Origin of the sequence: Bacillus sp. NPDC057893 (assembly GCF_042796455.1) — a bacterium.
Lineage (GTDB): Bacteria > Bacillota > Bacilli > Bacillales > Bacillaceae_G > Bacillus_A.
Genome location: NZ_JBHVNG010000001.1, coordinates 1,067,671 through 1,125,341 on the forward strand (window position 1 = coordinate 1,067,671; position 57,671 = coordinate 1,125,341).

The following is a 57,671-nucleotide window of genomic DNA, read 5'->3' on the forward strand; positions in this document are numbered from 1 at the left end:
CAATCAGCAGATAGTCATACGACAATTTGGGTTCTTGTAAAAGAAGCCGATTTAGTGGAGGCTGTGAATGCATTACATAGTGCATTTGAGCTTTCAAAAGAAAAGCAACTGGAACAATAAGGAGTGAGATCATGATAGATTTTGGGACAATTGCAACCGCGATGGTAACACCGTTTGATAAAAACGGTAATATCGATTTTGCAAAGACAACGAAATTGGTAAATTATTTAATTGATAACGGTACAACAGCAATCGTGGTAGGAGGAACGACTGGAGAATCTCCTACATTAACATCAGAAGAAAAAGTAGCGTTATATCGCCATGTCGTATCTGTTGTCGATAAAAGGGTGCCCGTAATCGCTGGAACAGGTAGCAATAATACGCATGCTTCTGTTGATTTAACAAAAAAGGCAACTGAAGTTGGTGTTGATGCAGTTATGCTAGTGGCACCGTATTATAACAAACCGAGTCAAGAAGGGATGTACCAGCACTTTAAAACAATCGCTGAAAGCACTCCGCTTCCGGTAATGCTATATAATGTTCCAGGGCGATCTATTGTACAAATCTCCGTTGATACAGTTGTTCGTTTATCAGAAATAGAAAACATTGTTGCGATTAAAGATGCAGGCGGCGATGTGTTAACAATGACAGAAATCATTGAAAAAACAGCGGACGACTTTGCAGTATACAGCGGTGATGATGGTTTAACATTACCAGCTATGGCAATTGGAGCAAAAGGTATTGTTTCTGTAGCATCTCATGTTATTGGAAATGAAATGCAAGAAATGATTGCTGCATTCCAAGCTGGAGAGTTCAAAAAAGCGCAGAAATTACATCAATTACTAGTAAAAGTAACGGATGCACTATTTATGGCGCCAAGCCCAACACCAGTAAAAACAGCATTACAAATGGTGGGATTAGATGTAGGTTCTGTACGTTTGCCACTTCTTCCATTAACGGAAGAAGAAAGAATAACGTTACAATCCGTAATGCAATCTATTCCTCGTTAATAAAAATGACCTAGTGTGAAACTAGGTCATTTTTATTTTGATTAACTATATGTAAGTGGTGAAAATTAGCTATAGTTAATAGGCTGTAATAAGAAGGGGATGGCAGAGTGTAGGATTAGTTAGAAACGGATTACAGAGATAAGATTTTTTTAGTGAATATCGTTTCATGTTTATGTAAAGAACGCACATGAATATTTTTCCATTAAACTCTTATTACGTAGGAAAAATAGTGAGTATGATATGAAAATCCCCCCCGAAAATTACGGCCTCACTTTAGCGTCTTCTCTTGTCTTTCGTATAATTTAACTTGTGTTCTATTTCTTGTATCAGGTATAATATGGCTAAGTAGCTTAGTACGGGTATGCTTAGCAAAATTGGTAAAAATTACGATTCAATGAAATTTTCATATCATATCGAATAAGATATTTGATTTATATAATGAAAGAGAGGTGAAACCTGGTTTAAAAAATTAACAAGGACATGATATCGCATAACGGTAAGGACATTCGTCTTGGACGGTGAATATATGGTGGTTGTAGAGTTTCCCCTGGTGTCTCTGCAATTTTAGTGAAATCAGTGTTTGCAAGATTTTTAAACCAGGCAACAACATGAAGAGAAAAGAGAATGAGTCTGTTAAAGTATTTGCTCTTGGCGGAGTAGGTGAAATCGGAAAAAACATGTACTGTGTTGAAATTGATTCTGAAATCTTTATTGTAGATGCAGGATTGATGTTCCCGGGAGATGAAATGTTTGGGATTGATATTGTTATTCCTGACATTACATATTTAGTAGAAAATCAAGAGCGAGTAAAAGGACTATTTATTACCCATGGTCATGAAGATCATATTGGTGGAATTGTTTATGTGCTTCGTAAATTATCTATTCCAGTATATGCGACGAAATTAACGGTAGGACTTATACAAGAAAAGCTTGGCGAAGCAGGAATGTTAGGTCGTGTAGACTTAAAAACAATTGACTCGAATTCAACAGTAGAGTTTAATTCAACAACTGTGTCATTCTTCGGAACGACACATAGTATTCCGGATTCTGTGGGTGTTTGTTTCCATACATCAAAAGGTGCTGTAGTATATACAGGAGACTTTAAATTTGATCAAACTCCAATCGGAAATAGTGGAGCAGATCTTGGGAAAATGGCGCAAATTGGAAATGAAGGCGTACTTTGCTTGTTATCTGATAGTACAAACGCTGAACGTCCTGGTTATACAGGTTCGGAAAAAGAAGTTGGTATAGAGATTTCTAAAGTGTTCTATAGTTCAGAAGGACGTATTATCGTTGCTTCATTTGCCTCCAATGTACATCGTATTCAACAAGTGTTTGATGCAGCTGCTGAAACTGGAAGGAAGGTAGCGGTAGTAGGACGTAGCATGGTGAAAGTGGTAGATATTGCAAGACGTCTTGGTTATTTAGATGTTCCAGAAGGTATGGTTATTTCATTACAAGAAATAGACAATTTCCCGGAAAAAAAGGTAGCTATTTTAACGACGGGTAGTCAAGGGGAACCGATGGCAGCCCTTTCTAGAATGGCGAAGCAAGCTCACAAACAAATTTCAATTCGTAAAGGTGATACTGTTATTATTGCAGCTTCTCCAATTCCAGGAAATGAAATATCTGTATCAAAAATTATTGACTTGTTATTTAGAGCTGGTGCTGAGGTTATTTATTACGGTGAAAGAAAAGTTCACGTTTCAGGTCACGGTAGCCAAGAAGAATTAAAGCTGATGATAAATTTAATGAAGCCGAAGTATTTTGTACCCGTACATGGTGAGTTCCGTATGCAAAAAGCACATGCATATTTAGCGGAAGATGTAGGTATTACGAGAGAGAATATCTTTATCGTAGAAAAAGGTGATGTAATTGCTTTTGGTGACGATGAAGCAAAATTAGCTGGTAAAGTGCAAGCTGGCAATGTTTTAATTGATGGATTAGGTGTAGGTGACGTCGGTAACATCGTTCTTCGAGATAGAAAGATGTTATCTCAAGATGGAATTTTAGTTGTTGTTGTAACACTAGGTAAGGATGAAAAGAAAATAATCTCTGGTCCAGAAATTATTTCACGCGGCTTTGTATATGTTCGTGAATCAGAAGCATTAATCGAACGATCCACAGATATTGTACGTATGATTGTTGAACAATCAATTAAAGAGTATACGATTGAATGGTCTATGCTGAAACAAAATATTCGTGAATTATTAGGGCAGTTCTTGTACGAAGAAACGAAGAGAAAGCCAATGATTTTACCGATTATTATGGAAGTATAAAGAAGGTCACCTTTACAGGTGATCTTTTTCTTTTTTAACCCTATCGAATGAAATTTATAACTTAAGAAATAATAGTTATATACGAGTGAAAGGGGATGCGATATGACAGAACGTGATCGTTATACAAATGAAGAAAAAGAAGCTGAGCCGAAAGAAGTTCCAAAAGAGGCTTCTATAGTGGAGAAAATTCAGCAACTTGGACAGACGAATGTACCACAAATGAATGAATCGCGTATTCATTGCTTAACAATTGTTGGGCAGGTGGAAGGTCATATTCAGTTGCCACCACAAAATAAAACAACAAAATATGAACACATCATTCCGCAAATTGTCGCGATTGAACAAAATCCAAAAATTGAAGGTTTACTGTTAATATTAAATACAGTTGGAGGTGACGTTGAAGCTGGGTTAGCGATTTCTGAAATGGTGGCTTCGCTTTCAAAACCAACCGTATCTCTTGTTTTAGGAGGAGGGCATTCAATCGGTGTACCGATTGCGGTCTCGACTAATTATTCATTTATTGCCGAAACAGCGACGATGACAATTCATCCGATTCGTTTAACAGGTCTTGTTATAGGTGTGCCGCAAACATTTGAGTATTTGGATAAAATGCAAGAAAGAGTCATTCGATTTGTGACAAAGCATTCGAAAGTAACGGAAGATCGTTTTAAAGAGCTTATGTTCGCAAAAGGGAATTTGACGCGAGATATTGGGACGAATGTAATAGGTGGAGATGCAGTGAAGTATGGTCTTATAGATGGTGTCGGTGGTATTGGTAGCGCACTTCGAAAATTAAACGAATTGATTGATGAACGCATGGACAATAGTGCAGAAGGGACAATGCTACAATGATTTTATATACAATTATGCCAGAGCAACTTGTGTATCCGGCCGATTATTCACAATGCGAAAGCCAAAAAGTTGTGAATATAAATGGCGTGGAATTAGTGGTTTCTGAGGAGGATAATCAATGTTACTCTATTGTACGTGTATTAAGTACGAATCCGTCTCACTACCTAGATTTTGAGCCTGGACAGAAAATTACCTTTTAGCAAAAAGAAGGATTTTGTTTAGGAGCTATGGTATAATATACAAAACAAGACGGTTGAGCAGCCATGAGTAGGCTGCTTTCTTCTGTTTATTTAACATTTTACAAGAAGTGTAAAAATAGAAGATATAAAGACCTGAAAAATAGAGAGAAAGACATATAAGTAGAACTTTTTTATAAGGAAGTTGTACTTAATTTTTAGAACACGAGGTGAAGAAATGGCAAAACAAAAGCAAAGAGGGACGAAGGCAAAGGCAAGACGTACGATAAAGCCAACTTTGTATTATGAAATCGTCGGGTTAACTCTTTTTGCACTTTCGATTATTACGATTTTACAGCTAGGTGTTGTAGGGAAATCGTTTGTGTTATTTTTTCGCTTCTTCTTTGGTGAGTGGTACATAATTGGTGTGTTAGGTGTAATAGCTTTATCTGTTGCGTTTGTAATAAAGCGTGGATGGCCAAACCTTTTAAATAAACGGCTAATAGGTGTTTATTTAATTGTACTAGCAATATTAATGTTTAGTCATATTACATTATTTAACCTTCTTACGAAAGATGGAGCTGTGCAAAATACTTCTGTAATTGTTAGTACAAAAGATTACTTCTTCCTTGAAATGAAAAAGGGCCCGGATAGTGTTCATTTAGGTGGTGGTATGTTCGGTGCACTGATGTTCGCAACGTGCTATTTCTTATTTGACGAAGTAGGGGCATATATCATTGGAATTATTTTAGTTATTCTTGGAATACTTTGTATAACAAATAAACATATTGGAGAAGTACTTGCTCCGGTAGGGAGAATTCTTAGAAGTCAATTTCAAGTAATGCAAGGGGATTATAAAGATTGGAAATCTCAAAGGGTCGCCGAGCAAACTGAAAAGAAAAAAACAACAAGAAGCAAGAGGCGTGAACGTGTTGCTGAACAAGAAGAAGCTATTGAGCCAGTAGAAGAAATAGAAATTGGTCCACCAATTATTTCAAATTTTACTGAGAATTATCCAGTACGTGAAGAGACGGAAAAGCAGATAGAAGAAAATGATTTAATCACTCCTCCGTTTATTGAAGAGGCAGTTCCGCCTGTGCCAGAAGAACAACCTCAAAAGAAACGAGGAGAAAAAATTGTTGAATCGCTAGAAGGTGAAACGAAAGCACCTCCTATGCAATTTTCTAATGTGGAAAATAAAGATTATAAGCTTCCTTCGCTTGATATATTAAAGTTTCCCCAAAATAAGCAAGTTACAAATGAAAATGCGGAAATTTATGAAAATGCTCGTAAATTGGAACGTACATTCCAAAGTTTTGGTGTGAAAGCGAAAGTAACAAAAGTACATAGAGGTCCTGCAGTTACGAAGTATGAAGTGTATCCTGATATGGGAGTAAAGGTAAGTAAAATTGTTAGTTTAAGTGATGATTTGGCGCTTGCTTTAGCAGCGAAAGACATTCGTATTGAAGCACCTATTCCCGGGAAATCAGCTGTAGGGATTGAGGTTCCGAATTCAGAAGTTTCTATGGTAACGCTGAGAGAAGTTCTTGATTCAAAGGCGAATAATCACCCAGAAGAGAAGTTATTAATCGGTCTTGGACGTGATGTTACAGGAGAGGCTGTATTGGCACGTTTAAATAAAATGCCCCATTTATTAGTGGCTGGTGCGACTGGTAGTGGGAAGAGTGTATGTATTAATGGAATTATTGTAAGTATTTTAATGCGTGCGAAACCGCATGAAGTAAAATTAATGATGATTGATCCGAAAATGGTAGAGTTAAATGTATATAACGGTGTTCCGCACTTATTGACACCAGTTGTAACTGATCCGAAAAAAGCGTCACAGGCTTTGAAGAAAGTTGTGAGTGAAATGGAGCGTCGTTATGAATTATTCGCGCATAGCGGTACGCGTAACATTGAAGGGTATAACGATTATATTAAAGAACATAATAGCCAATCGGAAGCGAAACAACCTGAATTACCATATATTGTAGTAATTGTGGACGAGTTAGCTGATTTAATGATGGTTGCTTCTTCGGATGTAGAAGATGCGATTATGCGTTTAGCACAAATGGCACGTGCTGCTGGTATTCATTTAATTATTGCGACTCAGCGTCCGTCAGTTGATGTTATTACGGGTGTTATTAAAGCGAATATTCCATCTCGTATTGCATTTGCTGTATCTTCCCAAATAGACTCTCGAACGATTCTTGACGGTGGTGGTGCAGAGAAGTTGCTAGGTCGTGGAGATATGTTGTTCATACCAATTGGTGCATCGAAACCTGTTCGTGTACAAGGGGCGTTTTTATCAGATGATGAAGTTGAGAGAGTCGTAGAATCTGTTATTGCGCAGCAAAAAGCACAATATCAAGAGGATATGATTCCACAAGATGTTCCTGAAACAAAGCAGGAAGTAGAAGATGAACTATACGATGAAGCCGTTCAGCTTGTAGTAGAAATGCAAACAGCATCTGTTTCTATGTTACAACGTAGATTTAGAGTAGGATATACGCGAGCAGCTCGTTTAATTGATGCCATGGAAATGAATGGTGTAGTAGGTCCTTATGAAGGTAGTAAACCAAGGGGAGTACTCATTAAAGATGTGCAAGAAAAAAGTTCTTAAAAAAAGCCTAATTGTTTTTACAATTAGGCTTTTTTATATGCTGTTTTTGTTATATACTATAGTCAACATAAAAGAAAGCACTTACATAACGAAGAGCTCTTTAGAATACGAATGCTTATCGTTTTGGTTTTCGAAACGTTCGATATTCAATGTAGAAAAATGTTGAATTCTGTTGACACATATGAGAGCAAGTGGTAAGATTACTTCGAAAAGAATCACTGCCTCATATAATCTTGGAGATAAGGTCCATAAGTTTCTACCTGGCAACCATGAATTGCTAGACTATGGGGGAAAAGTGTGTAACAAAGGATGTAAGGGATCTTTGTGCCGAACTTTTTCTCGATATGAGGAATGTTTATGGTGCAAAGTTTTTTTTATGGAATAAAGAGTGAAAATTTCACCTTGAAAAATTATTAATATTTGTTCGATAATTACACTTATTTTTAGTATTTAGTAATTATGCTGTGTTGTAAGTTGAAAAAAGAGAAAAGAAGTCTTACATCAGAGGTCGAATAATTGAAATGCGGGGGAGTCTTATGTCAGTAAAATCCGATAGTCGTCACCTATATTTGCGGGTGATTGATCACATCAAAGGAAAAATTAAAGATGGGGCTTACAAAGAAAAGCAAAAGTTACCTTCAGAGTTTGATCTAGCGAAAGAACTTGGTGTAAGTAGGGCAACTTTAAGGGAAGCACTACGCATTTTAGAAGAAGAAAATGTTGTTATTCGTAGACATGGTGTAGGGACATTTGTAAATGCGAAACCGTTATTTTCTTCTGGAATAGAGCAGCTTTCTAGTATTACAGATATGATTTCTAGTGTGGGGAAAACACCGGAAACAATCTTTTTATCATCATCTACAACAACTTTAACAGAAGAAGAAAAAGAGAAATTCAATTGTGAAGATGGCTTTAGTGCAGTAATGATCGAGCGTGTTCGTACAGCGGATGGGGAACCAGTTGTATATTGCATTGATAAACTGGCAAAAGAGATATTACCAGATTTATCGGGATACAATGAGGAATCGCTGCTTACAGTAATACATAATAATACGCACAAGCGAATCACATACGCAGTTGCTCACATTGAGCCAATAGGTTATCATCCGAAAATTTCACCGATTTTAGAATGTGAACCTGAGACAGCATTGCTAGTTTTAAAACAAATGCACTATGACCAAAATGATGAGCCAATCTTATATTCTATTAATTACTTTAGAGCTGACAAGTTTAGCTTCCACGTATTAAGAAAACGTATGTAGGTAAGTTCCTTTTTAGGGAGGTGACAGCAAGAAGTAGGGACAGCAGCGTATGAATCAATAGACAAATCATTTCAGGAGGGGTTTCTAGTATGAAGAAAAAAACAGGTCTTTTATTATCGTTAACGTTAGCAGTAAGTGCGGTGTTAGGTGCATGTGGTAACTCGGATAAAGAGAGTAGCGACAAAAAAGAGTTCAAAGTTGGTATGGTTACTGATGTTGGGGGCGTTGATGACAAATCATTTAACCAATCAGCTTGGGAAGGTTTAACGAAATTTGGTAAAGACAACAATTTAAAGAAAAATGAAGGATACCGTTATCTTCAATCAAGTAAAGATGCAGACTATATCCCGAATTTAACGAAATTTGCGAAAGATAACTATAACACAACATTTGGTATTGGATACTTAATGGAAAAATCAATCGAAAAGGTCGCTGAACAGTATCCGAAAGAACAATTTGCGATTGTAGATACAGTTGTAAAGAAGCCGAATGTAACAAGTATTACATTTAAAGACCATGAAGGTTCATTCCTAGTTGGGGCTGTAGCAGCAATGACAACAAAATCAAATAAAGTTGGTTTCGTTGGTGGTGTGAAGAGTCCATTAATTACAAAATTCGAATCAGGTTTTAAAGCTGGTGCAAAAGCAGTAAATCCAAATATCGAAATTGTATCACAATATGCTGATGCGTTTGATAAGCCAGAAAAAGGATCTGTATTAGCTTCAGCAATGTACGGTCAAGGTGTTGACGTAATTTATCACGCTTCAGGTGCAACTGGTAACGGTGTATTCACAGAAGCGAAAAACCGCAAGAAAAAAGGTGAAAACGTTTGGGTAATCGGTGTTGACCGTGATCAAAACCAAGAAGGTATGCCTGAAAACGTAACTTTAACTTCAATGGTAAAACGTGTTGATATTGCAGTTGCAAAAGTGGCACAAGAAGCGAAAGATGGTAAGTTAAAAGGCGGTAAAGTAGAAGAGTTTGGCTTAAAGGATGAAGGTGTCGGCATTGCGAAAACAACTGACAATGTGAAAAAAGTAAACCCAGAAATTTTAACAAAAGTAGAAGAGTTTGAGAAGAAAATCACTGCTGGTGAAATTAAAGTACCTGCGACTGATGATGAATATAAAGCATACGAAGCTGCTCTAAAGAAATAATGATAGAGCAATAGCAAAGGTTAGTTCTTAGAACTAACCTTTGTATATATAAAAATACTTTTAATAGAGTGTAATTGGGGAGTGTTCCCTGCTAGAAGGAGGAACAAAATGGAATACGTAATTGAGATGAACAATATTACAAAAGTATTCCCAGGCATTGTGGCGAATGATGATATTACGCTGCAAGTAAAACAGGGAGAAATACATGCTTTACTTGGAGAAAATGGTGCAGGGAAATCAACGCTAATGAATGTACTGTTCGGTTTGTATCAACCAGAACAGGGAGAGATTAAAATTAAAGGGAAACCTGTAAAAATTACAAATCCGAATATAGCAAATGACCTTGGAATTGGGATGGTCCATCAGCATTTTATGCTTGTTCATAATTTTACAGTTACAGAGAATATTATTCTAGGAAATGAGCCAAAGAGAAAAGGGAAAATCGCTGTTGAAGAGGCTGCAAAAGAAATTAAACAATTATCTGAACAGTACGGTTTAGCTGTTGATCCATATGCAAAGATTGAAGATATTTCGGTTGGGATGCAGCAAAGGGTTGAAATATTAAAGACACTTTATCGTGGTGCGGAGATTTTAATATTTGATGAACCGACTGCAGTGTTAACCCCTCAAGAAATTCATGAGTTGATTCAAATTATGAAAAAGCTTGTGCAAGAAGGGAAATCTATCGTTCTTATTACACATAAGTTGAAAGAAATTATGGAAGTTTGCGATCGTTGTACAATTATTCGTAAAGGTAAAGGGATTGGTACAGTTGACGTTGCGAAAATGGATGAACATAAACTTGCAGAATTAATGGTCGGACGTCAAGTGAATTTTAAAACAGAAAAAATAGAGGCCAAACCGAAAGAAGAGGTTCTGTCTGTTGCGAATCTTGTCGTTCATGATGCACGCCAATTACCTGCTGTAAAAGGCCTTGACTTAACTGTTCGTGCAGGAGAAATTGTTGGGATTGCAGGGATTGATGGAAATGGACAAAGTGAATTAATAGAGGCGATTACTGGTTTACGAAAAGTTGAGTCAGGTTCTATTGCAATTAAAGGAAAAGAAATAACGAATTGGCCTGTTCGAAGAATTACAGAGGAAGGAATTGGTCATATTCCAGAAGACCGTCATAAACACGGGCTAGTTCTCGATTTTTCTGTTAAAGACAATATAGTTTTGCAAACGTACTATAAAAACCCATTTTCTAAGAAGGGGATTTTAAATTTTAGCAAAATCACAGAGAAAGCAAAGGCGCTTATTGAACAGTTTGATGTACGTACACCTAGTGAACAAACATTAGCGCGTGCTCTATCAGGTGGAAATCAGCAGAAAGCTATCATTGCACGTGAAGTAGATCGTAATCCAGATTTATTAATTGCAGCACAGCCAACACGTGGTTTAGATGTAGGTGCGATTGAATTTATTCATAAAAAATTAATCGAGCAGAGAGATAATGGGAAAGCGGTATTACTTCTATCGCTAGAACTGGATGAAATTTTAAATGTAAGTGATCGAGTTGCTGTTATATATGAAGGGAAAATTGTAGCAATTGTCGATGCGAAAGAAACAAATGAACAACAGCTTGGTTTGTTGATGGCTGGCGGAACGGAGAAAGAGAAGGTGAATACAAATGGCTAAAAAATTTTTAACGGAGCGAACAATTAACATTTTAGTTCCTGTATTATCCGTTATTTTTGGTTTACTTGTTGGTGCCATTGTAATGTTAGTTAGTGGATATGATCCAATTGTTGGGTATGCAGCGCTTTGGGAAGGAATGGTTGGAAATCCGCAGGCTATCGGTGAGACGCTACGTACGATGATTCCACTTGTGTTAGCTGGTCTGTCTGTTGCATTTGCGTTTCGTACAGGTCTTTTTAACATTGGGGTAGAAGGACAATTATTAGTTGGATGGCTTGCCGCTGTCTGGTTTGGATATGCAGTGTCGTTACCAGCAATTTTGCATATTCCGTTATCTATTTTAGTAGCCGCGATTGCCGGTGGTTTATGGGGGTTTATACCTGGATATTTAAAAGGAAAGCTTAAAGTAAATGAAGTAATTGTCACAATTATGATGAACTACATTGCACTTTATGTTACGTATGATCTTATTAAACGTTTTATACATGAAGGTAATGAGAAATCTTATGATGTACAAGCGAGTGCTTCATTAGCTTCTGATTGGCTATCTTCATTGACAGATGGATCTCGTTTGCACTGGGGAATTGTTGTAGCTATTTTAATTGCTATTGTAATGTGGTTCTTATTAGATAGAACTACGTTAGGATATGAGTTGAAATCGGTTGGTTTTAACCAAAATGCATCGCAATATGCAGGGATGAAAGTCTCTCGTAATGTTGTATTATCAATGACAATTGCTGGCGCTTTTGCTGGAATTGGTGGGGCAATGGAAGGTCTAGGAACATTCCAAAGTATGACGGCAATGACATCGTTTACTGGTATTGGATTCGATGGGATTGCGGTAGCTCTTCTTGGAGGAAATAATCCGTTTGGTATATTATTATCGGCTTTACTGTTCGGTGGTTTGAAAAGTGCAGCCCCGCAAATGAATTTTGAAGCAGATGTACCTTCTGAGTTAATTAATGTTATTATTGCATGTATTATTTTCTTTGTTGCTTGCAGTTATGTTTTACGCTGGGCACTTACACGCATGAGCAAGGAGGGGAAATAAATGAGCTTTATAGATATTTTAGCCATTCTTGTGACTGGTACGTTATATACGGCAGCGCCACTTATTTTTACGGCGTTAGGTGGAGTGTTCAGTGAACGTTCTGGGGTTGTAAATATAGCATTAGAAGGTTTAATGTTATTTGGTGCATTTACTGGTATCGTTACAACGTTATTAATGGGTGATACGTGGGGAGCAATGACTCCTTGGATTGCACTATTATTTGCAGCTATTGGTAGCGGATTATTTGCACTTCTTCACGCAGTAGCATCCATTACATTCCGCGCGGATCAAGTAGTAAGCGGGGTAGCGATTAACTTTTTGGCTCTCGGTTTAACAGTATTTGCGATTAAGAAAATCTTTGGTAAAGGACAGACTGATTTTATTCAATACCGAATTGAAAAAATCGATGTTCCAGGACTTTCGGATATTCCGGTAATCGGGAAAATCTTTTTCTCAAATGTACCGTTAACATCGTATATTGCTATTATTTTAGCTTTTGTTGTCTGGTACATTATTTATAAAACACCATTCGGTCTTCGTCTTCGTGCTGTTGGTGAACATCCAATGGCAGCAGATACGATGGGGATTAATGTATATAAAATGCGTTATATTGCAGTTTGTATATCTGGAATGTTTGCAGGAGTGGGTGGTGCGGTCTTCGCAATGTCGATTTCTGGTAACTTCTCAGGTGCTACAATTACTGGACAAGGTTTCTTAGCACTAGCAGCTATGATCTTTGGTAAATGGAATCCACTTGGTGCTCTTGGAGCAGCACTGTTCTTCGGGTTTGCTCAATCACTTGGGATAACAGGTGGTACAATTCCTGTATTAAAAGAAATTCCAAGTGTATTCTTAACGATATTACCGTATGTATTTACAATATTAGCACTTGTTGGTTTTGTAGGCCGATCTGAAGCTCCGAAAGCATTAGGAACGCCTTATGAAAAAGGAAAACGATGAGTATTTAGAAAGTATAAGAAAAGCTCGCACATTAGTGCGGGCTTTTTTACATAGAATATATTTAATACGGAATTTTACTATGTTCCTTACATATTAAAGTTTTTAGAAAGACTCAAATGTAAGCATAATAAGGAAGAAAAGTTGATTTTTTATTTCTAAAAACTGTATATTGAAGAGGAATATTCCTACATACGTAAAGGAGGGCTATTAATGAAACTAATGGAACAGCAACTGCATGAATTAGGTGGCTTGCGAGTACATATTATTCCGACTGATAAATTTAAAACGAATACCTTTGTATTTCGTTTTAAAGCACCTTTAAATGAGGAGACGGTGACAGAGCGTGCTCTATTGCCGTACGTATTGCAAAGTGCGACAGAAAAACTGCCTTCTGTAATTCGTCTTCGTCAATATTTAGAAGAATTATATGGATCTTCTTTAGCGGTAGATGTAAGTAAAAAAGGGGAAGACCATATCATCTCTATTTATGTAGACATTGCAAATGAAACATATTTACGCGATGCACCACCGTTATTTGAAAAGGCGCTTTCTATGTTATCTGATATTGTTTTAAATCCAGCAATAGAAGGGGACGGTTTTTTATCTTCTATTGTAGAAAGTGAGAAACGAGCACTCTTGCAACGAATTGAAGCTACTTATGATGATAAAATGCGTTATGCAAACGAGCGTTTAATTGAAGAAATGTGCAAAGTAGAACCATATCGCTTAAGTGCAAATGGAAAAAAAGAAAGTGTAGCTTCTATTACAAATGAAAGTTTGTATCAATATTATCAAAAAGTGTTAGCTGAAGATGAAATGGATTTATATATCATTGGTGACATTTCAGAAGATGCCGTGGAGCTTGTAAATAAGTATTTTTCGATTTCACCTCGCGCTATGAAAGAGAGAAATGTACTTCTTCATAAACGAAATAATGAAGAAAAAGAAATTGTTGAAAAACAAGAACTAAAGCAAAGTAAATTAAATATAGGCTATCGCACATTCATTACGTATAAAGATGAAGAGTATTTCGCATTACAATTGTTTAACGGATTATTTGGAGGGTTTTCTCATTCGAAGTTATTCGTAAATGTCCGTGAAAAAAATAGTTTAGCGTACTATGCAGCATCGAGATTTGAAAGTCATAAAGGTTTGCTCTTCGTTATGTCTGGGATTGAAGCGAAGAACTTTGAAAAAGCTGTTGAAATTATTAAAGAACAGATGAAAGCAATGCAAAGCGGTGATTTTTCAGAGGAAGAGATTCAGCAAACGAAAAGTGTAATTCAAAATCAAATCTTAGAGGCAATTGATACACCACGTGGTTTTGTTGAAATGCTTTATCACGGGGTAATCTCAGAGCGTACGCGTCCAGTTGAAGAATGGCTAACGGGCATAGAAAGCGTGACGAAAGAAGAGATTGTGAAAGTTGCTAATAATATTGAACTAGATACAATTTACTTTTTACATGGAACGGAGGGAGAATAAATGGAGAAAATTGTATATGAGCAATTAAAAGAGACGCTATATTATGAAAAACTTCCGAATGGATTAGACGTATATATCTTACCGAAACAAGGCTTCAACAAAACATTTGCAACATTTACGACGAAGTACGGTTCTGTTGATAATATATTTGTTCCGCTTGGAAAAGAAGACATGACTCGTGTACCAGATGGAATTGCTCATTTCCTTGAGCATAAATTGTTTGAAAAAGAGGACCATGACGCGTTTCAATTGTTTAGTAAACAAGGTGCTTCAGCTAACGCTTTTACATCTTTTACAAGAACCGCTTATCTCTTTTCCTGTACATCAAATGTAGAGAGAAATTTAAATACGTTGTTAGACTTTGTACAAGAACCGTATTTCTCTGAAAAAACGGTTGAAAAAGAAAAAGGTATTATCGGTCAAGAAATTCAAATGTACCAAGATAACCCAGACTGGCGTTTATACTTTGGGTTAATCGATAGTTTGTTTGTGAAACATCCAATTAAAATTGATATTGCAGGGACGATTGAGTCTATTAGTAAAATTACAAAAGACCTACTGTATGAATGTTATGAGACTTTTTACCATCCGAGCAACATGTTATTATTTGTTGTTGGAGCGATTGATCCTGAAAAAACAATGGATTTAGTTCGTGAAAATCAAGCGAAAAAAGATTACGAAAATCAACCGGAAATCGTTCGCTCTTTTGAAGAGGAACCAGAAGAAGTAAATGAAAAGAAAAAGATTATTTCAATGCCTGTTCAAACTCCAAAATGTTTAGTTGGTATTAAGGCAACGAATTTAAAAGAAAAAGGGCAAGCCCTGTTAAAACAAGAAATTGCGCTTACATTACTTTTAGATTATTTATTTGGAAAAGGGTCAGTTCATTACGAATCTTTATATAATGAAGGTCTTATTGATGATTCGTTCTCGTATGACTATACAGAAGAAAATAACTTCGGTTTTGCAATGGTTGGTGGAGATACGAAGCACCCTGATGAATTGGCAGAGCGATTAAAAGGTATTTTACTACAAACGAATTATGATCAGTTAGATGAGACTGCGCTGGAACGGGTGAAGAAAAAGAAAATTGGTGGATTTTTACGATCGTTGAATTCACCTGAATATATTGCAAATCAGTTTACACGATATGCGTTTAATGAATCTAGTTTATTTGATGCTCTTACAGTGTTAGAAGGATTGACTGTTCAAGACCTACAACAAGCAGCAAAAACACTATTAATTGAAGAGAAAATGAGTGTCTGCCAAGTGTTACCAAAAAAGTGAAGTAATATTTGAATTAAAAACGCAGTATCTATATCCCTCATCTAACGTTTGGTTATTGCCAAATGGTAAGATGAGGGTATTATTTATTTATACATAAAAGATAAGAGAGGGAATTTATGAAAAAGTATGCATTAGTAACTGGAGGAAGCGGAGGGATTGGCTCTGCTATTTCGAAGCAGTTAATCGAGGATGGTTATATAGTCTATATTCATTACAATAAAAGCGAAGAGAAGGTAAGGGAGTTACAAAAGGAATTTGATGTAGTGATTCCTGTGCAAGCAAATTTAGCTTCTATCGATGGAGCGGAGGAATTGTGGGGACAAATCGAACATCCTATTGATGTTATTGTATACGCAGCTGGAAAGAGTATCTTTGGATTAGTAACAGATGTTACGAATGAAGAATTAGATTATATGGTGGAGCTTCAAGTGAAGAGTGTATATAGACTTTTATCGATGGCGCTTCCACCGATGATCGGGCGGAGAAGTGGTAATGTTGTCATTATTTCATCCATTTGGGGGCAAATAGGAGCATCTTGTGAGGTGCTGTACTCAATGGTGAAAGGTGCACAAAATTCATATGTGAAGGCTTTAGCGAAAGAAGTTTCTTTAAGTGGATTGCGCGTTAATGCGGTAGCGCCAGGTGCGATCGAAACAGAAATGTTAAATGTATTTTCAGAAGATGATAAAAATGAAATTGCTGAAGATATTCCATTAGGTAGAATAGGACTACCCGAAGAGGTAGCAAAAACAATCTCCTTCCTTGTTTCGCCAGGAGCTTCTTATATTACGGGGCAAATTATTGGAGTCAATGGCGGTTGGCATTGTTAAAAATTTCTTACATAAAAAATAAAAAAAATGGACAAATTAAGCATGATTCTATTACTCAATAGTGAGGTGCTTAAACATGTCAGTGTTAGATAATTTTGATCAGTGGAAGAGCTTTTTAGGAGAACGTTTAGAACAAGCGGGGGGAAAAGGGCTTGATGGTGGTGCCGTATCAGATATGGCATTTCGTGTTGGTGATTATTTAGCAAATGAAGTAGAAGCTCGCAATGATCAAGAAAAATTATTAGCTGAGCTTTGGAAAGTTGCTGATGAACAAGAGCAACATATAATCGCAAATTTAATGGTGAAGTTTGTACAACATAAGTAAAAGTAGAGAGGAGAAGCTCCTCTCTACTTTTTTTGTATAATAATTAGGACGAATAGATTATACATTTAGCTTCCCTATTAAGGTGAAATCATATAATATAGTACGTAGGTGTAAAGTAAGCGTGGGGGAGTGATTTTGGATGATTGAATGGTATTTTGAATATGAAATACATAAAAACCGACCTGGCTTACTTGGTGACGTTTCTTCGTTAATCGGTATGCTTGGCATCAATATTGTCACAATTAATGGTGTAGATAATGCACGACGCGGACTTTTGCTTATGTGTGATAATCAAGAACAAATCTCTAGACTTGAATCAATTTTAAATACGATGGATAATATAACGGTAACGAAATATCGTCCGCCAAAGCTTAGAGATAAGCTAGCAGTTAGACATGGTAGGTACATACAACGAGATGCAGATGATAAGAAAACATTTCGATTTGTGCGTGATGAATTAGGATTACTTGTAGACTTTATGGCGGAGATAATGAAAAAAGAAGGTCATAAACTAATTGGGATACGAGGAATGCCTCGTGTCGGAAAAACAGAATCTATTGTTGCCGCAAGTGTTTGTGCAAATAAGAGATGGTTATTCGTATCATCTACTCTCATTAAGCAAACTGTTCGTAGCCAATTGATTGAAGATGAGTATAGCGACGATAATATTTTCATACTAGATGGAATTGTGTCGACAAAGCGTGCTAATGAAAGACACTGGCAGCTCGTTCGTGAAATTATGAGATTGCCTGCAACGAAAGTTGTGGAACATCCGGATGTGTTTGTGAGTCAGTCAGAATATACATTGGATGATTTTGATTATATTATCGAATTGCGTAACGATTATGATGAAGAAATTCAATATAATTTAGTAGATGAAATTGAGCAAGGTACGCGAAATAATTTCTCTATGTTCGACTTTTAAAGAAATATTGAGGTGTTAGTAGTGACGGAATTAGGACAAAAGCTGACAGAAGCAAGAGAAGCGAAAGGCTTGGCTATTGATCAGCTGCATGAGATTACAAAAATTCAAAAACGCCATTTAGTAGCGATTGAAGAAGGCAATTATGATGTGTTGCCAGGAGCTTTTTATGCGCGTGCATTCATTAAACAATATGCAGATGCTGTTGGATTAAATGGAGAGGAACTGCTTGTAGAATATCAGAGTACGATACCACAATCTGAAAATCGTGAAGTTCCACAAGTATCAACTGGACAAAAAACACAAGAAACAATGCAAAAATCTTCATCATGGCCAATTGCAGATCATATGCCAAAAATTATGATTGTGTTGTTAGTAATCGCATTTGGAGTGGTAGTCTGGTTTGTTATTCAAGCGTTAACTGGAAAAGATGATAGGCAAGTTCCGAATGCTCAAGGTGAGAAAATTGAAGTTCAAAAAGCAAAAGATTCTCCGCTAGATACGAAGAAAGATGAAGTGAAAGCAGAAGAACCTAAAAAAGAAGAACCAAAGAAAGAAGAGCCAAAGAAAGAGGAACAACCGGTGCAACCAACTGGACAACAAGAAGTGAAGGTAGTTGGAACAACTGGTAAGGTATCTACTTTGGAAATTCATAATAATAAAACATTAGAACTGGAAATATCGGGTAAAGGTGCGAGTTATGTAGATGTTAAAGATGATGCTGGGAACGAAATTCTAAACACTACAGTACAAGGTGGCCAAATAGAAAAACGTGATTTATCAACAGTAAAAGAAGTGCGACTTAATATTGGAAATGCAACGAATGTTGAAGTTAAACTGAATGGTCAAGTGGTTGCTTTCCCATTGGATCCAGCAAAAGAACTTCACCAAAGATTGGTGATAAAAAACCAAGGGATAGGGCAAGCTGCGCAATAACAGTCATCGCTTCGATGACTTTTTTCAATGAACAAATGTTTTTGACATGATGGAGGAATAGCTGTGAATTTACCAAATAAAATTACAATATCTAGAATCTGCTTAATTCCAATTTTTATGGTAATTATGCTAGCGCCCTTTAACTGGGGCTCATATACAATTGGTGATGTCAATTTACCAATTCAACATTTAGTAGGAGCACTAATCTTTATAATTGCTTCAGCTACAGATTGGATTGATGGATATTATGCAAGAAAATATAATCTTGTAACGAATTTAGGGAAATTTCTAGACCCATTAGCAGATAAATTACTTGTTTCTGCAGCACTTATCACGTTGGTAGAGATGCAATATGTACCCGCTTGGATCGTTATTGTAATTATAAGCCGTGAGTTTGCAGTAACAGGTTTACGCCTTGTACTTGCTGGGACAGGGGAAGTAGTTGCAGCAAATCAGCTAGGGAAAATTAAGACATGGACACAAATTATTGCGATTGCAGCATACTTATTACATGATGTACCGTTAAATTTACTTCATATTCCAGTTGCAGATATTTTCATATGGATTGCATTATTCTTTACCGTTATTTCAGGGTGGGATTATTTCTGGAAAAATAAAGATGCTTTTGTAAAATCAAAATAGAAGTTTATGGGGGAATTGGGATGAATGCTGAAATTATTGCAGTTGGAACGGAATTATTACTTGGACAAATTGCAAATACAAACGCCCAGTTTTTATCTGAAAAGTTAGCTTCAATCGGAATTAACGTGTACTACCATACTGTTGTTGGGGATAATAACAAGCGATTACAGAAGGCAATTGAATTGGCTGAAGAACGAGCTGATATGCTCATTTTTACAGGTGGATTAGGACCGACAAAAGATGATTTAACGAAAGAAACAATAGCGTCTAGTTTAGATGAAGAGCTTGTGTATGATGAAAAGGCATTAACATCGATAAGCGATTATTTTAAGCGTACAGGCCGTGAATTTACAGAGAATAATAAAAAGCAGGCGCTCGTTTTAAATGGATCGACTGTATTTGCGAATGATCACGGTATGGCGCCTGGTATGGGGTTAAATAAGAACGGAAAAGTTTATATTTTATTACCAGGACCACCAAAAGAAATGAAGCCGATGTATATAAGTTACGTAGAGCCTTTTTTATGTAAGTTTACAACGGGGGAAAATATTTATTCTCGTGTTCTTCGTTTTTTTGGTATTGGGGAATCTCAATTAGAGGTGAAAGTTCAAGATTTAATTGATGATCAAACGAATCCAACCATTGCACCACTCGCAAATGATGGAGAAGTGACATTACGTTTAACTGCCAAACATCATGATGCTGATGAGGCGGAGAAACTGATTCAGCATGTGGAAGATTTGATTTTAGAAAGAGTAGGAGAATTTTTCTACGGATATGACCAAGATTTCCTTCATTACAAGGCAATAAGGCTATTGAAGGAAAAAGGGTTAACTTTAGCATGTGCAGAAAGTTTAACAGGTGGTCTTTTTGGAAATCAAGTAACAGAAAATGCTGGTGTTTCGTCTGTATTTAAAGGCGGTGTCATTTGTTATCAAAATGATGTGAAGCAACAAATTTTACATGTACCTGAAGAAGTGTTACGCACTGACGGCGCGGTTAGTAAACGGTGTGCTCGTTATCTTGCTGAAAATGTAAAGAAACTGTTAAAAGCAGATATCGGGATTAGTTTCACTGGGGTGGCAGGACCGGATGCTTCAGAGCATAAAGAGCCAGGAACAGTATTTGTTGGATTGGCGATTAAAGATGAACCAGCTGTAGTCTTCTCGCTTAATTTAAGTGGAAGTCGTCAACAAATTAGAGAACGCTCTACAAAATATGGATTTTATCATTTATTTAAAAAGCTAGAAGAGATATAAATTTCTTCTAGTTTTTTTTTTGGAAAACCTAGTTTTATTCGATATAAAATAAAAAAATCGAATAAATGTTCGATTTTTGTTGGCAAATTGAATTGAAAATAGGTATAATGAGATTAGCAATTTAGTTAAGGAGGAATTTTGAATGAGCGATCGTCAAGCGGCATTAGATATGGCGTTAAAACAAATAGAGAAGCAATTTGGTAAAGGTTCAATTATGAAATTAGGAGAACAAGCGGAGCGTAGAATTTCTACAATTTCAAGTGGTTCTTTAGCACTTGATGTGGCACTAGGGGTAGGCGGATACCCACGTGGCCGTGTTATTGAAATTTATGGACCTGAAAGTTCAGGTAAAACAACAGTTTCATTACACGCAATCGCGGAAGTGCAGCGTCAAGGTGGACAAGCGGCGTTCATCGATGCGGAGCATGCGATGGATCCTGTATATGCACAAAAATTAGGTGTTAACATCGATGAATTACTATTATCACAGCCTGATACAGGGGAGCAAGGACTAGAAATCGCAGAAGCACTTGTACGAAGTGGCGCGGTTGATATTATCGTAATTGACTCTGTAGCAGCTCTTGTACCGAAAGCTGAGATTGAAGGGGACATGGGTGACTCTCACGTTGGTTTACAAGCACGTTTAATGTCACAAGCACTTCGTAAACTTTCAGGTGCAATCAACAAATCAAAAACAATCGCAATCTTTATCAACCAAATTCGTGAAAAAGTTGGGGTTATGTTCGGGAACCCAGAAACAACTCCAGGTGGTCGTGCGTTGAAATTCTATTCAACTGTCCGTCTTGAAGTACGTCGTGCTGAGCAGTTAAAGCAAGGTAACGATATTGTTGGTAATAAAACGAAAATAAAAGTAGTTAAAAATAAAGTAGCACCGCCATTCCGTGTTGCTGAAGTTGATATTATGTACGGAGAAGGTATTTCAAGAGAAGGTGAAATCTTAGATATGGCTTCTGAACTTGATATCGTTCAAAAGAGCGGTGCTTGGTACTCTTATAATGAAGAACGCTTAGGACAAGGTCGTGAAAATTCGAAGCAATTCTTAAAAGAGAATACGGATTTAAGAGAGGAAATTGCCTTCTTTGTTCGTGAACATCACGGAATTGGTGAAAACTCTGGTGTTGAAGACACGGAAGATTCAACTCGTCAAGATTAAAAAATAAAAGACACGGTCCCGTGTCTTTTATTTTTTAATCCACTATGAAAGCGTTATATATAGCTGGAGATAAAATATTTATTCTATCCAAAAGGCTATGTGTAAAGGGGAATATTCATATATTTTAAGTGAATGAATTGGGATTTTCTAAGGTTTTCCAGGATAATATGCCGTCTGTTTTTTTAATCAATATAAGATTCAGGGCTGAAGGTAAAGAAAGTAAAAGTAGACAACGCTTGACAATGAAAATTGCGATAGATACAATGAGAATGTATATTTTTTCTTATATACGATACACTCTTCTCAAGAAGAGAAGTAATATTCGGAGTAAGACTTAAATCTTGCCGAAATAATAATATGACATTTTAATTGTGAAATGAAGAAAGTCCCTTAAAAAAGCGGGACGACGGTCTTTGCTGTACGTTGTAATTCAATGTACATGCCGACAGTCTTTTTTCATTCATAGCAAGGGGAGGTGAAATCATGAGTAGTAGTACAGTTTGGATACTCATCTCCATTTTGCTTGCAACAGTCGGTGCAGTTGTTGGCTTTTTTGTTCGAAAGTCTATTGCTGAAGCGAAGATTAATGGTGCAGCTAATGAAGCAAAACGTATTCTAGACGAAGCGAATCGTGATGCTGAAGCACTTAAGAAAGAAGCGCTTTTAGAAGCAAAGGATGAAATTCATACACTTCGTACAGAAGCTGAATTAGAAATTCGTGACCGTAGAAGCGAATTACAAAAACAAGAAAATCGTTTAATGCAAAAAGAAGAGAACCTTGATCGTAAAGACGAAACGCTCGATAAGCGCGAGCGACAGTTAGAAAAGAAAGAGGAATCTCTTGTAGCGAAACAACAACAGATTGAAGAGTTGGAAAGCAAAGTGGGAGAGTTAGTTCAAAAGCAACAAACAGAATTAGAGCGCATTTCCAATCTGACCCGCGAACAAGCGAAAGCAATTATTCTTGGTAAAGTGGAAAGTGAAGTTTCTCATGAAATTGCCGTTATGGTAAAAGAAAGTGAAGTTCGCGCGAAAGAAGAAGCGGATAAGAAGGCAAAAGAGATTTTATCTCTTGCAATGCAAAGATGTGCAGCTGATCATGTTGCTGAAACAACCGTTTCGGTTGTAAATCTTCCAAATGACGAAATGAAGGGACGTATTATCGGACGTGAAGGTCGTAACATTCGTACGTTAGAAACGTTAACAGGTATTGACCTTATTATCGATGATACACCAGAAGCGGTAATTCTATCTGGATTTGACCCGATTCGTCGTGAAACAGCTCGTATCGCTCTTGATAAACTAGTACAGGACGGACGTATTCACCCAGCGCGTATTGAAGAGATGGTCGAAAAATCAAGACGTGAAGTGGACGAGTATATTCGTGAAGTCGGAGAGCAAACAACGTTTGAAGTGGGTGTTCATGGCTTACATCCAGATTTAATTAAAATTTTAGGTCGTTTAAAATACCGTACAAGTTACGGACAAAACGTCTTAAAACACTCTATGGAAGTTGCATATTTAACTGGACTTATGGCAGCGGAGCTTGGTGAGGATGAAAAACTAGCAAGACGTGCTGGTCTATTACATGATATCGGAAAAGCAATCGATCATGAAGTAGAAGGTAGTCACGTTGAAATTGGTGTTGAACTCGCAACGAAATATAAAGAGCATCCTGTTGTAATAAACAGTATCGCATCTCACCATGGTGACACAGAACCAACTTCTATCATTGCAGTTCTAGTTGCTGCAGCAGATGCATTATCAGCTGCAAGACCGGGGGCTCGTAGTGAAACGCTTGAGAACTACATTCGTCGTCTTGAAAAGTTAGAAGAGATTTCAGAGTCTTATGAAGGTGTAGAAAAATCTTTTGCAATTCAAGCAGGACGTGAAGTTCGTATTCTGGTAAAACCAGATACAATTGATGATTTAGAAGCTCATCGTTTAGCTCGTGATATTCGAAAACGTATTGAAAATGAACTGGATTATCCAGGACATATTAAAGTAACTGTTATTCGTGAAACACGTGCAGTGGAATACGCAAAATAAAGTGGTGAAACACCACTTTATTTTTTTGTGTTGGAATTGGGTAAAATAAAGAAAACTATTTATAAGCAGTGTGCAAGTGAAAGAAACTTATAATAGATAAATTGTAACTGTTGTAAGGAAATAGCTTCACGTTATAGTATGGTAATAAAAAATGTAGTACATAGAAAGGGTAAGACATATGAGAATATTATTTGTTGGGGATGTAGTAGGATCTCCTGGTAGAGACATGATTCAACAGTACGTACCGGCATTAAAGAAAAAATATACACCTACAGTAACAATTATTAATGGAGAAAATGCTGCGGGTGGACGTGGAATTACGGAAAAAATATATCGAAACTTTTTAGAGTGCGGGGCACAAGCGGTTACGCTTGGAAACCATGCTTGGGATAACCGTGAAGTATTTGAATTTATTGATGATGCAAAATATCTTGCAAGACCAGCTAACTTCCCAGAAGGAACGCCGGGAAAAGGGCTTATCTTTGTAAATTGTAATGGAACAGAAGTTGCAGTTATTAACTTACAAGGACGTACGTTCCTTCCTCCAATTGATTGTCCATTCCGTAAAGTGGATGAGTTAATCAGCATTGCAAAAAAACGTACAAACATTATCTTTGTTGATTTTCATGCTGAAACAACAAGTGAGAAGCAGGCGTTAGGTTGGTACGTAGACGGTCGTGCTACAGCGGTAGTAGGTACACATACACACGTTCCTACAGCTGATAATCGTATTTTACCAAGCGGAACAGCTTATATTACAGATGTTGGTATGACTGGCCCATATGATGGGATTTTAGGTATGGATCGCGAAGCGGTATTGAAGAAGTTTTTAACGAACTTACCAGTGCGTTTTGAAGTGACGAATGGTAGAACGCAATTAAGTGCAGTGTTAATTGATGTGGATCCTAATACAGGGAAAGCGAAGAAAATTGAGCGCATTTTAATTAATGATGACCAGCCGTTTTTTGACTGATTTTTAATAAAAAGTTAGAGAATTTGTTATATTTTAATTTTTTAGAAAAATTACAGAAATTTAGCAGGAATACGTGCCATTCCTCGTGAATATAAGTTAAAGTGAAATAATTGCTATTACTTTTTATAGAAACGAGGAGGAAACGCGGAATGGAAATATTAAAAGTTAAAGCAACGTCGGTCCCTAATTCTGTAGCTGGTGCACTTGCAGGTGTTATTCGCGAACGCGGAACAGCAGAAATTCAAGCTATTGGTGCAGGTGCATTGAACCAAGCGGTAAAGGCAGTAGCAATTGCAAGAGGATTTGTAGCGCCTAGCGGTTTGGACTTGATTTGTATCCCAGCTTTTACAGATATTATGATTGATGGTGAAGAGCGTACAGCGATAAAATTAATTGTAGAACCTCGTTAAGTTGAAACAACCTGTTTGCATGTATGCGAACAGGTTGTTTTTGTAATGGAGGAATGAAAATGAAAATTTTTGATGCTCATTGCGATGTACTCTTTCAGTTATGGAGTGCAAAAGGGAAAAAAGACTTTCAAAACGATTCACAATTACATATTACATTTGAACAATTAAAGAAAAGAAAAGGAAGTATACAATGCTTTGCTATATATGTACCAGAAACAGTAGCGTATGAAGGGCGTTTTGAAGTTGCACTGCAAATGATAGATATTTTTCATAATGAAATTCTATCGCTACCAGGAATGAAGTTTATTCAGACAAAAAACGATATTAACATGCTAAAACAGGACGAGATTGGAGCATTATTAACATTAGAAGGATGCGAAGCAATTGGAAAAGAAGCGATGAAATTACGTTTGTTTTATCGCTTAGGTGTACGTTCCTTTGGATTGACATGGAACTATGCCAATCTGTTAGCTGATGGAGCGCTAGAGGCACGTGGGGCAGGTTTAACTACATTTGGTAGACAAGTTGTACAAGAGCTTAATACGTTACATTTATGGACTGATGTGTCTCACTTAAATGAAAGAAGCTTTTGGGATGTTATAGAAATTGCTAAAAACCCAATTGCATCTCACTCAAACTGTTATCAACTTTGTGGGCATCCACGCAATTTAACCGATGAACAAATAAGAGCTCTTATAAAGAAAAATAGCATTATTGGTATTACTTTCGTACCACAGTTTTTAACGAATGAAAGACAAGCGAATATAGCAGATATATTAAGGCATGTGGAATATATTTGTTCATTAGGTGGAGAAAAAAATATAGGGTTTGGTTCTGATTTTGATGGGATTTTAGAAACTGTTGTAGGTGTAGAAGCATATAGGGATTATGAAAATATAATTAATCAACTTTGTAAAAAGTATAGTGAATCAACTATAGAGCGATTTTTGTATGAAAATTTTATTGATCGAATTGCTTTCTAATTATTTATTTTTAAAAATTCAGAAAATAAATTTCGCTCGCGGTAATTTATTGGTTTTTTTAAGACCTAATACTAGAATGGTGAACGAAATAGCATTATACTAAAGATTCAGGGAAAACAGAAGAGGCATAATTTGCGTCCATTGTAGTTTATTTGCATAAAAAATGCTAAACTAATACTGTGAAAAAATACACTACAATGAATGCAGCCAAAAGGGGTGTAGGAGATGATTAGTCAACTTTCATGGAAAGTTGGAGGCCAACAAGGTGAAGGAATTGAAAGTACAGGGGAAATCTTCTGTATTGCATTAAACCGATTAGGATATTACCTATACGGTTACCGCCACTTCTCATCACGTATTAAAGGCGGCCATACAAATAATAAAATTCGTGTAAGTACAACAGAAGTACGCGCGATCTCAGATGATTTAGATATTTTAATTGCTTTTGATCAAGAAACAATTGATTTTAACTTCCACGAACTACGTCCGGGTGGAATTGTAGTTGCGGATGCGAAATTTAATCCAACAATACCTGATAATACAGATGTAAATCTATATGTGATACCGTTTACAGATATCGCTTCAGAGTTAGGCACATCATTAATGAAAAATATGGTTGCTGTTGGGGCATCTAGTTCGGTATTAGGGTTAGACGAAACAGCTTATTTAGAGGTTGTTGAAGAAATCTTTGGTCGTAAAGGGGAGCAAGTCGTTCAAAAGAATATGGAAGCAATTAAACGCGGCTCTCAATATATGAAAGAATTGCTTGGTGAGAAAGTAAACATGATGCAGCTTGAAAAAGCTGATGGTAAGAAACGCATGTTTATGATTGGAAACGACGCAATCGCATTTGGTGCGGTAGCTGGTGGTGCTCGCTTTATGTCCGCATATCCAATCACACCTGCATCTGAAATTATGGAATATTTAATTAAAAAGTTACCGAAAGTCGGCGGAACAGTAATCCAAACCGAGGATGAAATCGCAGCTTGTACAATGGCGATTGGTGCAAACTACGCTGGTGTTCGTACATTAACAGCATCTGCTGGTCCTGGTCTTTCATTAATGATGGAAGCAATTGGTTTAGCAGGTATTACTGAAACACCACTAGTTATCATTGATACACAACGTGGTGGTCCAAGTACGGGCTTACCAACAAAACAAGAGCAGTCTGACTTAATGGCTATGATTTACGGAACGCATGGTGAAATTCCAAAAATCGTAATGGCGCCAAGTACAGTTGAAGAAGCTTTCTATGATATTGTAGAAGCGTTTAACTTAGCAGAAGAATATCAAGTGCCTGTTATCTTCTTAACAGATCTACAGCTTTCTTTAGGAAAGCAAACAGTAGAACCACTTAAGTTAGATAAAGTTGAAATTCGTCGTGGTAAGCTTGATTTAGAAGTAGAATTACCAGAACGTGAAAATAAAGCATACTTCAAGCGTTATGAAGTAACAGAAGATGGAGTTTCACCACGTGTTTTACCTGGTATGAAAAATGGTATTCACCATGTTACAGGTGTAGAACATGATGAAACGGGTAAACCATCTGAATCAGCGTTAAATCGTAAAGATCAAATGGACAAACGTTTCCGTAAAATGGCGAACTTGCAGTTTAATAACCCTATTTACAAAAATGCTAAGCATGATGACGCAGACGTATTGTTAGTTGGCTTTAACTCAACTCGTGGTGCGATCGAAGAGGCAATGCAGCGTTTGGAACAAGAAGGAATGAAAGTAAACCATGCCCATGTACGTTTAATTCATCCGTTCCCAACAGCTGAAATCGATCCACTTGTGAAAAAAGCGAAGCGTGTTGTAGTAGTAGAAAACAATGCAACTGGTCAGCTTGCTAACATTATGAAAATGAATCTTGGCAATGGTGAGAAAATTTCTAGTCTTTTAAAATACGATGGAAATCCATTCTTGCCGAAAGAGATTTACAACGAATGTAAAAAAGGGGTTGTATTAAATGGCAACATTTAAGGACTTTCGTAACAGTGTAAAACCAAACTGGTGCCCAGGTTGCGGAGACTTCTCGGTGCAGGCTGCGATTCAGCGTGCGGCAGCTAACGTTGGTTTAAATCCAGATGAGCTAGCTGTTATTTCTGGTATCGGCTGTTCCGGTCGTATTTCAGGGTATATTAATTCATATGGTTTGCATAGTATTCACGGACGTGCTCTTCCGATTGCACAAGGTGTGAAAATGGCAAATCGTGATTTAACAGTTATTGCATCCGGTGGTGACGGTGATGGTTTTGCGATTGGTATGGGACATACAATCCATTCTATTCGTCGTAACATTGATATTACGTACATCGTAATGGATAACCAAATTTACGGATTAACAAAAGGTCAAACTTCACCACGTAGTGAAGCTGGATTTAAAACGAAAAGTACACCACAAGGTTCAATTGAACCATCACTAAATGTTATGGAAATGGCTTTAACAGCTGGTGCGACATTTGTGGCGCAAAGCTTTTCAAGTGATTTAAAAGAATTAACGCAAATTATTGAAGCTGGTATTAACCATAAAGGCTTTTCATTAATTAATGTATTTAGTCCATGTGTTACTTACAATAAAGTAAATACTTATGATTGGTTTAAAGAGAATTTAACGAAACTAAGTACAGTAGAAGGATATGATCCATCTAACCGCATGATGGCTATGCAAACATTAATGGAAAAGAACGGGTTAGTAACAGGTTTAATTTATCAAAATACAAAGCAGCCTTCTTACCAAGAGCTTGTAAAAGACTATAGTGAAAAGCCTTTAGTGCAAGCTGATTTAAATATGGATCAGAAAATGTTTGATGAGCTTGTTGCTGAATTTATGTAATGATTGGAGAGAAGGTTGCCACTTGGCAACCTTCTTTTTGAGTGAATAAAAATAATTAATAGATTTGTTTACTTGGAAAATTCAGAATGATAAAATAATATATAAATCGTTGTATAAAAATAGCATGTTCATTAACTGTGAAATGTAATATAGGATAAGGCTTCTTCTTTGTTTAAATTGGCGAAACGCTGCATACTATGGTAATGTGTATAGGGATAAAGCAATATGCTTTTGGGTAGGACAAGATGAAATAATAAAAAGGGAATGTCTATTTGTGTGGGGAAGACTTCATTCTTACGGATGATTAGATCGATTACTCAAGTTTCAAAGGGCAAGTTATCTCTCAAGCTATCTAACATCATTGAGATGGGTCTAAGCGCATTAAAATGGACTACAGAGTGAGTATAGTTAAGGGTGAAAGGAGATTACCGATGAACGAGCAACAACGATTAGCAAGTCGACAAGCAAATTCCTCTACGAAAAAAGAAGAGAAAGATTATAGTAAATACTTTGAAAGTGTATACCAACCACCTTCCTTGAAATTGGCGAAAAAGCGTGGGAAAGAAGAAGTTAAAATTGAACGAGATTTTGGCTTACCTGAAGAGTTCCGCAATTTTGGTGCAGGAAGAAAGTTTTACATTCGTACATATGGCTGTCAAATGAATGAACATGATACAGAAGTAATGGCTGGGATTTTTACAACACTTGGATATGAGCCAACTTTTTCAACTGAAGAGGCAGATGTGATTTTATTAAATACTTGTGCAATTCGTGAAAATGCTGAAAATAAAGTGTTCGGTGAACTTGGTCATTTAAAATCATTAAAGCGAAGAAATCCGGATCTTTTAATTGGTGTATGTGGTTGTATGTCTCAAGAAGAATCTGTTGTAAATAAAATTATGCAAAAAAATCAGCATGTAGATATGGTGTTTGGTACACATAATATTCATAGATTACCGTATATCTTAAAGGACGCAATGTTCTCAAAAGAGACGGTAGTTGAAGTTTGGTCAAAAGAAGGGGATGTAATTGAAAACCTTCCGAAAGTACGTCGTGGTGATATTAAAGCTTGGGTAAATATTATGTATGGCTGTGATAAGTTCTGTACATATTGTATTGTACCGTATACACGCGGAAAAGAGCGTAGCAGACGTCCAGAAGATATTATTAAAGAAATTCGCCATTTAGCTGCGAACGGTTATAAAGAAATTACGTTACTTGGACAAAACGTAAACGCATACGGTAAAGACTTTGAAGATATACAATATGGTCTTGGCGATTTAATGGATGAACTTCGTAAAATCGATATCGCACGTATTCGTTTTACAACAAGCCATCCACGTGATTTTGATGATCATTTAATTGATGTTCTTGGAAAAGGTGGTAACCTAGTAGAACATATCCACTTACCAGTTCAATCTGGTAGTACAGATATGCTTAAAATTATGGCGCGTAAATATTCGCGAGAACACTATTTAGAGCTTGTACGAAAAATTAAAGAAACCATTCCGAATGCAGTACTAACGACTGATATTATCGTTGGTTTCCCAAATGAAACGGATGAGCAGTTTGAAGAGACGATGTCGTTATATCGTGAAGTAGGATTTGATACGGCATTTACATTTATTTATTCTCCGCGTGAAGGTACACCAGCTGCAAAAATGCAGGATAATGTGCCGATGGAAGTGAAGAAAGAGCGATTACAACGCTTAAATACACTAGTGAATGAATATGCAGTTAATAAGAATAAGCGCTATATAGGACAAATTGTAGAAGTATTAGTTGATGGAGAAAGTAAGAATAACCCTGAAGTACTTGCAGGATACACACGTACGAATAAACTTGTAAACTTTGTTGCTTCAAAATCTTTAATTGGTCAGCTTGTGAAAGTAAAAGTAACGGAAGCAAAAACTTGGTCTCTTAACGGGGAATTGGTTAAGGAACCGATTGAGGTGAAATAATAGATGAAAGTATATACGAAAGATGAAATTGTTGAGCAAGCGAAAGAATTAGCAAAAATGATCTCTGAAACAGAAGAAGTCGATTTCTTTAAGCGAGCAGAAGCACAAATTCATAAAAATGAAAATGTAAAGCGAGCAATTGAAGAAATAAAAGCTTTGCAAAAACAAGCAGTAAACTTGCAACATTATGGGAAATGGGAAGCTTTGAAAAAAGTAGAAGTTGAAATTGATGCGCTTCAAGATAAGTTAGATAATATCCCAGTTGTACAGGAGTTTAAATCTTCACAAACATATGTAAATGACTTACTACAGCTAGTTGCTAGTACCATTTCTAACAATGTAACAGATGAAATATTAGTTTCAACTGGTGGCGATGTGTTGAAGGGTGAAACTGGTGCGGCGGTAGAAAGTAAAAAAGGAAATTGTGGTTGTTAAAGAGGTGTCTTATTGACATCTCTTTTTTTAGTGGGTTATATCGTAAATTCTTCTCAAAAAAAAGAATGACACATTCCGCTATTGTCACGCATATGATTAAGTGAATAGTGATTGAGGAGGGTTACGAATGTCCGAATTTAGAGAGATTATTACAAAAGCAGTGGTTGGAAAAGGACGTAAGTATACAAAGTCAACGCATACATGTGAATCGAATAATGAGCCAACAAGTATTTTAGGGTGCTGGGTAATTAACCATTCGTACGAAGCGAGAAAGAATGGGAAACATGTGGAAATTGAAGGTTTCTATGATGTAAACACTTGGTATTCATTTGATGGAAACACAAAGACTGAAGTTGTAACAGAACGTGTTAACTACACTGATGAAGTAAGCATTGGGTATCGTGATAAAAACTTCTCTGGTGACGATTTAGAAATTATCGCTCGTGTAATTCAGCCGCCAAATTGTTTAGAAGCTCTTGTATCGCCAAATGGTAATAAAATTGTTGTGACGGTAGAACGTGAATTTGTAACAGAAGTAGTTGGAGAAACGAAAATTTGTGTAAGTGTAAATCCTGAAGGTTGCGTAGAATCAGACGAGGATTTCCAAGTCGATGATGATGAGTTTGAAGAATTAGATCCGAACTTTATCGTTGACGCAGAAGAAGAGTAAGAGAAAGCTAGGGAGAAGTTCTTCCTAGCTTTTTACAGTACATAAGTGGTGCTGAATAACCATGATTCCTTATGAAATGTGCTATAATGAGGAAAGACTCCTGGAATAGGAGATATGGGTGTCCGTGAAGTGTGACATATATGAATATAGATTATTATGTAAGAATTATGGAGGAAAGACATGACGCAATATACGCCTATGATACAGCAATACTTAAAGGTTAAGGCAGACTATCAAGATGCCTTTTTATTTTTCCGATTAGGTGATTTTTATGAAATGTTCTTTGAAGATGCGGTTAAAGCAGCTCATGAACTTGAAATTACATTAACGAGCCGAGATGGTGGTAGTAGTGAACGTATACCGATGTGCGGTGTACCGCATCATGCAGCTAAAAATTATATTGAACAACTTGTTGAAAAAGGATATAAAGTAGCTGTTTGTGAGCAAGTGGAAGATCCAAAAACAGCTAAAGGTGTAGTACGTCGTGAAGTAGTACAACTAATTACGCCAGGAACGATGATGGAAGGGCGTACAATAGACGAGAAAGAGAATAACTTCTTAGCAGCATTAACACATTTTGAAGATGGATCTTATGCGCTAGCTTGCAATGACTTAACGACTGGACAAAATACAGTGACGTTGTTAACAGGTTCAGTAGAAGATATTTTATTAGAAGTGTATGCAACTGGTTCAAAAGAAATTGTTGTAGATTCTACATTTTCAAAAGATGAGTTAAATAAATTAACTGAAACATTAAAAATGACGATTTCGTATGAAGATGCAACAACTATTCCAGAAGGATTAGAACATCTTGTGAAAAATGTTTCCCAAGCAAAATTAATTAAAGCAATTGGACGCTTATTTAACTATGTGATAAGAACACAAAAACGTTCGTTAGATCACTTGCAACCAGTAGAAATTTATTACACGAATCAATTTATGAAAATTGATGTGCATTCAAAACGCAATTTAGAGTTAACAGAGACTCTTCGCACGAAGGAAAAGACAGGCTCATTATTATGGCTATTAGACAAAACAAAAACGGCTATGGGTGGGCGTATGTTAAAACAGTGGATGGAACGTCCACTTATCCAGAAAGAAAAAGTTGAAGAGCGTTTAGAAATGGTTGAAACGTTTGTAAATGATTACTTCTTACGTGAAGATTTAAAAGAAAAGTTAAAAGAAGTATATGATTTAGAGCGTTTAGCAGGGAAAGTTGCATTTGGTAATGTAAATGCACGGGACTTATTACAGTTAAGACGTTCTTTACTGCAAGTACCAGCTATTTTAGAAGCGATTAGTCTTTTAGATAATGCTTATGCAGCAAGGCTAATTCAAGGTGCGGATCCATGTGAGAGCTTAACTGAATTACTAGGAAGAAGTATTCAAGAGAACCCACCACTTTCTATTAAAGATGGAGATATTATTAAAGATGGTTATAATGACAAGCTTGATCAATATCGTTACGTTAGTAAAAATGGAAAAACGTGGATCGCTGAGCTTGAAAAACGAGAGCGTGATATTACAGGGATTAAATCATTAAAAATTGGGTACAACCGTATTTTTGGCTACTACATTGAAGTGACGAAGGCGAATCTTGCAGTACTTCCAGAAGGGCGCTATGAGCGTAAACAAACACTTGCAAATGCAGAGCGTTTCATAACAGATGAACTAAAAGAAAAAGAAACATTAATCTTAGAAGCAGAAGAGAAAATTGTACAATTAGAATACGATTTATTTACAGCACTTCGCGAAGAAGTAAAAGTATTCATACCGAAATTGCAACACTTAGCGAAAGTAATTAGTGAACTAGACGTACTGCAAAGCTTTGCGACAGTTAGTGAAGAAGAGCAATTTGTAAAACCTGTTTTAACAACTAAACGCGAAATCTTTATTAAAGATGGTCGTCATCCTGTCGTTGAAAAAGTATTGAACGGGAAATTGTATGTACCGAATGATTGTATTATGCCGGAGAAGATGGATGTCTTTTTAATTACAGGACCGAACATGTCTGGTAAAAGTACGTATATGAGACAATTAGCACTTGTAACTGTTATGTCACAAATTGGTTGCTTTGTACCAGCGACAGAAGCAGTATTACCTGTCTTCGATCAAATCTTTACGAGAATTGGTGCAGCGGACGATTTAATCTCAGGTCAAAGTACATTTATGGTTGAAATGTTAGAAGCGAAAAATGCAATTGCAAATGCATCAGAAAGAAGTTTAATTTTATTCGATGAAATTGGACGCGGTACATCTACGTACGATGGTATGGCACTTGCACAAGCAATCATTGAACATATTCATGACCAAATTGGTGCGAAAACATTATTCTCTACACATTATCATGAATTAACAGTGTTAGAAGAAAATTTAGACCAACTAAAGAATGTACATGTTTCAGCAATTGAAGAGAATGGAAAAGTAGTTTTCCTTCATAAAATTCAAGATGGAGCGGCTGATAAAAGTTACGGAATTCACGTTGCTCAACTTGCTGAGCTTCCAGAGAGCTTAATCGCTCGCGCGAAAGAAGTGTTAGCGCAACTAGAAGGACAGGAAGAAATTATTATTCCGAAACGAGTAGAAGTGAAAGTGCAAGAAGTTGCTCCAGAACCAGTTGTTGTAAAAGAAGAACCGGCAAAAATACAAGAAGAGACAGACGAAGAATCACAACTATCTTTCTTTGGAGGAGAACAGTCTTCGAAAAAACAAGACAAGCCTGTGCTCGATCAAAAAGAAACGGCAGTACTTGCACAAATTAAAAAGATTGATTTACTCGATATGACGCCTTTAGAAGCGATGAACGAACTGTATCGTTTACAGAAAAAGTTAAAGAAAGGATGAGTAAGTAGATGGGGAAAATTCGCAAACTCGATGATCAACTCTCTAATTTAATTGCGGCAGGGGAAGTAGTAGAGCGCCCTGCCTCAGTTGTAAAAGAACTCGTGGAAAATTCCATCGATGCGAATAGTACATCTATTGAAATCCACTTAGAAGAAGCTGGGTTATCGAAAATTCGCATCATTGATAATGGAGATGGCATTGCAGAAGAAGATTGTATCGTTGCATTTGAACGCCACGCAACGAGCAAAATTAAAGATGAAAATGATTTATTTCGTATAAGAACGCTCGGTTTCCGCGGAGAGGCCCTGCCGAGTATTGCTTCTGTAAGTGAATTAGAATTAATCACAAGCACCGGTGATGCGCCTGGTACACACCTTATTATTAAAGGTGGAGACATTATAAGACAAGAGAAAACGGCGAGCCGAAAAGGAACAGATATTACAGTACAAAACTTATTCTTTAATACACCAGCGCGCCTTAAATATATGAAAACTATTCATACAGAGCTTGGGAACATTACAGATATCGTGTATCGTATTGCAATGTCACATCCTGAAGTATCGTTAAAACTGTTTCATAATGAAAAGAAATTGCTTCATACATCAGGAAACGGTGATGTAAGACAAGTACTTGCATCGATTTACAGCATTCAAGTTGCGAAGAAGCTGATTCCGATTGAAGCTGAGTCTCTAGACTTTACCATTAAGGGTTATGTAACATTGCCAGAAGTAACGAGAGCGTCTCGTAACTATATGTCAACGATTGTAAATGGCCGTTACGTTCGAAATTTCGTATTAATGAAAGCAATTCAGCAAGGATATCATACGTTACTGCCAATCGGACGATACCCAATCGGCTTCTTATCAATTGAAATGGATCCAATGCTTGTTGACGTTAACGTACATCCAGCGAAATTAGAAGTTCGTTTTAGTAAAGAACAAGAATTGCTAAAACTTATCGAAGAAACATTGCAAGCTGCATTCAAAAAAATACAGCTCATTCCAGATGCAAGTGTAACAACGAAGAAAAAAGAAAAAGATGAAAGTGTGCAAGGGCAGTTCCATTTTGAGCATACAAAGCCGAAAGAATCACAGGTGCCAAACATTATTTTACCGACTGGCATGGATGAAAAACAAAAAGAAACAACGACTGTAAAACAGCCAGCACAACTGTGGCAACAGCCGAAGCAAGAATGGCAACCACCACAGTCGCTAGTAAGAGAAGAACAAAGTTGGCAGCCATCTACTAAACCGATAATCGAAGAACAAATTCGGGAAGAGAAATCATGGAACAGTAACGAAGAAGACTTTGAATTAGAGGAATTAGAAGAAGAAGTCGGGGAAATAAAAGAGATTGAAATGAACGGTAACGATTTACCACCGCTTTATCCAATTGGACAAATGCATGGAACATATATTTTCGCTCAAAATGATAACGGGTTATATATGATTGATCAGCACGCAGCGCAGGAACGCATCAATTATGAATATTTCCGTGATAAAGTGGGACGAGTTACGCAAGAAGTACAAGAGTTACTTGTACCGTACCGCATTGATTTATCTCTTACTGAATTTTTGTGTGTCGAAGAGCAGTTAGAAGAACTAAAGAAAGTCGGTCTATTTTTAGAGCAATTCGGCCATCAATCCTTTATCGTTCGTTCGCACCCAACGTGGTTCCCAAAAGGGCAAGAAACAGAAATTATTGATGAAATGATGGAGCAGGTTGTTAAACTAAAAAAAGTTGATATTAAAAAACTACGTGAAGAAGCGGCTATTATGATGAGCTGTAAAGCATCTATCAAGGCAAATCAATATTTAACGAACGATCAAATATTTGCTTTACTTGAAGAGCTGCGCACAACAACAAATCCATACACATGCCCGCACGGGAGACCGATTCTTGTGCATCATTCTACTTATGAGTTGGAGAAGATGTTTAAGAGGGTTATGTAGGGGGAATTGCTTTCTTCTAAAATGTTTGGATTTAATAAAGATAAAGTTAGATTGAAAAGGGAGCAACAGTAATTAGTTGCCCTCTTTTTTTATGTAGATTTGTTATTGTTCAATGAGTGTGAAGCGGTTTAGTTTTGAAATAAGAATTGGAAAGAGTATGTAAGAGGCTATAACGGTATTTTGTTTTTTAGTATGTATTCATTTTTGAAGGAATTACTTTCTTGGCTATGGTTACTTTATCCTATTATCAAATCCTACTAAGAATAAAGAAAGCGCGGCATATCAGCACTTTTTAAAAAGGAAAGTTTCCAGTAAACTCTCCTTTTTAAAGGGTGTGTGAGCTGCAAAATCAGGATTCAGACACTACTTAAAACGTAACTGTTCATGGGCACAATGATGATCTATACGATTATTTATTTTTATTATTATTAATTTTTTCAGTATATAAAACCTGCTCTTTATAATGCTTTTTAATTGGGAAGTTATGTGTATCTGTGCCGTTCTTGAATTTTTTATCAATGGGGTTCTTTAGAGGAACTGTTGTAGTTTCTGTAAATTCATATGGGTAATTTATTTTAGATTTATCTTCAAACATGAAAATGCCTCCTTTTTAGGATTTCCTAAATTCTTTACTATAACATGATATGCATATATATTTTTTTGGACTAGTTATTTATATAGGTTAATGGAATTTAATTACATAACTATTGAAATATTTTATAGGAAAACAATTCGAGAAAGATATTGTATGAAAAGCCGTTGACTAATATTGTTGTTTTTTAAGTTATTGTGATGTATCTGAAATTCTGAAGAGACGTGCCATATAGATTCATCTAACAACTATTATATGAAGTTTTTTGTTTGTCAGCGAATCAAACGTTGCATATATATTCGTTATAGATTGTTTTTATAATTCAACCCACATTGAATTTTCCTAATAAAATAATGTGGAATATTATAGTGTTATTAGGTTATTAGGAACATTTAATGTTGTCTCACAACTGAAAGGGAATTGAAAAAGAACTGAAACTTTTCTCATAAAAATTCAATCTTACTTGAAAAATGAAAGGAAAATGAAATTTTCCAAAAGAAATTCTTTGTTAAGATAAAAAGCATACATACAAAAAAGTATTGACATTTGGAGAAAAACGTATTTTTCAGATATAGTGGGGGAAAAGATGAGATTAGAAAAACAATTAATAAAAAAGATGTATTATGAAACATTCCTAATAGAGAATGAAACACAACCACCTCTTCAAGTACTTGGAGAATCTTATTTAAACGAAGAAAAAGATGAGATTTCCGATGGGTCTTATATTCGTTTTGCACAGGGAGAATTTTATTACCACCATCAAGATTTTGAAGCAGCTATTTTTAAATGGGAGAAAGTTAGTAATGAACTAGCACCATGGGCACAAAAAAACATTGCTGATGCTTACTTCGAACTTAACCGATTATCAGTTGCTGAAGATGTTTATACTTCCATTACTACTGATAACAAAATATTGATGACCGAAATTGGACTGCAATTACTTTCTCTTTACATCGAGCAAAATAATTTTGATTCAGCTTTCAATGTTATTAAAGAAGCAGTTAATTTAAATCCCGATTATCCAAACGTCACAATAATTGCCCGTTCCTTTTATGAGGAACAGCAAGATTTTGATAGTGCAGTAGAGCTTGCTGTGAATGAGTTAATTCGAACAGAATCTTATCCGTGGTTTGAAGTTCTAAAAGGGTATATCGATAAAGGGTTTACTAAAAATATTTCACCAGATTATTTTTATGAAATATTAGTTACATTAAATAATGTAGATCAAGTACAATTTACGCAAATTGTTTCATCACTTTGGAACAGTTATAAAAATGAACAAAATTACTTATTATGGCTTAACACAATAAATGAATTTTTCTTACATATCGAAATACATTCGTCCGATATATGGGACAAAATTTCTTCTCTTTACGAGGAAACGTACTTTGAATTAATTCAAGGTCAATATATGCTTAGACAATTACACGATATCATTCCAAATCTGTTAACAAACTGGCTAAAGGTAGTCAATCCATCTCACGCTGTATTTCCATCTGCAGCTGTATTGGCATGGGATGAGATTTTTCCTTCCAAAATAGATTCAGCAAACATAAAACATGCGGAAAACCTACTGTCATATTCTATTAATCATGTGAATGGCTTAGAGTATAGTTTACATCTTTTTGAATCTATTACACAGTGGGCACAAAAGCATGATATAGAAATGGGTCACAGATTTAGATGGTTAGTTGGCGAGCTTGCAGATTTAAGAACAAATCGTATTTTAGTAACGGGAACTTCAGGAAACGGAAAAACTGCATTTATTAACTCTATATTAGGAGAAAATATATTAGAAAGCTCAATCTCAAATGTAGTGGTTTTAAAAAATGATGCTCATACAGAAATTAATGCTATAACAGATTCAGCAATTACAACAACTGAGAATTTCTCTGATTACCATAATATGATGGCAGTGCATCATCAAACATATAGAGAGAGAGCATGTGTTGAATTTAAATTACCATGCAGATTTTTAAGTAAAAATAAACTTACATTTGTAGTTACACCTGGCTTTAATAGGAATAACGACACTAGGGATGAAATATTTGAATATTTAAATTCAGTAGACGAATTATTGTTCGTATTGAATGCGGATTCACCTTTTACTGATAAAGAACGTGACATTCTATTAAGCATTCAAGAACATACACCAAATCTACAAATACATTTCTTATTAAATAAAATCGATAACATTTATAGTGAAGCAGAAGTAAAAAGAGTTTTACATGATACGCAAGCGAGAATAAACGCATATTTCCCGCATGCGAGACTTTTCCCTTACTCTTCGTTATATACAAGTAGTCAACAACTAAATGATTTAACTGAGTTTATTCGTTTTAACTTTAACCATAAAAATATCGATGCAGAACGTACTGAAAAGCTATTGTTTTTCATTCGAAAAACAATTACATATCTTCTGGATAAACGCGTTGAGAAGGAAAACAATCTAGTAGATGTTATTAATTGGAATGAAGATATGTTAGTTAAACTAAATGGTTGTATTAATAACCTTACTGCTTTTGAAAAGGAAAAAATTCATTTAATTACAGAATCATATCGTGCAATGAAAACTGAGATTACTAATGATCTTACTGAACGTATTCCGAAGCTATTACAGAGTTGTTCTGATTTAATTAGTGAAGACAGCGATTTCGGGCACATTGATATTGAACTAAATACAGCGATGAATGAAAGGGTGCAACAATATCTAGAACAAACTGTATTACCTAATTTTGCTCGTTCTATGCAAAATTGGATTGCAACTTCTAATAATGAGTTCCTTCAAAGTCAATCGTACTTAGAAGAACTCAGTGAAGGACTTAATTCTTTATTTGGAGAAAATCGAATACAGTTAGAATGTGACTTTAAAGTGCTTGATGACTGGCGCAGAGATACTGATAGAATGACGACTAGAATACAAATGGAAGAAGTAAATATTTTACGCCGATTTACGCCAGCAAAATTTTTACTGAAAAGTGCCGGCAAATTATTTGGGGTTCTTCCAAAGAATAGAGCGATGCTATATAACAAATACAAACAGTATTTAGAAAATGAAGATTATACCGAGGTAACGGCTTCTATTATGAAGAAATTTTTCTTGCAATTTGAGCTGTTTGAAAACACACAAGAGCGGGATATTAATATGTTCTTTAGGAATCCATTTAACTCCTTGAAACAAGCTGTAGAAAATACTCATTTAGAAATACAAGAAAAACAAGAGATATTACATAAAATGAAATCAAATCCTGAAGTTTATCATGATTCTATAACGCTCTTTGAATTGAGATTACGTCAATGTGAAGTAATCTTAAATATAGGTGAGTATAATGCCTATACAGATTTAACTTTAGAAACAATCATAGAATAAACGTAAAACAACTCCAAAATATACACTGAAAGTAGATTTTGGAGTTGTTTTTTGCTTACGTCCATATAATATGTCAGGACTTTTTTTATATTAAATTGCATCATGTGTTATAAGAGAGTAAAAAGGGAGCAACTGTAGTTAGTTGCTCCCTTCGCATATATAGATTATTTTTCAGTTTCTTTAATTTTAGTTTTTACTTCTCCAGTTTTAATTTTATTACTTTCTGAGAAACGTAATAAATCGCCTTCAATAATTTTGTCAGACATTCGTAATTCATTTTGTGCACGGTTAATCATTTCTTGAGCTTCTTTTTTTGGTAGATCTACAACCTCACCTGTTTCTCGATTATAAAAAGTATGATTTGTATAGGCGTACTTGTCTGTAACGAAGCTACCATCACGGAAAACAACAAATCCGGTATATTCATCTGAAAACATATCATGGCCAAAACGGATATCGTTAGTAGTATCAACCCCTAATAAATTTAGAATCGTAGGTTTCATATCGATTTGTCCTGTGGGCTTTGAAATGATTTGACCTTCTTTTTGTCCAGGGACATGAATATATAAAGGTGTACGTTGTAAATTTAAAGTATCAAATTCTGTTATTTGATCTTTTTCTAAAAACTGCGCCATTGCGCGATTATGTTTTTCGGAAATGCCATAATGATCACCGTATAAGACAATAATAGAATCATCATAAAGCCCCTCAGCTTTTAAACGCTCAATAAAGTTTTTAATTGATTCGTCTAAGTAACGAGCTGTTACGATGTAACGATCAAATACGCCATTACCAGAGTTATATGGTTCAATGAATTTTGTATCTTCATCATACGTAAATGGATAATGGTTTGTTAAAGTAAGGAAACGAGCATAAAATGGTTGATCAATTGTTTTTAATATGTCTACTGATTGATCAAAGTATTCGATATCTTTTAATCCCCAATTTAAATTTGTTTCTGGCGTAATCTTGTAATCAAGTTCATTATAGTAACGATCATAACCAAGAGCAGAGTACATGATATTACGATTCCAAAATGTTGCGTTATTCGCATGGAATACAGTAGTGAAATAGCCTTGCTGACGTAAAATTTCTGGAGTCGCAGTATAATCGTTGTTACCGTGCGTGAAGAATACAGCTCCTCGATTTAATGGATACAACGATGTATCTATTAGAAATTCAGAATCGGATGTTTTTCCTTGACCAGTTTGGTGGAAAAAGTTATCAAAGTAATAGCTTTCATTTATGAATTCATTCAAGAACGGTGTAACTTCTTGACCATTGACGGATGCACCTATTAAAAAGGTTTGCAAGGATTCAAGAGTAACGACAATTACGTTTTTTCCTTTCGCTGCACCAAACATATGAGGATTCGGCTCACTTTGGTTTGCCTTTACGTAGTTTTCTGTTTCTTGTAGTTTACTACTATCAGCAAGTGCTTTTTGTGATCCTGCTTTTACTTGCAGTGTTAAATCATATACTTGATGAGTATATAGTCCTAAATTTTTAACAAGCATTACTCGGTCGAAGGATCTCGTTAATAATTCAGGACGCTCTTTTTCTGCAAGATGTAGATTCGCAAAAAATACAGCAATCGTTAAGAGAAAATATAACAAGCGTGCAGAATGAGTTACACGTCCTGTTTTAAAGACTATTGATTTCTTCTTTAACAAAATAAAGAAGAAAATAATGTCTACGAATGCGAGTATAATTTTGTAGTTTAATATTTCTTTAATACTACCGCCTAATTGTGTAAAGTTTGATGTTTGTCCAAGTACTGGTAACGTAACGAAATCACTATAAAAATCATAGAACATTACATTTCCAACGAGAACTATAGTTAATAAGAAATTAATACATAGCGCTATATAATTTCGCTTTTCACCAGTTGCAAATAATGCTAATCCAACAAATGCTAATGATGCAGCTAGGGGGCTAATAAATAAAATAAGCTCTTGTGTAGAAGACTCAATTTTTAAATCAAAACTGAATCGTGTAATAAGGTATGTTTTTAACCATACTGCTAAAGCAATTAGTATAACAAAGCTTATATTTTGCATTTGTAAATTTATTTTATTCTTCATTTTTACACCTTCTTTATATGGATTATTTAACCAGTGTTATATATTATATTTTTATAACTATTAGAGTGTAATGAACCATTTAGATTATGTTTTTCTAAAGGTAATAATTTGAAGTATTCATATACATATGATGGGGAATTTTAAAGCGAAGTAACATAAATCTAATTTTTTTTAGAAACGGAGCAGAAAAAGTCATATTTGTAGCGAAAGTGGCTTATAGACATCCTAACATAATAAACACTATGATGATGTTACAAAATATCGAACAAATGAAAGTGAAAATGAATAGACCCTTTTTAAATTATTGACATTAAATTAGTTAGAATTTAAAAAAAGTTATTTTAAAGTAAACGGTTATATTAATTAGTAGAAAACTACATTCTACATAGAATGTAGTTTTTCATATATCCCGTAAAATCCTGATTCTTTGTGGGTTAATCATTAGCGGGGGAGGGATAAGGATTTCATTAACGTTATTATTAGATAAGTAAAGTGGTGGTGAGACTTAAAACATTTGACTGGCATCTTAATTAAAGAGTTTAAATATCTGATAAATATTTTCCAACATACAGACCGCTTGCGGCTGCTTGAGATAATGAATGAGTGACGCCTGAACAATCTCCAATTAAAAATAGCCCATTCATACTTGTTTCAAAATGGTTATTGATTTTTATCGTAGGAGCATAGAACTTTCCATCAATTCCATATAATAAAGTATCTTGATCGATAGGTTCTCGGGTAAATTGTTCTAAACGTAATAAAAATGCTTTGAGCCCTTCAATATATAATGGAGGGATTTCTTTATGCAAATCTCCATAATCTCCGTGTAGTGTAGGGTGTATACGATTATGTTTCATATCTTTTTCCATAGTAGGTTGTTTCTTTATTAAGTCCTCTAAGCGCTGTATAACAATCCGATCTCGTCCTTGGTTAATGCTTTTAATAATTGAACTTGCGTATACATTTGCTTCTTTGAGAGTTGGAAAATAGCGCGGGATAAACAAAGTGAAATTTAAGTTAGGAGTGCCAGTTCCTCGTTCTCGAAAATTTTGACCGTCAGGCATAACTAAACCTTCTTCGTACTTCCGAATAATGCGTCCTTTTGGATTCATACAGTAAGTAGTTGCTGTGAAATTTTCGCTTTGATAAGAAAGTTTCGTTTCGAAAGTATCTTTTAATATAGAACGTAATTGATGTTCTTTCATTTCTACTCTAATACCTAAATCTACACGTGTTTGCTCCTGAGAAATATTTAGAGAAGTACACATTTCTTTTAACCAATCAGCCCCAGAGCGCCCAGTTGCAAATACTAGTTGTTTAGAATGAACTATTCCTTGGTTTGTTTCTATTTTGAAATGATCTTTCTGTTTCATAATATGTTGTACATCTATATGAAATTGAATATTTATTTTCGTAAGTAAAAATTCATAGAGCTGCTGAAAAATGCTGTTGGAAAGTTTAGTACCCAGATGCCTTACTTCCGTTGTTAACATTTGTAAACCACACGCTTCAGCTCTCTTAGTGAGATTTAGATTTTCTGTAGAATATTTTGAAACTGAACTTCCGCCAAACTGGCATAGAATTTCATCTACTTCAGCCATCAGGTGCATAAAACCTTCTTTACCTATTTTTTGCTCAAGTTCGCCTCCAAAGCCGTTTGTATAATTAAATTTCCCTTCAGACTTTCCTAAACCACCAAACCCGAAATATTTATCACATACAGTACAGTTACATATTTCCCCTTGTTCTAAAGAGCAATTTCGATGTTCTAACGATTTGCCTTTATCAAGAATTAAAACCTTTTTGTTGCTTTTGGCTAATGTATAAGCCATAAAAATGCTACTCACTCCAGCACCGATAATTGTAACATCATACATATTCTTTCACCTGCTAACGAATAGTTTGTTTGCTATTTTCCTAGTGTATAACACTTTTATGAAGTTAAGAAATAGCTTTCATGAATAAAGAGAAAGTTTTTGAACTTTATACTTTTTCAATTTCTCTGAGTGGTGGATGAAATACAAATGTTTTTATTTGAAAGGAGATATAGTTTTAAATAATCACTTTGTCATATGATTCATAAAAGCATATAAAAAGAACAGACCTTTTCAGTAAAAAGGTCTGTTCATCATTTAAAAAAGTTGTTAAGTACATAAATTAGAAGGGAATTATAGTTTTATTTAGCGAAGGCATGGTTACCGATTACTGCTACTGTTTGACGTGTCGTAATCCATTTGTCTGTTGATGTTTTTGGGTTGTAGAAATAAAGCCAATCAGAATGTATTCCATTTGTGGAGATAGCCTCTTCTACTGCCATTTTTGCTTCTGCACTTGCAGGCTGATTAATTCTTCCATCTGTAACAGGAGTAAATGCATATCCGTGTTTAATAGGTTCATAAATAACGCCTGTTATTGTATTAGGAAAACCTTTTGCATTTACACGATTTAAAATAACTTTCGCCACTGCCACTTTTCCTTTATATGATTCGCCACCCGCTTCAGCAGTAACTAAGCGTGCCATTAATTCTTTTTCTTTTTCTGAAATACTTGAATTAATTTTCACATGTTGTCCTGTATAAAGCTTGTTTCCAACTGTATTGTTAATTTGTTTTATAGATTGAACGGTAACATTGTAACGCTTTGCTATCGTTTCTAATGAATCTCCCGGCTGTACTTGGTAAATAATTTGTCCAGAGATGTTCTTAGGTTTGTCGTTTTGATGAACAGTGACCTCATTTGATTTCATGGATCCTGGAATATTTAACTGTTCACCAATAAAAGTTTGATCGTTTCCTTTATTATTCGCTTGTTTAATAGCTTGTATTGAAACTCCATATTGTTTACTAATGCCCCAAAGTGTATCATTCTTTTTTACTGTATGTATGGTGGAAGCTTCAGCTGTACCTTGATTACATACGAATGTAATTGCTACTGCAGATAAAGGAATTATATGTTTTATTTTTAATAATTTCATTGTGAATCCTCCTAAAAAATTAAGGTGTAACTGTTGAGTGATGTAATTCAGAATATGTAAATATAAATATTTTAATGTAAGTATATTAGCACATATAAAACAAATAATCATTATAAGTTTTTTATTTATATCATATAGGATTCAAATATGAAATATTGCATATAAAAATATATTGAAGTTCATATTGCTGATTACTATAATCTATTTAGTAGAAAGGTACCTTAATATGTTATAGAAATTAAATCATTATAGATTAATATAATGATTGATAATTATTGATAGGAGGATTGATGTAATGAAAATATTTCAAAGGATATGTGTTTCAGCTGTAATTGTTTCAACACTTATAGGAATTGGAGGCACTATTAATATTGTAAATGCTGATTCTATAGAACAGCAGAGTAAATTAGGGATAGAACAAGAAACAGATAAGCAAATCATTGTAAAATTCAGAGCGGATTTGAAATTTCCATATGAAGATGGTATTGAAAAACAGATACAATCTCAAACGAACGATAAAGTACTAGAAGATTTTTTGGCAGAATATCCAGATGTAACATTTACTCGTTTATTCACATCTGTAAGTCCGGAAGAAATACAAGAGCTTGAAGTGCAAGCACCTAATAATGTATCTACAAGCTTATTAAACTACTATATTCTTCAAACTCAAAATGGTGAGCGTGAAGAAGCTCTAGTAGATAAGTTAAAAGCATCTTCTTTAATAGAAGATGTGTATATGAAGAAACAAGAAAAAATAACGCCACCTGAAATGCAACCATCAAGTGTATCCATTAATCCTAATAATAATCCTAGATTTAATAAACAAGGCTATCTTGAAGCAGCACCATACGGTATTAATGCACCTTTCGCCTGGGGAGTTCAAGGAGGAAATGGAAAGGGTATAACTTTTGTTGATATGGAATATGGTTGGTTATTAAATCATGAGGATTTAGTGCATCAAAACATTGAATTGATGTCTGGGAGAAATATAGAACAACATGTCGGCCATGGGACATCTGTATTAGGAATTGTATCCTCTGAAGATAATGAAGTGGGGAATATTGGGATTGCGCCAAAAGCGAAAGCAAAAGTGATTTCTCAAATAAGAGATAACGGACAGTATAATACAGCTGATGCAATACTAAGTGCTGTAAATCATTTAGAAGCTGGGGATGTTTTATTATTAGAGGCACAAGCTTCCTTTGATGGATATGGTGATAAATATTTACCTGTTGAAGTACAACCGGATATCTTTGATGCAATTCGTGCTGGTACAGATAAGGGTGTTGTAATTATAGAGGCTGGAGCAAATGGTTGGAATGATTTAGATCAATTTAAAGATAGAAATGGTAAACAAATTTCAAATCGTAATAGTAAAGACTTTAAAGATTCAGGTGCAATTATGGTAGGAGCGGGCTCTTCATCTTTCCCTCATGAACGTATGTGGTTTTCGAATTATGGAAGCCGTATTGATGTGTACGGCTGGGGAGAAAACGTAGATACAACTACAGCTGAGCAAAGTAGAAGCGCTGTAAATCTTTATACATCCAGCTTTAGTGGCACGTCTAGTGCTTCGCCTATTATTGCCGGAGCAGCGACTTTAGTACAAAGTATTGCTAAAGAAAATTTAGGGCAACCATATAGACCAAGTGAACTAAGAACGATATTAAGTAACCATAACACTGGAACGAAGTCTAAAGATCCATATTCAGATAAAATTGGTGTTTTACCAGATTTGAAGTCTATATTAGTAAACTTAGGGTATGAACGAAGAGAACCAAACGGTGGGAATGAGTTACAAGTAACAGAAAATGAACCAAATAATGAACCTAGACAGGCAAATAAAGTTAACTTTCATACACCAATGAAAGGAAAACTCCATAATAGCGATAATGTGGATGTATTTACTTTCCAAATTGACTCGCCAGAAAATATTAATATTTCTCTACTAAATGAAAAGAATATTGGAATGACATGGGTGCTTCATCATGAATCAGATTTAAATACCTATGTAGCATATGGTGAAAACGAAGGAAATGTAATTAAAGGAACATATAGTGCAAAACCAGGTAAATATTATCTTTATGTTTATAAGTATGAGAATAAAGATGGTTCGTATGTATTGAATATAAAATAAAACAAAAGGAGTTTCTAAACAAGTTCCTTTTGTTTTATTTCTTTAAAGTTTTTTAGTATATCAAGAATATGTGAATGATTTTTAAATTTTACTTCTATGAAACATTTCATATTTATGAAATGTTATTTATTTTTTACTAGCTAGCTTATATTATATTCAATAAGTTTGATATAAAACAGAAAAAGGGAGGAATAATAATGAGCAATAAGAAGTTTATTTTGAAATTATTCATATGTAGTACTATACTTAGCACATTTGTATTTGCTTTCAATGATAAGCAAGCAGTTGCAGCTAGTTCTGGTAATGGGCTTGAAAACTGGTCAAAATGGATGCAACCTATACCTGATGACATACCGTTAACACGAATTTCAATTCCAGGAACACATGATAGTGGAACGTTCAAGTTGCAAAATCCGATAAAGCAAGTATGGGGAATGACGCAAGAATATGATTTTCGTTACCAAATGGATCACGGAGCTAGAATTTTTGATATTAGAGGGCGTTTAACAGATGATAATACGATAGTTCTTCATCATGGGCCATTATATCTTTATGTAACATTGCACGAATTTATAAATGAAGCGAAACAATTTTTAAAAGATAACCCAAGTGAAACGATTATTATGTCTTTAAAAAAAGAGTATGAGGATATGAAAGGGGCAGAAGATTCATTTAGTAGTACGTTTGAAAAAAAATATTTTCTTGATCCTATCTTTTTAAAAACAGAAGGGAATATAAAGCTTGGAGATGCTCGAGGGAAAATTGTACTACTAAAAAGATATAGTGGTAGTAATGAATCTGGAGGATATAATAATTTTTATTGGCCAGATAATGAGACGTTTACGACAACTGTAAATCAAAATGTAAATGTAACAGTACAAGATAAATATAAAGTGAGTTATGATGAGAAAGTAAAATCTATTAAAGATACGATAAATGAAACGATAAATGAAACGAATAACAATAGTGAAGATTGTAATCATCTGTATATTAATTTTACAAGCTTGTCTTCTGGCGGTACAGCATGGAATAGTCCATATTATTACGCCTCTTATATAAATCCTGAAATTGCAAACTATATGAAACAAAAGAATCCTACAAGAGTAGGCTGGATGATTCAAGATTATATAAATGAAAAATGGTCACCAATACTTTATCAAGAAGTTATAAGAGCGAATAAGTCACTTGTAAAAGAGTAAAGCTGATGAGAGTAAGAAGCGATGAAATACGTCGCTTCTTTTTTGTTTTCTAATAATTAACATTAAATATAGTTTTATATATCATACGTTCATGATAGAAAAAAATTGAAACTTAAGCTATAATTACACATATAAAATTTGTACCAATAAATTTTATATGTAGTAATGAATTTTATTTATTGTAATGAAACGGAGGTATATATTATGAAGTTTCCACATGATTTTTTATTTGGGGCTGCTTCAGCTTCTTATCAAGTAGAAGGTGCATGGAATGAAGATGGAAAAGGTGTTACGAATTGGGATGATTTTTCAAAAATCCATGGCAAGACATATAATGGAACAAATGGTGATGTAGCTGTTGATCATTATCATCGATATAAGGAAGATGTTCGTTTAATGGCTGAGATGGGATTAGAATCGTATCGTTTTTCTATTTCGTGGGCGAGAATATTGCCGACTGGAGATGGAGAGGTAAATAAAAAAGGAATAGAATTTTATAACAACTTAATTGATGAATGTTTAAAATATGGGATTGTACCGTTTGTCACTTTATATCATTGGGATTTACCGTTATCTTTAGAAAAGGACGGTGGATGGACGAATAAAAGAACAGCGGAAGCTTTTGTAAAGTACGCAGAGATTTGCTTTAAGGCGTTTGGTGATAGAGTTAAACATTGGATTACTTTTAATGAGACAGTGATGTTTTGTGGATTAGGGTACTTAAAAGGTGCACATCCACCAGGGATACAAAATGATGTTCCAAAGTATTTTCAAGCGACTCATTATGTATTTTATGCACATGCAAAAACAGTTGCAGTGTACAAGCAGTTGAAACAATATGGCGAGATTGGTATCACGCATGTTTTCTTGCCTGCTTATAGTGTGGATGATCAAAAAGAAAATATACTAGCAGCAAATCATGCGAATGAATATGAAACGTATTGGTATTATGATCCAGTTTTAAAAGGCGAGTATCCGTCCTATGTTGTACAACAATTAAAGGAAAAAGGATGGACTCCTAATTGGACGGTTGAAGAATTAGAAATCATTAAACAAAATGCTGGGAAAAATGATTTTATTGGCTTGAATTATTATCAACCGATACGAGTGGAAAGATACGATGTGGATCTAAAGAATGAGGAACATTCTCGAGAAAACTCTACACTTGCTCCAGGTAATCCTTCTTTTGATGGATTTTATCGAACAGTTAAAATGGATGATAAAACATATACAAAATGGGGATGGGAAATATCTCCGGATGGTTTCTTAGATGGCTTGCATATGTTGAAAGATCGTTACGGTGATATAAAGATGTATGTGACAGAAAACGGACTTGGTGATGAAGACCCAATTATTGACGGGGAAATTGTAGATGTGCCGAGAATTAAATTTATTGAAGAGCATTTAAAAGTAATGAAACGTGCGATTCAAGAGGGAATCAATTTAAAAGGCTATTATGCATGGTCAGTTATTGACTTGTTAAGCTGGCTAAATGGATATAAAAAGCAATATGGCTTTATTTTTGTCGATCATAATGATCACTTAAAACGTAAGAAGAAACTTTCGTTTCATTGGTATAAACATGTGATTGAAACGAGAGGAGAAGAATTATAACAGATAAAAGAGTATTTTAGGAGAAAGTGTATGAGTGCAAAGTATAAACAAATTGCAGATGTGTTAGAGCAAAACATTCGAGATGGACTTTTTAATGAAACAAAAAAACTACCTACAGAAGAAGCATTGATGAATCGATTTGAAGTAAGCCGTAATACGATACGAAAAGTAATTAGTCAACTTGTGAATAGAGGCTATATTTTTCAAGTGCAAGGTAGTGGGATGTTTTTACGCGAAACTTCTGTAACAGATTACATTAATTTAGGAAGTTTACGTGGATTAACGAAAAACCTCGTTTCGCAAAATATTGAAACGCAAGTGTTAGAGCTTGAAGTAATAGATGCAGACGAAGAGATAGCAAAGCGGATGCAATGTGAAATTGGAAATAGGTTATATTTTTTGAAGCGCTTAAGAATTGTAGATGGGAAACCATTCTCTATTGAAGTAAGTTATTTTAAAAAAGATATCATTCCGTATTTGAATGAAGAGATAGCATTAAGCTCTGTATACAGCTATTTCATTGAAGATTTACGATTAAATATTGGTTTTGCCGATAAAGTTATTAGTTGTGAAAAAGTAAATAAAGAAAATGCACAGCTTTTAGAACTAAATGAAGGTGATCCGGCGCTTCTTATTGAAAATACAGTTTATCTTGTAAATGGAACAATTTTTGAGTTATCTCAATCGATGTTTCATTATGAAAAGACCAAACTTCTGAATCGGATTAATTTTAAGTGAAAAATGAAAATAAGTAGCCTTGTAAAAAAGCAACTGATCCTAGGAAATCAGTTGCTTTTTATTTTTAAAGTGGATGAGCAAAAAAACACAAAAGTGGTTGGTCCGTTTTTTACAAACATCTATTATGATAAGAGAAGAAAGGTAGTATTTTATCGACGTTTTAAAGAGGAAGTTTTTTATTAAAATAGACTGGCCTTAGAGAGGTGAAAATACAATGAGTTTTGCAATTTCACTAGTTGTTATTATTGTAGTTGTATCGCTGTTTGGGACCGTACTAGTTGCACGAAATGTGGAGGAGAATTACGGTAAGTCTACAAAAAGAAATGTGAAAAACTTATCCGCTATCTATATCATTCTTCTTTTAGGGCTTCTTGTAGGAGTTACGTGGTATGCGGTCGTTATTTTATAAAGTTTGTATATGATGAAGGAGTTAATGTATTGATGAAAAATGAGCGCCACGTTTTAGTTGTTTTTCCACATCCAGATGATGAGTCGTATTGCGTGGCTGGTACAATTTTAGCCTATACTGAGAAAAAAGTCCCTCTCACTTATGTTTGCTTAACACTTGGTGAAATGGGGAGAGCGATGGGGAATCCCCCATTTGCAACACGTGAATCTTTATACGCTATTAGAGAAAAAGAGTTAAAGAGAGCTACTAATATTTTAGGGATTAAAGATTTACGTATGATGGGATACCGTGATAAGACTCTTGAATTTGAAACTCCTGGAGAATTAAGAAGTGTAATACAAAAATGTGTGGAAGAATTGAATCCTTCGTTAGTCATTTCTTTTTATCCCGGATATGCAGTTCATCCAGATCATGATGCAACAGGAGAAGCAGTAGCCAGGGCGTTAGCTAATATCCCAGAAAATAAAAGGCCAACACTTTATGCTGTAGCTTTTTCAAATAATCATGAAGCAGAAATAGGGCCTCCAAATTTTAAAAATGAAGTGAAAGAATATGTACCAAAAAAGTTGGAGGCATTGCGAGGGCATGCATCACAATTTTCCGCTAAGGTAATGGAACTGAAGAGAGAGTATGCAGATGGTATCCCGGAAACAGTCGAGTGGTTAGAAAGAGAACCGTTTTGGATATATCCATTCAAAGATAAGAATAAGTGATGCTATAGCTGAAGGTGATGAATATGTATTTTGAATATAAGAATCGAAAGATTTTTTACAATATAGAAGGATCGGGTCCTGTCATATTGTTTTTACACGGTCTTGGAGGAAACTCAAATAATTGGTTATATCAAAGGCAATATTTTAAGGGAAGTTGGACAGTGGTTTCAATTGATTTACCTGGACATGGGAAATCTGAAGGACTAGAAATTAGCTTTAAAAAATACTCAAATGTTTTGTATGAGTTATGTAATTATTTAAAGTTACAAAAAGTAGTCATTTGTGGTCTTTCAAAGGGGGCTAGAGTAGGAATTGATTTTGCTATTCAATATCCAAGTTATGTTTCTAGCTTAATTGTTGTAAATGCATTTCCCTATTTGGAATTAAAAGATCGGAAAGAACGACTTGAAGTATATGATTTACTTAGCTTACATGATAACGGAAAAACATGGGCGGATACATTATTGAAGGCGATGGGAGTAGAAGGTAATGAAGGAATCGTTCGAGGATTTTATCAATCTTTACTGTCTATTAATCCGGTGCATATTCAAAGATTATTTGCTGAATTAGTTGATTATGATCAAAGACCGTTTCTTTCAAATATTTCATGTCCTGCTTTAATTATAAGAGGGGAAAATGATGATTTTGTCCCAGAAAAATATGTAAGAGAGTTTGAAAAACATTTAAAAAATACAACTTTCATTGAGTTTAAAAATAGCGGGCACTTGCCTTATTTAGAACAGCCGATTAGCTTTAATATGACGGTAGAAACATTTTTAAATCATGCGCTTAATTAACACCATTATAACAGTGAATACTGTTATTAGTGAGTAAGGTATAGTTAGTTTTGAGAGGAGGCAACTATATGGAATGGAAACCAAATCGTGCAGATAAGACACCTGTATATAAACAAATTGCTGATTATATTGAAAGAGGTATTTCTTCAGGTGAATTTCCTTCTGATAGTAAGTTACCTTCTGAGCGTATGTTGGCAAAGGAGTTTCAAGTGAACCGGAGCACAATAGTAGCTGCATATGAAGAATTAAAATCACTTGGAGTAGTAGAACGGCAAAAAGGAAGCGGAACGCGGGTAAATACAGACATATGGGGTGTGTCACATAAACGAATACCGAACTGGGGTAGGTACGTTGAGGATGGATCGTTCTTACCTAATGTACCACTTGTTCAACAAATTAGAACGGAAACACAAAAAGATGATTTAATTAATTTAGCGAGTGGTGAATTGTCACCAGAATTAATTCCGAGCGATAGATTTCGAACGATTTTGTCGGAGAACACATTTATGGAAAATCTCGGTTATGATCATCCACTTGGAAATGAAATGTTGAGAAAAACAATTGCAGCACATGTCGAGCAATATAAACAAATTGAAGCGGATTCAAGTTCTATACTCATTACATCTGGAGCACAACAGGCGCTTAATCTTATCGTTCAATGTTTATTAAAACCTGGCGATGCGATTGCAATTGAGGATCCGTCGTATTGTTTCTCACTTCCGATGTTTAAATCCGCTGGTTTAAAAATATTCCATTTACCTGTCGATCAGCACGGAATGAATCCAGATGATTTAATTGATTTGCACAAAAAGCATCGTATTCGTATGGTGTTTTTGAATCCAGATTATCAAAATCCAACTGGCACTGTGCTTTCATTAGCGAGACGTAAAAAGATTTTAGAGCTGTCTTCTGAATTCGGTATACCGATTGTAGAAGATGACCCATACAGTTTAACTTCTTTTAATGGAGAAGTGAATCCAACATTAAAATCAATGGATCAAAATGGAAATGTCCTTTATGTAAGTTCATTATCAAAAATTGTTGCATCAGGATTACGTATTGGCTGGGTAATTGGTCCTACGCGCGTAATAGAGCGTTTAGCAGATGCGAAGCAGCAAGTTGATTTTGGTCATAGTGTATTTACGCAGTGGGTAGCAAATCAATTTTTAGAATCAGAGGATTTTCATGCGCATATTACAATGCTTCGTGGACAATTGAAACAAAGAAGAGATGAGTTAATTAGAAAGCTTGAAGAATTATTAGGGGATCGAGTTGAATTTTTCGTTCCGGAGGGCGGAATACATTTATGGTGCAAAGTGCAAGGAAAGTTTGATGAATATCATTTATTAGGTGAATCTATACGAAATGGTGTAGCATTCGTTCCGGGAAGTGTTTTAGGTTCTAAAAGTGAATATATTCGTTTTACTTTTGGACGAGTGGATGTAGAACAAATTTCACTTGGAATTATGAGATTTGCGGACACTTTAAATGAAATTTAAGAATAGTGATGCACGATATTGAAATGAGGGAAAGAGATGAAGTACGTGACGCTTCTACTTCAAGTAGGTGTGCTATATGTATTTAGCTTAGCTGGTACTTGGATTCAGGGAGTATTCCATCTATCGATGCCAGGAAGTTTAATTGGGATGTTAATGCTGTTCTTACTCCTTTCTACTCGTATTTTGCCATTAAAGTGGTTTGAGGTAGGTGCGGAAAAATTAATAGTATTTTTACCGTTATTTCTAATCCCTTCGACAACAGGGTTAATGGAATACGGATCTTTTCTTTTAAGTAAGGGGAGTGTTATATTCCTTTTAGTTGTTGCAAGTACGATAGTAACATTGATTGTTTCAGGGTATGTAAGTCAATTGTTAGTAACATCAAAAAAATAAAATCGACAAGGTGCGCTATTCAAATGGTCTTAATTTTTATTACTGTAGTGATTTATATATTGGCGACAAAGCTATATAAAAAATTTACGTTTCCATTTACTTTACCGGTGTTAACAGTTACGACGATTATGATTTGTTTATTCCTTATTTTTGGAATCTCTCATCATGAGTATAAGGAAAATGGAGGAGACATTCTTTCAGGCTTCTTGAGCCCTGCAATTGTAGCGTTAGCCATACCTCTATTTAAAGAGAGAAAGATACTTATGAAAAACTTTTTATCGATACTGATCGGCGTAGTGATAGGTATAGTGGCTTTAACGAGTATGAATGTAGTGATTGGTGGAATTTTAAATATAGATAAGGAACTTATACTAACAACTCTACCGCAATTAGCGACGATGCCTATTGCCATTTCATTAGCAGATCAAATTGGTGGTATTCCTTCTATGACTTCTAGTTTTGTAGTTGTTGCAGGAATAACAGGTGCTATTATCGGACCAACAGTACTTAAGCTTTTCCATATAACAAGTACGATTGGAAAAGGAGTTGGAATGGGCTGCGCCTCACATATTATCGGTGTGAGTCGTCTAGTGAAGGAAGGCGAGAAAGAAGCGACTATCGGTTCGGTAACGATGATTGTAACCGGAATACTCATTAGTATATTAATACCGTATGGAACGAAACTTATATTTTAAAATGTAATGGAGATGATAAAAGTGACAACATGGTTTATAGTTACATTATTTATTTTTGGTTCTCTTAAAGTACTAGTTTCTAGTATGCCAACTTCTGTTGTAGAATCTATTATTAGTAGATTTGAATTACATCAAAAACTTGAGGAGGAGAATACCTCTATATCGATAGATGGAAAAAATATAGAGGGAGAAATGAAACTACAAGTTATTAACGAATTTAATGAGGCCTTATTTTTGGATAAACATTATTTTCCACCTCAAGGAGAAGGAACGCCAATAGTCATTGATACGAAAAAAGGGAATAAAGAGATTAGATTTTCTCTATATAGCTATGAGGAACATGTTGATGTAATAAAGCAATATAAGAAGAAAGTCGTTGCCTATCGTTTACGCTCTAAGAGTCTGCAAACACCTACATCATTAGCCATAACTGAAGAGTATGCTTAAGAAGAGACCTATAATGGTCTCTTTATTTTTGTAACCAATTATATACTTTCCAAATAAAAGAATGGAAAATCATATAACCAAATAAAGAATATGTATGGTTCCAATCTGCACTATGTACAAATAAACCTAATCTCTCAGCAACTTGCTCAAAAATACTAGCACAAATACCTATTGAAAAAATAAATAGAGTTCTAGAAACTGTAGATAATTTTTTTGAAATTTGTATAAAAGAGGCTGTTAAAATCGGCAGTACAAACAACGTAAAAGCTATGTTAACTGAAAATATGGATGAGAAGGGCCTAACTGGAAAGGAATATAGTTGTTTATTAACAAAGAAAGCATCTAAACAAGTTCCAATAATAGCAGAGAAAAAAACTGTAATTATTAAAGCTAGAAAGTCATTCTTCCTCTCGGAGGAGGACATTTTTCTTTGCGAGAATGGCAAGTTCAATTTTTTCGAGTGTTTTGCAGTAGTCTTCTGAAATTTGTCCACTTATACTTTCCTCCTTATCAACTAAGTAATTTACAACTTGCCAATCAGTAAACCAATCTTTACTTTCATCTTCTTCATGTTTCATATCGCGCCATGCGTAGATGAGTGCAGGGCTGTATATACGATATGCGCCACTACGCAACTGGCATTTCTTTATTCGGCGTTTATAAAACTCACGGGAAAAAGATTCATTTACACTTGAAAATAAATGAGGCCAGTAATCTTTCCTTGAGCCTGTGTGTGGATGATGCTCGGCCCAACTTATTATTTGAGATAAAATATGTGTATCCCGAAATAATAGTGAATACAACCTTTTTCCAATTAAGATTCGTTCATGCAAGGACGTAAAATGCTTCATTGTATCACCAAATAGTAATACTTTTTGTTCCTTATCATTTTCGTAGAATGGGAAAAGGATATGATTAAACTGAAAGAAATCAAAGAGTTTAAATCCAATACTATTTAGTACAGTCTTTTTAAAGTGTACATTTTGAATAACTCTTTTTTCTAAGTAGTTTTGTTCATTAATAATA

General features: G+C 35.2%; 49 protein-coding genes and 1 riboswitch (2 of these 50 only partly in view). Of the genes, 43 read left to right on the top strand and 6 right to left on the bottom strand.

The features are described from left to right. The 31 genes from dapG to mutL form a co-directional block, all read left to right on the top strand. A protein-coding gene (gene dapG, locus ACFVQC_RS05875; RefSeq protein ID WP_002137918.1) for an aspartate kinase crosses the window boundary here: on the top strand, nucleotides 1–120 show its 3' portion. 1,113 nt of this gene lie to the left of the window's left edge; 120 of the gene's 1,233 nt are visible here — the last part of the coding sequence; its start codon lies off the left edge, out of view; it ends in the stop codon at nucleotides 118–120. A gap of 11 nt (nucleotides 121–131) precedes the next feature. Then, nucleotides 132–1,010: a 4-hydroxy-tetrahydrodipicolinate synthase gene (gene dapA / locus ACFVQC_RS05880; protein WP_002014579.1), complete on the top strand. Its 879-nt coding sequence runs from the start codon at nucleotides 132–134 to the stop codon at nucleotides 1,008–1,010. A 608-nt stretch (nucleotides 1,011–1,618) separates the two neighbouring features. Further along, entirely contained in the window at nucleotides 1,619–3,289 is a 1,671-nt protein-coding gene (locus ACFVQC_RS05885) for a ribonuclease J (protein ID WP_377893819.1), read from the top strand. Between the two features lie 102 nt (nucleotides 3,290–3,391). After that, complete coding sequence (gene tepA / locus ACFVQC_RS05890; protein WP_002146116.1) at nucleotides 3,392–4,141, top strand: translocation-enhancing protein TepA; 750 nt, start codon at nucleotides 3,392–3,394, stop codon at nucleotides 4,139–4,141. Continuing rightward, nucleotides 4,138–4,341: a YlzJ-like family protein gene (locus tag ACFVQC_RS05895; RefSeq protein ID WP_002111349.1), complete on the top strand. Its 204-nt coding sequence runs from the start codon at nucleotides 4,138–4,140 to the stop codon at nucleotides 4,339–4,341. Before tepA ends, ACFVQC_RS05895 begins: the two co-directional genes overlap by 4 nt. Nucleotides 4,342–4,555: 214 nt before the next feature. Beyond that, nucleotides 4,556–6,940: a DNA translocase FtsK gene (locus tag ACFVQC_RS05900; protein ID WP_002146117.1), complete on the top strand. Its 2,385-nt coding sequence runs from the start codon at nucleotides 4,556–4,558 to the stop codon at nucleotides 6,938–6,940. A 203-nt stretch (nucleotides 6,941–7,143) separates the two neighbouring features. Next, nucleotides 7,144–7,245, top strand: a riboswitch (purine riboswitch). Nucleotides 7,246–7,476: 231 nt separating this feature from the next. Beyond that, complete coding sequence (locus tag ACFVQC_RS05905) at nucleotides 7,477–8,202, top strand: GntR family transcriptional regulator (protein ID WP_002146119.1); 726 nt, start codon at nucleotides 7,477–7,479, stop codon at nucleotides 8,200–8,202. An 89-nt stretch (nucleotides 8,203–8,291) separates the two neighbouring features. Beyond that, on the top strand, nucleotides 8,292–9,359 hold the full coding sequence (locus ACFVQC_RS05910) for a BMP family lipoprotein (RefSeq protein ID WP_377897646.1): 1,068 nt from the start codon (nucleotides 8,292–8,294) through the stop codon (nucleotides 9,357–9,359). Nucleotides 9,360–9,467: 108 nt separating this feature from the next. Continuing rightward, on the top strand, nucleotides 9,468–11,000 hold the full coding sequence (locus tag ACFVQC_RS05915; protein WP_002146121.1) for an ABC transporter ATP-binding protein: 1,533 nt from the start codon (nucleotides 9,468–9,470) through the stop codon (nucleotides 10,998–11,000). Next, a complete protein-coding gene (locus ACFVQC_RS05920; protein ID WP_377897648.1) occupies nucleotides 10,993–12,051 on the top strand; it encodes an ABC transporter permease in 1,059 nt (352 codons plus the stop codon). The genes ACFVQC_RS05915 and ACFVQC_RS05920 overlap by 8 nt, the downstream gene beginning before the upstream one ends. Beyond that, complete coding sequence (locus tag ACFVQC_RS05925; RefSeq protein ID WP_000008059.1) at nucleotides 12,052–13,011, top strand: ABC transporter permease; 960 nt, start codon at nucleotides 12,052–12,054, stop codon at nucleotides 13,009–13,011. It begins immediately after the preceding gene. Between the two features lie 210 nt (nucleotides 13,012–13,221). After that, nucleotides 13,222–14,496 carry an EF-P 5-aminopentanol modification-associated protein YfmF gene (gene yfmF, locus ACFVQC_RS05930; protein ID WP_002146123.1) on the top strand — a complete coding sequence of 425 codons (1,275 nt, stop codon included), beginning with the start codon at nucleotides 13,222–13,224 and terminating at the stop codon, nucleotides 14,494–14,496. Then, a complete protein-coding gene (gene yfmH, locus ACFVQC_RS05935; protein WP_377897650.1) occupies nucleotides 14,497–15,783 on the top strand; it encodes an EF-P 5-aminopentanol modification-associated protein YfmH in 1,287 nt (428 codons plus the stop codon). Nucleotides 15,784–15,899: 116 nt separating this feature from the next. Next, nucleotides 15,900–16,613 (top strand): elongation factor P 5-aminopentanone reductase, encoded by a 714-nt coding sequence (ymfI, locus tag ACFVQC_RS05940; protein WP_002146126.1) that lies wholly within the window; start codon nucleotides 15,900–15,902, stop codon nucleotides 16,611–16,613. 76 nt (nucleotides 16,614–16,689) lie between these two features. Continuing rightward, the gene (locus tag ACFVQC_RS05945) at nucleotides 16,690–16,938 is read left to right on the top strand and encodes a DUF3243 domain-containing protein (RefSeq protein ID WP_002146127.1); all 249 of its coding nucleotides are present in this window, start codon (nucleotides 16,690–16,692) and stop codon (nucleotides 16,936–16,938) included. Nucleotides 16,939–17,077: 139 nt separating this feature from the next. Then, complete coding sequence (locus ACFVQC_RS05950) at nucleotides 17,078–17,863, top strand: DUF3388 domain-containing protein (RefSeq protein ID WP_002146128.1); 786 nt, start codon at nucleotides 17,078–17,080, stop codon at nucleotides 17,861–17,863. A 21-nt stretch (nucleotides 17,864–17,884) separates the two neighbouring features. Continuing rightward, entirely contained in the window at nucleotides 17,885–18,796 is a 912-nt protein-coding gene (locus ACFVQC_RS05955) for a helix-turn-helix domain-containing protein (RefSeq protein WP_377898132.1), read from the top strand. A gap of 63 nt (nucleotides 18,797–18,859) precedes the next feature. Further along, a complete protein-coding gene (gene pgsA / locus ACFVQC_RS05960) occupies nucleotides 18,860–19,438 on the top strand; it encodes a CDP-diacylglycerol--glycerol-3-phosphate 3-phosphatidyltransferase (RefSeq protein ID WP_002111336.1) in 579 nt (192 codons plus the stop codon). A 20-nt stretch (nucleotides 19,439–19,458) separates the two neighbouring features. Beyond that, on the top strand, nucleotides 19,459–20,697 hold the full coding sequence (locus ACFVQC_RS05965) for a competence/damage-inducible protein A (RefSeq protein ID WP_377897652.1): 1,239 nt from the start codon (nucleotides 19,459–19,461) through the stop codon (nucleotides 20,695–20,697). A gap of 142 nt (nucleotides 20,698–20,839) precedes the next feature. After that, complete coding sequence (gene recA, locus ACFVQC_RS05970; protein ID WP_002066764.1) at nucleotides 20,840–21,871, top strand: recombinase RecA; 1,032 nt, start codon at nucleotides 20,840–20,842, stop codon at nucleotides 21,869–21,871. A gap of 483 nt (nucleotides 21,872–22,354) precedes the next feature. Further along, the gene (gene rny, locus ACFVQC_RS05975; RefSeq protein ID WP_002088045.1) at nucleotides 22,355–23,920 is read left to right on the top strand and encodes a ribonuclease Y; all 1,566 of its coding nucleotides are present in this window, start codon (nucleotides 22,355–22,357) and stop codon (nucleotides 23,918–23,920) included. A gap of 178 nt (nucleotides 23,921–24,098) precedes the next feature. Next, on the top strand, nucleotides 24,099–24,893 hold the full coding sequence (locus ACFVQC_RS05980) for a TIGR00282 family metallophosphoesterase (RefSeq protein WP_002014601.1): 795 nt from the start codon (nucleotides 24,099–24,101) through the stop codon (nucleotides 24,891–24,893). Between the two features lie 149 nt (nucleotides 24,894–25,042). Next, nucleotides 25,043–25,303: a stage V sporulation protein SpoVS gene (gene spoVS, locus ACFVQC_RS05985; protein WP_000404341.1), complete on the top strand. Its 261-nt coding sequence runs from the start codon at nucleotides 25,043–25,045 to the stop codon at nucleotides 25,301–25,303. Between the two features lie 59 nt (nucleotides 25,304–25,362). After that, complete coding sequence (locus tag ACFVQC_RS05990; RefSeq protein WP_377893836.1) at nucleotides 25,363–26,286, top strand: dipeptidase; 924 nt, start codon at nucleotides 25,363–25,365, stop codon at nucleotides 26,284–26,286. 225 nt (nucleotides 26,287–26,511) lie between these two features. Beyond that, a complete protein-coding gene (locus ACFVQC_RS05995) occupies nucleotides 26,512–28,269 on the top strand; it encodes a 2-oxoacid:acceptor oxidoreductase subunit alpha (RefSeq protein ID WP_002146133.1) in 1,758 nt (585 codons plus the stop codon). Further along, a complete protein-coding gene (locus ACFVQC_RS06000; protein ID WP_002088040.1) occupies nucleotides 28,256–29,122 on the top strand; it encodes a 2-oxoacid:ferredoxin oxidoreductase subunit beta in 867 nt (288 codons plus the stop codon). Before ACFVQC_RS05995 ends, ACFVQC_RS06000 begins: the two co-directional genes overlap by 14 nt. 431 nt (nucleotides 29,123–29,553) lie before the next feature. Further along, on the top strand, nucleotides 29,554–31,083 hold the full coding sequence (miaB, locus tag ACFVQC_RS06005) for a tRNA (N6-isopentenyl adenosine(37)-C2)-methylthiotransferase MiaB (protein ID WP_016100344.1): 1,530 nt from the start codon (nucleotides 29,554–29,556) through the stop codon (nucleotides 31,081–31,083). A 3-nt stretch (nucleotides 31,084–31,086) separates the two neighbouring features. Beyond that, a complete protein-coding gene (locus tag ACFVQC_RS06010; protein WP_377897654.1) occupies nucleotides 31,087–31,518 on the top strand; it encodes a YlbF/YmcA family competence regulator in 432 nt (143 codons plus the stop codon). 127 nt (nucleotides 31,519–31,645) lie between these two features. Then, nucleotides 31,646–32,188 (top strand): outer spore coat protein CotE, encoded by a 543-nt coding sequence (cotE, locus tag ACFVQC_RS06015; protein ID WP_001288802.1) that lies wholly within the window; start codon nucleotides 31,646–31,648, stop codon nucleotides 32,186–32,188. A gap of 180 nt (nucleotides 32,189–32,368) precedes the next feature. Continuing rightward, nucleotides 32,369–35,032 carry a DNA mismatch repair protein MutS gene (gene mutS, locus ACFVQC_RS06020; protein ID WP_377897656.1) on the top strand — a complete coding sequence of 888 codons (2,664 nt, stop codon included), beginning with the start codon at nucleotides 32,369–32,371 and terminating at the stop codon, nucleotides 35,030–35,032. A gap of 8 nt (nucleotides 35,033–35,040) precedes the next feature. Further along, the gene (mutL, locus tag ACFVQC_RS06025; RefSeq protein ID WP_377897657.1) at nucleotides 35,041–36,984 is read left to right on the top strand and encodes a DNA mismatch repair endonuclease MutL; all 1,944 of its coding nucleotides are present in this window, start codon (nucleotides 35,041–35,043) and stop codon (nucleotides 36,982–36,984) included. Nucleotides 36,985–37,393: 409 nt separating this feature from the next. On the opposite strand, the gene ACFVQC_RS06030 is transcribed toward mutL, so the two are convergent. After that, on the bottom strand, nucleotides 37,394–37,579 hold the full coding sequence (locus ACFVQC_RS06030; RefSeq protein ID WP_002014615.1) for a hypothetical protein: 186 nt from the start codon (nucleotides 37,577–37,579) through the stop codon (nucleotides 37,394–37,396). 583 nt (nucleotides 37,580–38,162) lie between these two features. Here ACFVQC_RS06030 and ACFVQC_RS06035 point away from each other — a divergent pair. Continuing rightward, on the top strand, nucleotides 38,163–40,946 hold the full coding sequence (locus tag ACFVQC_RS06035) for a dynamin family protein (protein ID WP_377897659.1): 2,784 nt from the start codon (nucleotides 38,163–38,165) through the stop codon (nucleotides 40,944–40,946). A gap of 164 nt (nucleotides 40,947–41,110) precedes the next feature. Here the strand turns inward: ACFVQC_RS06035 and ACFVQC_RS06040 are convergent, their stop codons facing one another. The 3 genes from ACFVQC_RS06040 to ACFVQC_RS06050 form a co-directional block, all read right to left on the bottom strand. Further along, nucleotides 41,111–43,030: an LTA synthase family protein gene (locus ACFVQC_RS06040; RefSeq protein WP_377897661.1), complete on the bottom strand. Its 1,920-nt coding sequence runs from the start codon at nucleotides 43,028–43,030 to the stop codon at nucleotides 41,111–41,113. Between the two features lie 539 nt (nucleotides 43,031–43,569). Beyond that, nucleotides 43,570–44,907, bottom strand: coding sequence for an NAD(P)-binding protein (locus ACFVQC_RS06045; RefSeq protein ID WP_377897664.1), 1,338 nt, complete (start codon nucleotides 44,905–44,907; stop codon nucleotides 43,570–43,572). Nucleotides 44,908–45,206: 299 nt separating this feature from the next. After that, complete coding sequence (locus ACFVQC_RS06050) at nucleotides 45,207–46,004, bottom strand: cell wall hydrolase (RefSeq protein WP_377897666.1); 798 nt, start codon at nucleotides 46,002–46,004, stop codon at nucleotides 45,207–45,209. Between the two features lie 295 nt (nucleotides 46,005–46,299). Between ACFVQC_RS06050 and ACFVQC_RS06055 the strand changes: the two genes are divergently transcribed. The 11 genes from ACFVQC_RS06055 to ACFVQC_RS06105 all read left to right on the top strand — a co-directional run bounded on the left by ACFVQC_RS06055 (nucleotide 46,300) and on the right by ACFVQC_RS06105 (nucleotide 56,645). Continuing rightward, nucleotides 46,300–48,141 carry a S8 family peptidase gene (locus ACFVQC_RS06055; RefSeq protein ID WP_377897667.1) on the top strand — a complete coding sequence of 614 codons (1,842 nt, stop codon included), beginning with the start codon at nucleotides 46,300–46,302 and terminating at the stop codon, nucleotides 48,139–48,141. A gap of 197 nt (nucleotides 48,142–48,338) precedes the next feature. Further along, the gene (locus ACFVQC_RS06060) at nucleotides 48,339–49,340 is read left to right on the top strand and encodes a phosphatidylinositol-specific phospholipase C (RefSeq protein WP_377897669.1); all 1,002 of its coding nucleotides are present in this window, start codon (nucleotides 48,339–48,341) and stop codon (nucleotides 49,338–49,340) included. A 204-nt stretch (nucleotides 49,341–49,544) separates the two neighbouring features. Beyond that, the gene (locus ACFVQC_RS06065; RefSeq protein ID WP_377897670.1) at nucleotides 49,545–50,954 is read left to right on the top strand and encodes a glycoside hydrolase family 1 protein; all 1,410 of its coding nucleotides are present in this window, start codon (nucleotides 49,545–49,547) and stop codon (nucleotides 50,952–50,954) included. A 30-nt stretch (nucleotides 50,955–50,984) separates the two neighbouring features. Then, nucleotides 50,985–51,692, top strand: coding sequence for a GntR family transcriptional regulator (locus tag ACFVQC_RS06070; RefSeq protein ID WP_377897673.1), 708 nt, complete (start codon nucleotides 50,985–50,987; stop codon nucleotides 51,690–51,692). A 214-nt stretch (nucleotides 51,693–51,906) separates the two neighbouring features. Beyond that, on the top strand, nucleotides 51,907–52,101 hold the full coding sequence (locus ACFVQC_RS06075; RefSeq protein WP_002014626.1) for a hypothetical protein: 195 nt from the start codon (nucleotides 51,907–51,909) through the stop codon (nucleotides 52,099–52,101). A gap of 32 nt (nucleotides 52,102–52,133) precedes the next feature. After that, entirely contained in the window at nucleotides 52,134–52,814 is a 681-nt protein-coding gene (gene bshB2, locus ACFVQC_RS06080; protein ID WP_377898134.1) for a bacillithiol biosynthesis deacetylase BshB2, read from the top strand. Nucleotides 52,815–52,837: 23 nt separating this feature from the next. After that, on the top strand, nucleotides 52,838–53,611 hold the full coding sequence (locus ACFVQC_RS06085) for an alpha/beta fold hydrolase (protein ID WP_377897675.1): 774 nt from the start codon (nucleotides 52,838–52,840) through the stop codon (nucleotides 53,609–53,611). 68 nt (nucleotides 53,612–53,679) lie between these two features. Next, nucleotides 53,680–55,110: a MocR-like pyridoxine biosynthesis transcription factor PdxR gene (pdxR, locus tag ACFVQC_RS06090; RefSeq protein ID WP_377892129.1), complete on the top strand. Its 1,431-nt coding sequence runs from the start codon at nucleotides 53,680–53,682 to the stop codon at nucleotides 55,108–55,110. A 36-nt stretch (nucleotides 55,111–55,146) separates the two neighbouring features. Continuing rightward, complete coding sequence (locus ACFVQC_RS06095; protein WP_377892131.1) at nucleotides 55,147–55,503, top strand: CidA/LrgA family holin-like protein; 357 nt, start codon at nucleotides 55,147–55,149, stop codon at nucleotides 55,501–55,503. 23 nt (nucleotides 55,504–55,526) lie between these two features. Beyond that, nucleotides 55,527–56,198 carry an LrgB family protein gene (locus ACFVQC_RS06100; RefSeq protein ID WP_377897677.1) on the top strand — a complete coding sequence of 224 codons (672 nt, stop codon included), beginning with the start codon at nucleotides 55,527–55,529 and terminating at the stop codon, nucleotides 56,196–56,198. Between the two features lie 21 nt (nucleotides 56,199–56,219). Continuing rightward, nucleotides 56,220–56,645 carry a YfmQ family protein gene (locus ACFVQC_RS06105; protein ID WP_309137447.1) on the top strand — a complete coding sequence of 142 codons (426 nt, stop codon included), beginning with the start codon at nucleotides 56,220–56,222 and terminating at the stop codon, nucleotides 56,643–56,645. A 22-nt stretch (nucleotides 56,646–56,667) separates the two neighbouring features. Here the strand turns inward: ACFVQC_RS06105 and ACFVQC_RS06110 are convergent, their stop codons facing one another. Next, nucleotides 56,668–57,069 carry a CBO0543 family protein gene (locus ACFVQC_RS06110; RefSeq protein ID WP_080019118.1) on the bottom strand — a complete coding sequence of 134 codons (402 nt, stop codon included), beginning with the start codon at nucleotides 57,067–57,069 and terminating at the stop codon, nucleotides 56,668–56,670. Further along, a protein-coding gene (locus tag ACFVQC_RS06115; RefSeq protein WP_377897678.1) for a DUF2515 domain-containing protein crosses the window boundary here: on the bottom strand, nucleotides 57,044–57,671 show its 3' portion. 551 nt of this gene lie beyond the right edge of the window; only the last 628 of its 1,179 coding nucleotides appear in the window; the start codon falls outside the window, past its right edge — the gene reads right to left on this strand; its stop codon occupies nucleotides 57,044–57,046. Before ACFVQC_RS06115 ends, ACFVQC_RS06110 begins: the two co-directional genes overlap by 26 nt.

Bases quoted from the DNA above. Each gene is read 5' to 3' on its own strand.
- dapA (WP_002014579.1), top strand. From the start codon at position 132: ATGATAGATTTTGGGACAATTGCAACCGCGATGGTAACACCGTTTGAT.
- ACFVQC_RS05885 (WP_377893819.1), top strand. From the start codon at position 1,619: ATGAAGAGAAAAGAGAATGAGTCTGTTAAAGTATTTGCTCTTGGCGGA.
- tepA (WP_002146116.1), top strand. From the start codon at position 3,392: ATGACAGAACGTGATCGTTATACAAATGAAGAAAAAGAAGCTGAGCCG.
- ACFVQC_RS05895 (WP_002111349.1), top strand. From the start codon at position 4,138: ATGATTTTATATACAATTATGCCAGAGCAACTTGTGTATCCGGCCGAT.
- ACFVQC_RS05900 (WP_002146117.1), top strand. From the start codon at position 4,556: ATGGCAAAACAAAAGCAAAGAGGGACGAAGGCAAAGGCAAGACGTACG.
- ACFVQC_RS05905 (WP_002146119.1), top strand. From the start codon at position 7,477: ATGTCAGTAAAATCCGATAGTCGTCACCTATATTTGCGGGTGATTGAT.
- ACFVQC_RS05910 (WP_377897646.1), top strand. From the start codon at position 8,292: ATGAAGAAAAAAACAGGTCTTTTATTATCGTTAACGTTAGCAGTAAGT.
- ACFVQC_RS05915 (WP_002146121.1), top strand. From the start codon at position 9,468: ATGGAATACGTAATTGAGATGAACAATATTACAAAAGTATTCCCAGGC.
- ACFVQC_RS05920 (WP_377897648.1), top strand. From the start codon at position 10,993: ATGGCTAAAAAATTTTTAACGGAGCGAACAATTAACATTTTAGTTCCT.
- ACFVQC_RS05925 (WP_000008059.1), top strand. From the start codon at position 12,052: ATGAGCTTTATAGATATTTTAGCCATTCTTGTGACTGGTACGTTATAT.
- yfmF (WP_002146123.1), top strand. From the start codon at position 13,222: ATGAAACTAATGGAACAGCAACTGCATGAATTAGGTGGCTTGCGAGTA.
- yfmH (WP_377897650.1), top strand. From the start codon at position 14,497: ATGGAGAAAATTGTATATGAGCAATTAAAAGAGACGCTATATTATGAA.
- ymfI (WP_002146126.1), top strand. From the start codon at position 15,900: ATGAAAAAGTATGCATTAGTAACTGGAGGAAGCGGAGGGATTGGCTCT.
- ACFVQC_RS05945 (WP_002146127.1), top strand. From the start codon at position 16,690: ATGTCAGTGTTAGATAATTTTGATCAGTGGAAGAGCTTTTTAGGAGAA.
- ACFVQC_RS05950 (WP_002146128.1), top strand. From the start codon at position 17,078: ATGATTGAATGGTATTTTGAATATGAAATACATAAAAACCGACCTGGC.
- ACFVQC_RS05965 (WP_377897652.1), top strand. From the start codon at position 19,459: ATGAATGCTGAAATTATTGCAGTTGGAACGGAATTATTACTTGGACAA.
- recA (WP_002066764.1), top strand. From the start codon at position 20,840: ATGAGCGATCGTCAAGCGGCATTAGATATGGCGTTAAAACAAATAGAG.
- rny (WP_002088045.1), top strand. From the start codon at position 22,355: ATGAGTAGTAGTACAGTTTGGATACTCATCTCCATTTTGCTTGCAACA.
- ACFVQC_RS05980 (WP_002014601.1), top strand. From the start codon at position 24,099: ATGAGAATATTATTTGTTGGGGATGTAGTAGGATCTCCTGGTAGAGAC.
- spoVS (WP_000404341.1), top strand. From the start codon at position 25,043: ATGGAAATATTAAAAGTTAAAGCAACGTCGGTCCCTAATTCTGTAGCT.
- ACFVQC_RS05990 (WP_377893836.1), top strand. From the start codon at position 25,363: ATGAAAATTTTTGATGCTCATTGCGATGTACTCTTTCAGTTATGGAGT.
- ACFVQC_RS05995 (WP_002146133.1), top strand. From the start codon at position 26,512: ATGATTAGTCAACTTTCATGGAAAGTTGGAGGCCAACAAGGTGAAGGA.
- ACFVQC_RS06000 (WP_002088040.1), top strand. From the start codon at position 28,256: ATGGCAACATTTAAGGACTTTCGTAACAGTGTAAAACCAAACTGGTGC.
- miaB (WP_016100344.1), top strand. From the start codon at position 29,554: ATGAACGAGCAACAACGATTAGCAAGTCGACAAGCAAATTCCTCTACG.
- ACFVQC_RS06010 (WP_377897654.1), top strand. From the start codon at position 31,087: ATGAAAGTATATACGAAAGATGAAATTGTTGAGCAAGCGAAAGAATTA.
- cotE (WP_001288802.1), top strand. From the start codon at position 31,646: ATGTCCGAATTTAGAGAGATTATTACAAAAGCAGTGGTTGGAAAAGGA.
- mutS (WP_377897656.1), top strand. From the start codon at position 32,369: ATGACGCAATATACGCCTATGATACAGCAATACTTAAAGGTTAAGGCA.
- mutL (WP_377897657.1), top strand. From the start codon at position 35,041: ATGGGGAAAATTCGCAAACTCGATGATCAACTCTCTAATTTAATTGCG.
- ACFVQC_RS06030 (WP_002014615.1), bottom strand. From the start codon at position 37,579: ATGTTTGAAGATAAATCTAAAATAAATTACCCATATGAATTTACAGAA.
- ACFVQC_RS06035 (WP_377897659.1), top strand. From the start codon at position 38,163: ATGAGATTAGAAAAACAATTAATAAAAAAGATGTATTATGAAACATTC.
- ACFVQC_RS06040 (WP_377897661.1), bottom strand. From the start codon at position 43,030: ATGAAGAATAAAATAAATTTACAAATGCAAAATATAAGCTTTGTTATA.
- ACFVQC_RS06045 (WP_377897664.1), bottom strand. From the start codon at position 44,907: ATGTATGATGTTACAATTATCGGTGCTGGAGTGAGTAGCATTTTTATG.
- ACFVQC_RS06050 (WP_377897666.1), bottom strand. From the start codon at position 46,004: ATGAAATTATTAAAAATAAAACATATAATTCCTTTATCTGCAGTAGCA.
- ACFVQC_RS06055 (WP_377897667.1), top strand. From the start codon at position 46,300: ATGAAAATATTTCAAAGGATATGTGTTTCAGCTGTAATTGTTTCAACA.
- ACFVQC_RS06060 (WP_377897669.1), top strand. From the start codon at position 48,339: ATGAGCAATAAGAAGTTTATTTTGAAATTATTCATATGTAGTACTATA.
- ACFVQC_RS06065 (WP_377897670.1), top strand. From the start codon at position 49,545: ATGAAGTTTCCACATGATTTTTTATTTGGGGCTGCTTCAGCTTCTTAT.
- ACFVQC_RS06070 (WP_377897673.1), top strand. From the start codon at position 50,985: ATGAGTGCAAAGTATAAACAAATTGCAGATGTGTTAGAGCAAAACATT.
- ACFVQC_RS06075 (WP_002014626.1), top strand. From the start codon at position 51,907: ATGAGTTTTGCAATTTCACTAGTTGTTATTATTGTAGTTGTATCGCTG.
- bshB2 (WP_377898134.1), top strand. From the start codon at position 52,134: ATGAAAAATGAGCGCCACGTTTTAGTTGTTTTTCCACATCCAGATGAT.
- ACFVQC_RS06085 (WP_377897675.1), top strand. From the start codon at position 52,838: ATGTATTTTGAATATAAGAATCGAAAGATTTTTTACAATATAGAAGGA.
- pdxR (WP_377892129.1), top strand. From the start codon at position 53,680: ATGGAATGGAAACCAAATCGTGCAGATAAGACACCTGTATATAAACAA.
- ACFVQC_RS06095 (WP_377892131.1), top strand. From the start codon at position 55,147: ATGAAGTACGTGACGCTTCTACTTCAAGTAGGTGTGCTATATGTATTT.
- ACFVQC_RS06100 (WP_377897677.1), top strand. From the start codon at position 55,527: ATGGTCTTAATTTTTATTACTGTAGTGATTTATATATTGGCGACAAAG.
- ACFVQC_RS06110 (WP_080019118.1), bottom strand. From the start codon at position 57,069: ATGTCCTCCTCCGAGAGGAAGAATGACTTTCTAGCTTTAATAATTACA.